This is a genomic window from Microbacterium sp. 5K110, from assembly GCF_005774735.1.
In the GTDB taxonomy this organism is placed as follows: Bacteria; Actinomycetota; Actinomycetes; order Actinomycetales; family Microbacteriaceae; genus Microbacterium.
In genome coordinates, this window is the sequence record NZ_VBUM01000007.1 from 1 (window position 1) to 57,377 (window position 57,377).

53 protein-coding genes, 1 tRNA gene and 1 pseudogene (1 of these 55 running past the window's edge) are annotated in these 57,377 nt (G+C 71.1%); 29 read left to right on the forward strand and 26 right to left on the reverse strand.

The features are described 5' to 3' along the window. Positions 1-300: pseudogene (locus FE256_RS03265) on the reverse strand (hypothetical protein); the annotation flags it as partial. A gap of 152 nt (positions 301-452) precedes the next feature. Between FE256_RS03265 and FE256_RS03270 the strand changes: the two are divergent. Then, positions 453-1,658: an aminotransferase class I/II-fold pyridoxal phosphate-dependent enzyme gene (locus FE256_RS03270; protein WP_138172805.1), complete on the forward strand. Its 1,206-nt coding sequence runs from the start codon at positions 453-455 to the stop codon at positions 1,656-1,658. A 70-nt stretch (positions 1,659-1,728) separates the two neighbouring features. Here FE256_RS03270 and FE256_RS03275 read toward each other — a convergent pair whose 3' ends face one another. Both FE256_RS03275 and FE256_RS03280 read right to left on the reverse strand, forming a co-directional pair. After that, positions 1,729-2,535, reverse strand: coding sequence for a carbon-nitrogen hydrolase family protein (locus FE256_RS03275; RefSeq protein WP_138172806.1), 807 nt, complete (start codon positions 2,533-2,535; stop codon positions 1,729-1,731). Next, positions 2,532-3,044, reverse strand: a complete 513-nt coding sequence (locus tag FE256_RS03280; RefSeq protein ID WP_138172807.1) for a DUF6328 family protein — start codon at positions 3,042-3,044, stop codon at positions 2,532-2,534. The genes FE256_RS03275 and FE256_RS03280 overlap by 4 nt, the downstream gene beginning before the upstream one ends. A gap of 106 nt (positions 3,045-3,150) precedes the next feature. Here FE256_RS03280 and FE256_RS03285 point away from each other — a divergent pair. From FE256_RS03285 to FE256_RS03300, 4 genes are all read left to right on the forward strand, one after another. Then, positions 3,151-3,224 (forward strand) — tRNA-Met (locus tag FE256_RS03285). Positions 3,225-3,292: 68 nt separating this feature from the next. After that, entirely contained in the window at positions 3,293-3,697 is a 405-nt protein-coding gene (locus tag FE256_RS03290; RefSeq protein WP_138172808.1) for a cupin domain-containing protein, read from the forward strand. Positions 3,698-3,785: 88 nt separating this feature from the next. Further along, entirely contained in the window at positions 3,786-4,694 is a 909-nt protein-coding gene (locus FE256_RS03295; RefSeq protein ID WP_138172809.1) for an SMP-30/gluconolactonase/LRE family protein, read from the forward strand. Continuing rightward, complete coding sequence (locus FE256_RS03300) at positions 4,691-5,347, forward strand: formylglycine-generating enzyme family protein (RefSeq protein ID WP_138172810.1); 657 nt, start codon at positions 4,691-4,693, stop codon at positions 5,345-5,347. The genes FE256_RS03295 and FE256_RS03300 overlap by 4 nt, the downstream gene beginning before the upstream one ends. Here FE256_RS03300 and FE256_RS03305 read toward each other — a convergent pair. Then, the gene (locus FE256_RS03305; RefSeq protein ID WP_138172811.1) at positions 5,331-5,843 is read right to left on the reverse strand and encodes a MarR family winged helix-turn-helix transcriptional regulator; all 513 of its coding nucleotides are present in this window, start codon (positions 5,841-5,843) and stop codon (positions 5,331-5,333) included. The two genes, FE256_RS03300 and FE256_RS03305, sit on opposite strands and share 17 nt — an antisense overlap. Before the next feature lie 30 nt (positions 5,844-5,873). Here FE256_RS03305 and idi point away from each other — a divergent pair, with 30 nt between their 5' ends. From idi to FE256_RS03340, 7 genes are read left to right on the forward strand one after another with little or no spacing between them, the layout of a single operon-like run. Then, complete coding sequence (idi, locus tag FE256_RS03310) at positions 5,874-6,425, forward strand: isopentenyl-diphosphate Delta-isomerase (protein ID WP_138172812.1); 552 nt, start codon at positions 5,874-5,876, stop codon at positions 6,423-6,425. Beyond that, positions 6,422-7,489: a polyprenyl synthetase family protein gene (locus FE256_RS03315; protein ID WP_138172813.1), complete on the forward strand. Its 1,068-nt coding sequence runs from the start codon at positions 6,422-6,424 to the stop codon at positions 7,487-7,489. Before idi ends, FE256_RS03315 begins: the two co-directional genes overlap by 4 nt. Beyond that, the gene (locus FE256_RS03320; protein ID WP_138172814.1) at positions 7,486-8,355 is read left to right on the forward strand and encodes a phytoene/squalene synthase family protein; all 870 of its coding nucleotides are present in this window, start codon (positions 7,486-7,488) and stop codon (positions 8,353-8,355) included. Before FE256_RS03315 ends, FE256_RS03320 begins: the two co-directional genes overlap by 4 nt. Then, on the forward strand, positions 8,352-9,908 hold the full coding sequence (gene crtI / locus FE256_RS03325) for a phytoene desaturase family protein (protein WP_138172815.1): 1,557 nt from the start codon (positions 8,352-8,354) through the stop codon (positions 9,906-9,908). Before FE256_RS03320 ends, crtI begins: the two co-directional genes overlap by 4 nt. Position 9,909: 1 nt before the next feature. Continuing rightward, complete coding sequence (locus FE256_RS03330) at positions 9,910-10,269, forward strand: lycopene cyclase domain-containing protein (protein ID WP_138172816.1); 360 nt, start codon at positions 9,910-9,912, stop codon at positions 10,267-10,269. After that, positions 10,266-10,574: a lycopene cyclase domain-containing protein gene (locus FE256_RS03335; protein ID WP_138172817.1), complete on the forward strand. Its 309-nt coding sequence runs from the start codon at positions 10,266-10,268 to the stop codon at positions 10,572-10,574. The genes FE256_RS03330 and FE256_RS03335 overlap by 4 nt, the downstream gene beginning before the upstream one ends. Continuing rightward, a complete protein-coding gene (locus tag FE256_RS03340; protein WP_138172818.1) occupies positions 10,571-11,464 on the forward strand; it encodes a prenyltransferase in 894 nt (297 codons plus the stop codon). The genes FE256_RS03335 and FE256_RS03340 overlap by 4 nt, the downstream gene beginning before the upstream one ends. Positions 11,465-11,575: 111 nt before the next feature. On the opposite strand, the gene FE256_RS03345 is transcribed toward FE256_RS03340, so the two are convergent. Both FE256_RS03345 and FE256_RS03350 read right to left on the reverse strand, forming a co-directional pair. Continuing rightward, positions 11,576-14,506 carry a UPF0182 family membrane protein gene (locus FE256_RS03345; protein WP_138172819.1) on the reverse strand — a complete coding sequence of 977 codons (2,931 nt, stop codon included), beginning with the start codon at positions 14,504-14,506 and terminating at the stop codon, positions 11,576-11,578. A gap of 43 nt (positions 14,507-14,549) precedes the next feature. After that, positions 14,550-15,689 carry a YlbL family protein gene (locus FE256_RS03350; RefSeq protein ID WP_138172820.1) on the reverse strand — a complete coding sequence of 380 codons (1,140 nt, stop codon included), beginning with the start codon at positions 15,687-15,689 and terminating at the stop codon, positions 14,550-14,552. Positions 15,690-15,814: 125 nt separating this feature from the next. Here FE256_RS03350 and FE256_RS03355 point away from each other — a divergent pair, with 125 nt between their 5' ends. Beyond that, entirely contained in the window at positions 15,815-17,251 is a 1,437-nt protein-coding gene (locus FE256_RS03355) for a zinc-dependent metalloprotease (RefSeq protein WP_252370887.1), read from the forward strand. A 739-nt stretch (positions 17,252-17,990) separates the two neighbouring features. Here the strand turns inward: FE256_RS03355 and FE256_RS03360 are convergent. Beyond that, on the reverse strand, positions 17,991-19,745 hold the full coding sequence (locus FE256_RS03360; RefSeq protein WP_138172821.1) for an ATP-dependent helicase: 1,755 nt from the start codon (positions 19,743-19,745) through the stop codon (positions 17,991-17,993). Next, positions 19,742-20,653 (reverse strand): NAD(+) diphosphatase, encoded by a 912-nt coding sequence (gene nudC / locus FE256_RS03365; RefSeq protein WP_138172822.1) that lies wholly within the window; start codon positions 20,651-20,653, stop codon positions 19,742-19,744. Before nudC ends, FE256_RS03360 begins: the two co-directional genes overlap by 4 nt. Before the next feature lie 64 nt (positions 20,654-20,717). On the opposite strand from nudC, the gene FE256_RS03370 reads away from it, so the two are divergent. Further along, positions 20,718-22,121: a phosphotransferase gene (locus FE256_RS03370; protein WP_138172823.1), complete on the forward strand. Its 1,404-nt coding sequence runs from the start codon at positions 20,718-20,720 to the stop codon at positions 22,119-22,121. A gap of 67 nt (positions 22,122-22,188) precedes the next feature. On the opposite strand, the gene FE256_RS03375 is transcribed toward FE256_RS03370, so the two are convergent. Further along, the gene (locus FE256_RS03375; protein ID WP_289508569.1) at positions 22,189-25,512 is read right to left on the reverse strand and encodes an ATP-dependent helicase; all 3,324 of its coding nucleotides are present in this window, start codon (positions 25,510-25,512) and stop codon (positions 22,189-22,191) included. Next, the gene (locus FE256_RS03380) at positions 25,473-28,685 is read right to left on the reverse strand and encodes an ATP-dependent helicase (RefSeq protein ID WP_138172824.1); all 3,213 of its coding nucleotides are present in this window, start codon (positions 28,683-28,685) and stop codon (positions 25,473-25,475) included. The genes FE256_RS03375 and FE256_RS03380 overlap by 40 nt, the downstream gene beginning before the upstream one ends. Positions 28,686-28,845: 160 nt before the next feature. On the opposite strand from FE256_RS03380, the gene FE256_RS03385 reads away from it, so the two are divergent. Both FE256_RS03385 and FE256_RS03390 read left to right on the forward strand, forming a co-directional pair. Beyond that, on the forward strand, positions 28,846-29,070 hold the full coding sequence (locus FE256_RS03385) for a DUF3107 domain-containing protein (RefSeq protein ID WP_138172825.1): 225 nt from the start codon (positions 28,846-28,848) through the stop codon (positions 29,068-29,070). A gap of 10 nt (positions 29,071-29,080) precedes the next feature. Next, a complete protein-coding gene (locus FE256_RS03390; protein WP_138172826.1) occupies positions 29,081-29,368 on the forward strand; it encodes a hypothetical protein in 288 nt (95 codons plus the stop codon). A 53-nt stretch (positions 29,369-29,421) separates the two neighbouring features. On the opposite strand, the gene FE256_RS03395 is transcribed toward FE256_RS03390, so the two are convergent. Then, positions 29,422-30,135: a ferritin-like fold-containing protein gene (locus FE256_RS03395; RefSeq protein WP_138172827.1), complete on the reverse strand. Its 714-nt coding sequence runs from the start codon at positions 30,133-30,135 to the stop codon at positions 29,422-29,424. Between the two features lie 150 nt (positions 30,136-30,285). Here FE256_RS03395 and FE256_RS03400 point away from each other — a divergent pair, with 150 nt between their 5' ends. Next, a complete protein-coding gene (locus FE256_RS03400) occupies positions 30,286-31,752 on the forward strand; it encodes a DEAD/DEAH box helicase (protein WP_138172828.1) in 1,467 nt (488 codons plus the stop codon). A gap of 70 nt (positions 31,753-31,822) precedes the next feature. On the opposite strand, the gene FE256_RS03405 is transcribed toward FE256_RS03400, so the two are convergent. Further along, positions 31,823-32,683, reverse strand: a complete 861-nt coding sequence (locus FE256_RS03405; RefSeq protein WP_171024164.1) for a PHP domain-containing protein — start codon at positions 32,681-32,683, stop codon at positions 31,823-31,825. Between the two features lie 100 nt (positions 32,684-32,783). Here FE256_RS03405 and FE256_RS03410 point away from each other — a divergent pair, with 100 nt between their 5' ends. From FE256_RS03410 to FE256_RS03435, 6 genes are read left to right on the forward strand one after another with little or no spacing between them, the layout of a single operon-like run. After that, positions 32,784-33,815 (forward strand): endonuclease/exonuclease/phosphatase family protein, encoded by a 1,032-nt coding sequence (locus tag FE256_RS03410; protein ID WP_138172830.1) that lies wholly within the window; start codon positions 32,784-32,786, stop codon positions 33,813-33,815. 38 nt (positions 33,816-33,853) lie between these two features. Further along, a complete protein-coding gene (locus FE256_RS03415; RefSeq protein ID WP_138172831.1) occupies positions 33,854-35,272 on the forward strand; it encodes an aminopeptidase P family protein in 1,419 nt (472 codons plus the stop codon). Beyond that, a complete protein-coding gene (locus FE256_RS03420) occupies positions 35,269-37,050 on the forward strand; it encodes a gamma-glutamyltransferase family protein (protein ID WP_138172866.1) in 1,782 nt (593 codons plus the stop codon). The genes FE256_RS03415 and FE256_RS03420 overlap by 4 nt, the downstream gene beginning before the upstream one ends. A gap of 57 nt (positions 37,051-37,107) precedes the next feature. Beyond that, positions 37,108-37,470: a DUF6507 family protein gene (locus FE256_RS03425; protein WP_138172832.1), complete on the forward strand. Its 363-nt coding sequence runs from the start codon at positions 37,108-37,110 to the stop codon at positions 37,468-37,470. Beyond that, positions 37,467-39,191, forward strand: coding sequence for a hypothetical protein (locus FE256_RS03430; protein ID WP_138172833.1), 1,725 nt, complete (start codon positions 37,467-37,469; stop codon positions 39,189-39,191). The genes FE256_RS03425 and FE256_RS03430 overlap by 4 nt, the downstream gene beginning before the upstream one ends. Beyond that, the gene (locus tag FE256_RS03435) at positions 39,188-39,673 is read left to right on the forward strand and encodes a hypothetical protein (RefSeq protein WP_138172834.1); all 486 of its coding nucleotides are present in this window, start codon (positions 39,188-39,190) and stop codon (positions 39,671-39,673) included. The genes FE256_RS03430 and FE256_RS03435 overlap by 4 nt, the downstream gene beginning before the upstream one ends. 21 nt (positions 39,674-39,694) lie before the next feature. Here the strand turns inward: FE256_RS03435 and FE256_RS03440 are convergent, their stop codons facing one another. Then, complete coding sequence (locus tag FE256_RS03440) at positions 39,695-40,372, reverse strand: alpha/beta hydrolase family protein (RefSeq protein WP_252370888.1); 678 nt, start codon at positions 40,370-40,372, stop codon at positions 39,695-39,697. Further along, a complete protein-coding gene (locus FE256_RS03445) occupies positions 40,369-41,091 on the reverse strand; it encodes a YflT domain-containing protein (protein WP_138172835.1) in 723 nt (240 codons plus the stop codon). Before FE256_RS03445 ends, FE256_RS03440 begins: the two co-directional genes overlap by 4 nt. 71 nt (positions 41,092-41,162) lie before the next feature. Here FE256_RS03445 and FE256_RS03450 point away from each other — a divergent pair, with 71 nt between their 5' ends. The 3 genes from FE256_RS03450 to FE256_RS03460 are packed head-to-tail and all read left to right on the forward strand — an operon-like array spanning position 41,163 to position 44,163. Continuing rightward, positions 41,163-42,482 carry a magnesium transporter MgtE N-terminal domain-containing protein gene (locus FE256_RS03450; protein WP_138172836.1) on the forward strand — a complete coding sequence of 440 codons (1,320 nt, stop codon included), beginning with the start codon at positions 41,163-41,165 and terminating at the stop codon, positions 42,480-42,482. After that, the gene (locus FE256_RS03455) at positions 42,482-43,015 is read left to right on the forward strand and encodes a DUF1003 domain-containing protein (RefSeq protein WP_138172837.1); all 534 of its coding nucleotides are present in this window, start codon (positions 42,482-42,484) and stop codon (positions 43,013-43,015) included. Before FE256_RS03450 ends, FE256_RS03455 begins: the two co-directional genes overlap by 1 nt. After that, positions 43,012-44,163, forward strand: coding sequence for an Mrp/NBP35 family ATP-binding protein (locus tag FE256_RS03460; RefSeq protein ID WP_138172838.1), 1,152 nt, complete (start codon positions 43,012-43,014; stop codon positions 44,161-44,163). Before FE256_RS03455 ends, FE256_RS03460 begins: the two co-directional genes overlap by 4 nt. Positions 44,164-44,167: 4 nt before the next feature. Here the strand turns inward: FE256_RS03460 and FE256_RS03465 are convergent, their stop codons facing one another. Next, entirely contained in the window at positions 44,168-44,539 is a 372-nt protein-coding gene (locus FE256_RS03465; protein WP_138172839.1) for a twin-arginine translocase TatA/TatE family subunit, read from the reverse strand. Between the two features lie 71 nt (positions 44,540-44,610). Between FE256_RS03465 and FE256_RS03470 the strand changes: the two genes are divergently transcribed. Beyond that, positions 44,611-45,249, forward strand: coding sequence for an O-methyltransferase (locus tag FE256_RS03470; RefSeq protein WP_138172840.1), 639 nt, complete (start codon positions 44,611-44,613; stop codon positions 45,247-45,249). Positions 45,250-45,324: 75 nt separating this feature from the next. Here FE256_RS03470 and FE256_RS03475 read toward each other — a convergent pair whose 3' ends face one another. From FE256_RS03475 to dapE, 3 genes are all read right to left on the reverse strand, one after another. Then, the gene (locus tag FE256_RS03475; RefSeq protein WP_076490128.1) at positions 45,325-45,498 is read right to left on the reverse strand and encodes a DUF3117 domain-containing protein; all 174 of its coding nucleotides are present in this window, start codon (positions 45,496-45,498) and stop codon (positions 45,325-45,327) included. Between the two features lie 95 nt (positions 45,499-45,593). Further along, the gene (locus tag FE256_RS03480; protein ID WP_354645969.1) at positions 45,594-46,835 is read right to left on the reverse strand and encodes a putative hexosyltransferase; all 1,242 of its coding nucleotides are present in this window, start codon (positions 46,833-46,835) and stop codon (positions 45,594-45,596) included. Beyond that, the gene (dapE, locus tag FE256_RS03485) at positions 46,817-47,893 is read right to left on the reverse strand and encodes a succinyl-diaminopimelate desuccinylase (protein ID WP_138172841.1); all 1,077 of its coding nucleotides are present in this window, start codon (positions 47,891-47,893) and stop codon (positions 46,817-46,819) included. The genes FE256_RS03480 and dapE overlap by 19 nt, the downstream gene beginning before the upstream one ends. A 49-nt stretch (positions 47,894-47,942) precedes the next feature. Here dapE and dapD point away from each other — a divergent pair, with 49 nt between their 5' ends. Then, on the forward strand, positions 47,943-48,857 hold the full coding sequence (gene dapD, locus FE256_RS03490) for a 2,3,4,5-tetrahydropyridine-2,6-dicarboxylate N-succinyltransferase (RefSeq protein WP_138172842.1): 915 nt from the start codon (positions 47,943-47,945) through the stop codon (positions 48,855-48,857). 153 nt (positions 48,858-49,010) lie between these two features. On the opposite strand, the gene FE256_RS03495 is transcribed toward dapD, so the two are convergent. The 8 genes from FE256_RS03495 to FE256_RS03530 all read right to left on the reverse strand — a co-directional run bounded on the left by FE256_RS03495 (position 49,011) and on the right by FE256_RS03530 (position 56,909). Next, complete coding sequence (locus FE256_RS03495; RefSeq protein WP_138172843.1) at positions 49,011-50,309, reverse strand: citrate synthase; 1,299 nt, start codon at positions 50,307-50,309, stop codon at positions 49,011-49,013. Positions 50,310-50,526: 217 nt separating this feature from the next. Continuing rightward, the gene (locus FE256_RS03500; protein ID WP_138172844.1) at positions 50,527-51,333 is read right to left on the reverse strand and encodes an ABC transporter ATP-binding protein; all 807 of its coding nucleotides are present in this window, start codon (positions 51,331-51,333) and stop codon (positions 50,527-50,529) included. Continuing rightward, positions 51,330-52,166, reverse strand: a complete 837-nt coding sequence (locus tag FE256_RS03505; protein ID WP_138172845.1) for a siderophore-interacting protein — start codon at positions 52,164-52,166, stop codon at positions 51,330-51,332. Before FE256_RS03505 ends, FE256_RS03500 begins: the two co-directional genes overlap by 4 nt. Beyond that, positions 52,163-53,179: a FecCD family ABC transporter permease gene (locus FE256_RS03510; protein ID WP_138172846.1), complete on the reverse strand. Its 1,017-nt coding sequence runs from the start codon at positions 53,177-53,179 to the stop codon at positions 52,163-52,165. The genes FE256_RS03505 and FE256_RS03510 overlap by 4 nt, the downstream gene beginning before the upstream one ends. Then, positions 53,179-54,210 (reverse strand): FecCD family ABC transporter permease, encoded by a 1,032-nt coding sequence (locus FE256_RS03515; RefSeq protein WP_212743465.1) that lies wholly within the window; start codon positions 54,208-54,210, stop codon positions 53,179-53,181. The genes FE256_RS03510 and FE256_RS03515 overlap by 1 nt, the downstream gene beginning before the upstream one ends. Next, entirely contained in the window at positions 54,207-55,196 is a 990-nt protein-coding gene (locus FE256_RS03520) for an ABC transporter substrate-binding protein (protein ID WP_212743466.1), read from the reverse strand. Before FE256_RS03520 ends, FE256_RS03515 begins: the two co-directional genes overlap by 4 nt. Before the next feature lie 82 nt (positions 55,197-55,278). Then, positions 55,279-56,079 (reverse strand): helix-turn-helix transcriptional regulator, encoded by an 801-nt coding sequence (locus tag FE256_RS03525; RefSeq protein ID WP_138172847.1) that lies wholly within the window; start codon positions 56,077-56,079, stop codon positions 55,279-55,281. Beyond that, a complete protein-coding gene (locus tag FE256_RS03530; RefSeq protein ID WP_138172848.1) occupies positions 56,076-56,909 on the reverse strand; it encodes a helix-turn-helix transcriptional regulator in 834 nt (277 codons plus the stop codon). The genes FE256_RS03525 and FE256_RS03530 overlap by 4 nt, the downstream gene beginning before the upstream one ends. A gap of 165 nt (positions 56,910-57,074) precedes the next feature. Here FE256_RS03530 and FE256_RS03535 point away from each other — a divergent pair, with 165 nt between their 5' ends. Beyond that, positions 57,075-57,377, forward strand: the 5' portion of a protein-coding gene (locus FE256_RS03535) for an ABC transporter transmembrane domain-containing protein (protein WP_138172849.1). The gene runs 1,278 nt beyond the window's last position; 303 of the gene's 1,581 nt are visible here — the first part of the coding sequence; it begins with the start codon at positions 57,075-57,077; its stop codon lies beyond the right edge, outside the window.

Sequence of the window (57,377 nt, forward strand, 5' to 3'; positions counted from 1 at the left end):
GTGCTGGGGCGTGCCGAGGTGGGGGGTCGCGGGCTGCGCGGCAGCAGGCCCTGCACCGGGCGGCGGCCATGCGGCGGCGGCTGCGGCGGGCGACGTGGTCGGCACCGGCGGCATCGCCGGTGCGGCTGCGGCGGGCGCCGAGTCGGAGGCGGCGGCTGCGGGCGTCGGAGCCTCCGTCGGCGTGGTGCCACCGGTGGCGGCGGTGGTCTCGTGCGACGTGGGGGCCGCGCCGTGCGCGGCTGCGTCGCTGTTCGTGCGGTGCTCGGTACCCTCGGGACGGTCGTCCGTGGTGTCGCTCATGTGATGCTCCTTCTTCCAGGCGAGTCCCACCATGACCCCCGATGCTGTGGGCTTCCTATGACGAGGGTGAGTCGCGTCTATGGGTGTCACAGGAACGGAATGCGAGGTCATGATCGCGCCCCGGGCGAAGCCCTCCGCTACGCTTCCGCATCATGCACGACCTCCCCGGCGCGTGGCGCCGCACCGCTCTCGGCGCCGGTCTCATCGCTCCCGACGGCACCTCCGTTCCCACGATCTTCGCCGAGATGACCGCGCTGGCGGCGTCCACCGGGGCGATCAACCTCGGGCAGGGCTTTCCCGACGAAGACGGCCCCGAAGCCGTGCTCGAGGCGGCGCGGCGCGCGATCGCCGACGGCGTGAACCAGTACGCGCCCGGGCGCGGCTTCCCCGAACTCCTCGAGGCGATCGCGGAGCACCAGCGGCGCTTCTACGGAAGAGACCTCGATCCTGAGCGCGAGGTCCTCGTCACCGTGGGCGCCACCGAGGCGCTCGCTTCCACTCTCCTCGCCCTCATCGACGGCCCGGACGACGAAGTCGTGGTGTTCGAGCCGTACTACGACTCCTATGCGGCGTGCGTGTCCCTGGCCGGCGCGCGTCTGGTTCCGGTGCCCCTGCGCTGGCCCGACTTCCAACCCGACCTCGAGGTGCTGGCATCCGCGGTGTCCGACCGCACCCGAGTGATCCTCGTCAACGATCCGCACAACCCGACCGGCACGGTGTTCTCCCGCGCGGTGCTCGACGAGGTGGTGCGGTTGGCGCACCGGCACGACGCGATCATCGTCACCGACGAGGTGTACGAGCACCTCGTGTTCGACGGGCCGCACGTGCCGATCGCCACCCTCCCCGGTGCCGCCGAGCGGACCGTGTCGATCTCGTCGGCCGGCAAGACCTTCTCGCTGACCGGCTGGAAGACGGGATGGATCACCGGTCCCGCCGACCTCGTGTCGGCGATCCTCACGGTGAAACAGTTCCTGACCTACGTGGGCGGGTCGCCGTTCCAGCCCGCCATCGCGACGGGTCTGCGCCTTCCGGACGAGTTCTTCGCGTCGGTCGCGGGCGAGATGAAGGCCAAAGCCGACCTGCTGGGCACCGGCCTCCGCGCGGCGGGGTTCGAGGTGAGCAGCCCCGGAGGGTCGTACTTCACGGTGGTGGATGCCGCCCCGCTCGGCGCCGTCGACGCCGACACGTTCTGCCGCGAACTGCCCGCGCGCGCCGGGGTCGTCGGCATCCCGCTGACCGCCTTCGCGTCGCCCGACCATCGCGCCGACTACGCCACTCTCGTGCGATTCGCCGCGTGCAAGCGCGTCGAGGTGCTGACCGAGGCCGTGAGCCGGCTCGCCGCACTGTCGCCCGCGTAGGGCCGGGGCACGTCGTCATCGGGCCGCGGGCGCGGCATGGCGTGGCGTGCCGGATGCGGCCGGACCGCTCTCAGCGCGGCGTGACGCGGAAGCGGCGGAGGTCGAGGGCCGGGTTCACCCGCCGCACGCGGGCGATCGCGCCGGGGTCGATGTGCGCGACGGCGACGTCGGTGGCCGTGCCGATCGTCGCCAAGGCGACGCCCTGCGGGTCGATCACCATCGAGTGACCGACGCCGAGCGGAGGCGGGTGGTCGGCGCCCGCGACGAAGAACGTGTTCTCGATCGCCCGCGCCTGCAGCAGGGTCTGCCAGTGGTGTTCCTTGAGCGGTCCGCGCACCCACTCCGCCGGCACGAGGGCGACGTCCACGCGCGCGTCGGCGAGCGTGCGAGCGACCTCGGGGAACCGCAGGTCGTAACAGGTCATCAGGCCGAAACGCAGCCCCCCGGCCTCGAACGTCTCGGGCGGAGCGATCTCGCCGGGCTCCACCCAGTCCGATTCCCGCTGCCCGAACGCGTCGTACAGATGCAGCTTCCGATACACGGCCCGGATGCCATCTCCCGCGACGGCCACGACCGCGTTGCGCACGCGTCGGCCGTCGTCGGCGCGCTCGACGAGTCCCGCGACCAGGATGACGTCGAGCTCGGCGGCGAGCGCGCTCAGGGCGGTCGTGAAGGGTCCGTCGAGGTCTTCGGCGTTCTCGGCGAGCGACGCGTCGAAGGGATCGACGAAGTAGCTGGAGTACTCCGGGAAGACGATCACCCGGGCTCCGCGGGCGCCGGCTCGGCGGACGAGGTCGTCGATGGCATCCAGGTTGGTCTGCTTCGACGCGGTCGGGGCGAACTGCGCCACCGCCACGCCCACGCTGTCGTACGTCATCCGCGTCCTTCCTCGTCGCGGGCCCGTCGGAGGAAGGCCGGGCCCACGACCCACAGTACGAGGATCACCAGCACGAGCACGACCACGGCGACGACGGCGGCCTCCATGCCGACCACAACGTCGAAGACGAAGGCGACGACACCGGTGAGCAGCACCGCCAGCGCGGCGATCGCGGCGATCAGGACTCGGTGGCCATAGCGCACCGCGGACGGCTTGACGCCGCGATGGAACACGGCGCGGTGCAGGGCCACCGGGGCGAGGGCGAGGATCGCGGTGAGAGCCGACAGCCCGACGAGGACGAGGTATCCGGCGCGCTGGGGTGCAGTGAGGTCGGCGAACGCCGGCTGGAATGCGAGGGCGAGCAGGAAGCCGGTGAGGATCTGGGTACCGGTCTGCAGGACGCGGAGTTCCTGAAGGACGTCGGACCAGTTGCGGTCGGCGCGCTGCGCGGCGCTCTCGGGGCGGCCGTCCTGCAGGTCATCGCGGGAGTCGCCGGTGGGGGTCAGCATCCCCGCATCATTGCCCGTCTGGGGGCCGTCGGCAACGCCTTCCGCGGCCCGTCTGCGGCGCCGATTGGACACGCCCCAAAACCCATGCTAGATTTATCTCTTGTGCCGCGGGGTGGAGCAGCTCGGTAGCTCGCTGGGCTCATAACCCAGAGGTCGCAGGTTCAAATCCTGTCCCCGCAACAAATGAAGGCCCCGGATCTACGGATTCGGGGCCTTCGCCTTTCCCGCCGGTCCTTCCGTTCCTGCGCATGTGGACCGGGCTCGACGGGACGTCGCGTCTGGAAGCTTCGGTCCTCGCCGGCTCCGGGCTGCAGAGCGTCGGAGGGGGCGCAGACCCGCAGTGGGCGCGGCCGTTCCCGGGCGAGGTCAGCGCCGTGCTGTTCGCCGCACTCCCGGTGGGGTGGGTGGGTCAGTGGCACCCGTCTCCGCATCCGCAGTGGGTGGTGCCCCTGCGCGGGCGGTGGTTCCTGGAAACTCAGGACGGCGAGCGGGTCGAGATGGGGCCGGGCGACCTGCACTTCGGTCAGGACACGGCGGACAGGAGCGAGGTGGGGCACCTGTCGGGAACCGTCGGCGATGAGCCGTGCCTGCAGCTGATCATCCAGTTCACGGTCTCCCCGGCCGCGCCCACACCGCATCCCTTCGGCGGCTGACTCCTGGGCCCGATGCCGTCAACCCGTCTCCCTCGGATCCTGGAAGCCGATTGACTGAGCACATGGACCGACAGACGGGACTGACTCGATGATCGACGGACGCGTCCTCCAGCCGCCTCGGGAACCCTCCCCCGTCGACGTCACCCCGCCGCGCGTCTACGACAACCGCCTACGGGCCGTCATCGCCCCCGAGGCCAGGCTGCTCTCGCTCTACTCGGACGCCACGTGGGCCGAAGGGCCGGTGTGGTGGGAGCGCGAGCGGATGCTCGTCTTCAGCGACGTGGTGGGCCGTCGCACCCTCGGCTGGCGGGAAGACGGCAGCGTCGTGGCCGTCGTCGACCCGTCGGCCTTCTCCAACGGCAACGCAGTGGATGCCGAGGGTCGCCTGTTGCACGCGGAGCACGGCCGCCGCGCGCTCAGCCGCACCGACGACCGCGGCACCCACGTGATGGTCGACGCGTACGACGGCAAGCCGTTGAACTCGCCGAACGACCTCGTCGTCGACTCCGCAGGCGCCGTGTGGTTCACGGACCCGTCCTACGGCATCTCCGATCCGCGCGAGGGGTATCCGGCCGAATCAGCCCTCGGCCACCAGAGCGTGTACCGCTGGCGCGAAGGACACGCCCTGCAGCGCATGATCGACCTCGACGCTCCGAACGGCCTGGGTTTCAGCCCCGACGAGACGACCCTCTACATCGCGGAATCCCACCAAGACGGACTGCCCGGCGTCGTCGCCTGCAGCTGGGACGGAGAGACCCTCGGCGCCCCACGGACGTTCGCGACGGTGGATGCCGGCATCCCGGACGGGTTCGCGATCGACCACCGCGGATGGCTGTGGATCAGCAGCGCGGCCGGTGTCGTGATCGTCGACGACGCGGGCGCACGCCTGGGTGTCATTCCCACGCCGCACCTGGTGAGCAACTGCACGTTCGATACCGGGGAACGGCGCCTGTTCCTCACCGGCGACAGTGACCTGTGGATGGTGGAGCTCGGATGAACGACGTCGAGATGGCTCGGATTCCGGCGGGACGGGTCCTGCGGGGCGATCAGCGCGGGGCGGAACGACGCGAGATCGAGGTCGACGCGTTCGAGATCGCGGTGTACCCGGTCACCGAGGAGCAGATGGCCGAGATCGTGGGGGTCACGGCGCAGAACCCGCGTCGGCCCGCTGTCCAGGTCAGCTGGCTGCGCGCGGTGCGATTCTGCAACGCCCTTTCCGAGTGGGAGGGACTCGACCCGGTCTACTCCTATGACGGTGAGGTCGTCGACTGGGACACCGACGCCGACGGGTTCCGCCTTCCGACCGAGGACGAATGGGAGTACGCCTGCCGCGCGGGATCGACCGGCTCGACCTACGGGCCGATCGCCGAGATCGCCTGGACTGCGGGCGACGGGCTCCGCGGCCCCGTCGAAGTCGGCGGACGCCTGCCCAACCTCCACGGTCTCTTCGACATCCTCGGGAACGTCTCGGAGTGGTGCTGGGATCTGTTCGACCCCGACACGGGAGACACCCGGGTCTTCCGGGGTGGGGGGTGGAGCGATGCCCGGGCTGTGGTGCGCGCCGCGGCTCGACGCGGCGCGAGTCCGCGCGCGGTGTTCGACGATGTCGGCCTGCGCGTGGCGCGAGGCGCGCTTACTCGCGCTCGCTGATGGCGATGCCGAGCTCGTCGATGAACGCCGCGATCGTGGCCAGTTCGTCGTCGGAGTACTTCTCGGCGACATCGCGCATCGCCGCGAGGTGCCCGCCGAAGTGGCGGAAGAACTCCTTCCGCGACTTGGGCGTGAGCGCGACCACGCGGGCGCGGCCGTCCGAGGGGTGGGGCCGTCGTTCGAGGTGCCCCGCGGCGGCGAGACGATCGAGGAGCTTCGTCGTGGATGCCGTGGAGATGCGCAAGTGCGAGGCGACGTCGTGCGGGCTCACCATCTCACCGCGCTGCTCGCGGATGATCAGCATGCGCAGAGTCGCCAAGTCACTGGCGTTCATGTCCATGTCGCCCTTCATTCCGCTGTTCATGCGGTCGAGAGCATCACTCAGGGCCCGGACCGATTCCAGGGCGCGAAGCACCCCGGTTCTCGTACCAGAGAACGGGTTACCGGCGGGCGCGGTGGACACCCCCGTGGCGCTCTGGATATAGTCGGCAGACATCGCTAGCTAAACTAGCAAATAGGAGGCACGATGAGCGAGACCGAGTATGTCGTCCTCCTGGACGACCGGGGCAACGAGATCGGCACCGCTCCCAAGGCGAGCGTGCACGGCACCGACACGGCGCTCCATCTGGCCTTTTCCTGCCACGTCGTGAACGCCGCCGGCCAGGTTCTGGTGACGCGTCGAGCGCTGGAGAAGAAGACCTGGCCCGGCGTCTGGACGAACTCCTTCTGCGGCCACCCCGCCCCCTCCGAGCCCGTCCTGCAGGCCGTCCACCGTCGTGCCGCCTTCGAGGTGGGTCTGACGATCCGCGACGTCGAACTCGCCCTCCCTCTCTTCCGCTACCGCGCCGTCGATGCCAGCGGCATCGTCGAGCACGAGATCTGCCCGGTGTATGTCGCCCGCACCGACGAAGAACCGCGCGAGAACCCGGCAGAAGTCGCCGAGTCCCGCTGGGTCGATCCCGCCGACCTGGGTGCGGCACTCGAGGCGACACCCTGGGCCTTCAGCCCGTGGCTCGTCCTCCAAGCCCAGCAGCTTCACCTCTTCTCGCCCCCGGCTGCCATCAGGGCGGCGTCATGATCGCACTCTCCACGACGCCGACCGCGCGCGCCGCCATCGACGACGCGATCGACACCGTGATCGCGCGACTGGCCCGGCGACTCCACGGACACGGAGACGGCGCCCGCGCCCTGGCATCCGCCATCGCCCGTTCTGCCGAGGGAGGAAAGCGCTTCCGGCCGCTGCTCGTCGTCGCCGCATTCGACACGCTGCGCGGCCGCGAGAGCGACCGAACCGCCGTCTACCAGGTCGCCGCCGCGTTCGAACTGCTGCACACGGCCTTCGTCGTCCACGACGACGTCATCGACCACGACACCGAGCGGCGCGGCGTGGCCAATGTCGGCGGCGAGTTCCGCGCGCGCGGTCGCCAACGCGGAGCGGACGACGTCGGTGCCGCACTGCTCGGGGACGCCGCCGGTATCCTCGCCGGCGACCTGCTGCTGCACGAGGCGGGGCGTCTCGTCGCCCTCGCCGATCTGCCGTCCGGGGTCCGGGGGGAGTTGCTGCGTCTCGTCGAGGACGCCGTCTTGATCTCGGCCGCGGGCGAACTCGCCGACGTCGAGAACGCCGTGTCGGCGGACGAGGTCGATGCCGACACGATCCTGCGCACGACGCACGACAAGACCGCGGTCTACTCCTTCTCGGCGCCGCTCGAGGCCGGGGCTGTGCTCGCCGGCGCCGACCGCCCGGTGCGCGCCGCTCTCGAGCGGTTCGGGCAGCGGCTCGGGCTCGCCTATCAGCTCGTCGATGACCTGATCGGCGCCTTCGGGTCGTCCGAGGTGTCCGGTAAGGACGAGGGCTGCGACCTGCGCGAGGCCAAAAAGACGCACCTGATCGTCCTGGCACGCGAAACCGAGTCCTGGCCCGAAGTGAACGAAGCGCTCTCCCAGGCTCACACGGGGCCCGTCGCCATCCGCGCGGCGCAGCGCGCGTTGAGCGCGTCCGGTGCGCGTGCGCGACTCGAAGGCCTTGTGCGTGAGACGCTCGACGAAGCCCGCGCGATCGTCACGGCCTCCACGCTCCCCGACGAGTGCCGCGACATGCTGCACGACCTCGTCGACGCCGTCCAGGGACGCGTCCCGTGAGCGCAAGCGCCACCGGCCTCGAATTGTATTCGCGCACGGCCGACGACGCCGCCGCTGCGGTCATCAACCGATACTCGACGTCATTCGCTCTGGCCTGCCGTCTGCTCGGCCCGCGCCCCCGACCCCACGTGCGGAACATCTACGCCCTGGTGCGGGTCGCCGACGAGATCGTCGACGGCCCCGCGCACGACGCCGGGCTCTCCCCCGCCCAGGAACGTGCGGCGCTCGACGCGCTCGAGGTCGAGGTGCGGGATGCCATCGCCTCGGGCTTCAGCGCGAACCTCGTCGTGCATGCCTTCGCCCGCACGGCGCGCGAGTGCGGCATCGGCGACGACCTCATCGCCCCCTTCTTCGCCTCGATGCGGACCGACCTGGACACCGCCGCGCACGACGACGCCTCGCACGACGCGTACGTGTACGGATCGGCGGAGGTCGTGGGCCTCATGTGCCTCCAGGTGTTCCTCAACGCCGGGATGTCGGCTCCGGCACGGCCCGCCGCCGACCTCGTCGACGGTGCCCGGCGTCTGGGGGCGGCGTTCCAGGACGTCAACTTCTTGCGCGACCTCGACGACGACGCTGTCCGCCTCGGCCGCGACTACCTCGACGGCGCAGCGGGTGACGAGCGACGCATCGCGGTTCTCGACCGGATCGACGCCGACCTCGCCGCCGCCGCCGCCACGGTCCCGTTCCTGCCGCCGGACTGCCGTCGCGCGGTGACCGCTGCGCACGACCTGTTCGCCGAACTCTCGCGGCGCCTGCGTCGCACTCCCGCGGGCGCGCCGCGCGTCCGTGTACCCGACGGTGTGAAGGCGACGCTCGCCGCGCGCGCCTTCCTCGGACGCCCACCGAAAGGGGCCCACGCATGACCTCGCAACGCATCGTCGTCGTCGGAGGTGGCATCGCCGGTCTCGGCACCGCCGCCCTGCTCGCCGACCAGGGACACGACGTGCACCTGTTCGAGGGGCGCGATCAGCTCGGCGGGCGTGCCGGCTCCTGGGAGAGCGAAGGCTTCCGATTCGACACGGGGCCGAGCTGGTATCTCATGCCCGAAGTGTTCGACCACTTCTTCCGCCTGCTGGGCACCAGCGCCGCCGCGCAACTCGACCTCGTACGCCTGGATCCCGCGTACCGCGTCTACGGCCCTCCCGGAAAGGGAGAGCCGATCGACGTCGTGTCCGGCCGCGACGCCGTCCGCGCCCTGTTCGAGGAGCACGAGCCCGGATCGGGCGACAAGGTCGATGCCTACCTCGACTCCGCGAAGGACGCCTACGAGCTGTCGACGTCGAAGTTCCTCTACGACACCTACTCGTCGACCCAGGGCCTGCGCGACCCCGCTCTCGTCAAGCGGCTGCCGACACTCGTCCCGCTGCTGACCCAGACGCTGTGGAAGCGCGTCACCCGCGACTTCTCGAACCCGCGGCTGCAGCAGATCCTCGCCTACCCCTCGGTGTTCCTCGGCGGTTCGCCGTTCGAGGTGCCGAGCCTGTACCACCTCATGAGCCACCTCGATCTGGGCGACGGCGTGCTGTACCCCCGCGGCGGGTTCACCGAGATCATCGCCGCGATCGAGCGCCTGGCGCGCGAGCGCGGTGTGCAGATCGAGACCGGCGTCCCCGTCGAGTCGATCATCACCGACGGCGGCATCGCGCGCGGGGTGCGGCTGGCGGACGGTCGGGTCGTGTCCGCGGATGCCGTGGTGTCGGGCGCCGACCTCCACCACACCGAGACGCAGCTCCTCGAGGAGGGCGATCGCCAGTATCCCGAGAAGTGGTGGAAGGACCGCGTGCCCAGCCCGGGTGCACTGCTGCTCCTGCTCGGGGTCACGGGCGAGCTCCCCCAGCTCACGCACCACACACTCCTCTTCACCGACGACTGGCACACGAACTTCGACGCCATCTTCGGCGAGAACAAACGCATCCCGGATCCGGCCTCGATCTACGTGTGCCGCCCCAGCGCATCCGACGACACCGTGGCTCCCGAGGGCTTCGAGAACCTCTTCGTCCTCGTACCCGTGCCCGCGGACCCGGTCAGCGGTCGCGGCGGCGTCGACCGCTCCGGCGATGCCCGCATCGAAGCCGCGGCCGACCGGGTGATCGCGCAGATCGGCGAGTGGGCCGGCATCCCGGACTTCGCCGAGCGCATCGTGGTGCGCCGGACCATCGCGCCCGAGGACTTCGCCACGGACCTGCACGCGTGGCACGGCAACTCGCTCGGTCTGGCCCACACGCTCGGTCAGAGCGCGATCTTCCGCCCGAAGAACCGCTCCCGCAAGGTGTCGAACCTGTATTACGCGGGAACGTCCGTGCTGCCGGGCATCGGTCTTCCGATGTGCCTGATCTCGGCGGAGCTCGTGGTCAAGCGGATGACGGGCGACCGTACCGCGGGGCCCCTGAACGAGCCGGCCCGCGCGGCGGTCTGAGGTGCCCGGGATCTACCTGGGCGCGATCCTGTTCTCGCTGGCCGGCATGATCGCGATCGATCTGAAATACGGCCTCGCGCTGCGCACCGCCCCGGGGCGCACCGCTCTCGCGGTGGGCCTGGGAACGGCGTTCTTCCTCGCGTGGGATGCCGTCGGCATCCTCACCGGGGTGTTCGTCAAGGGCGACAGCCCGCTGTTCGTGGGCATCGACCTGGCGCCGCACCTCCCCCTGGAGGAGCTGTTCTTCCTCCTCTTCCTCAGCTATCTCGCGCTCGTGCTGTGGACGGTGTTCGAGCGAGCGCGACGCCAGCGGGATGCCGCGCACCGGACCCGCGACGACGTCGAGGAGTCCGCCCCGTGACGTACCCCGTCATCCTCCTGCCGTTCGTGGTCGTGACCGTCGTCGTGACTCTCCTCAGCGCCCGTCGGCCGGGCTTCCGCCGCCGCATGCGCGCGTCGGCGTGGACGGCTCTGGCGCTCGTGCTGCTCACGGCCGTCTTCGACAACGTCATGATCGCGGTCGACCTGTTCTCGTATCCGGCGGAACACCTCAGCGGACTCCGGATCGGTCTGGCCCCGCTCGAGGACTTCGCCTATCCCGTCTGCGCGGCGTTTCTCATCCCCGCGATCTTCACGCTCGTCTCCGCTCGGAGGGAACCCGCATGACCACCCCCGCTGCTCTCACCCCCGGTCGCATCCTGCGCGAGCTCTTCGTGTCGTCGCGCCCGGTCAGCTGGATCAACACGGCGTTCCCCTTCGCCGCCGCCTACCTGCTCACGACGCGTCAGCTCGACGCGGTGCTCATCGTCGGCATCCTGTTCTTCCTCGTGCCCTACAACCTCGCGATGTACGGCGTGAACGACGTCTTCGACTACGAATCCGATCTGAGGAACCCCCGCAAGGGCGGGACGCACGGCGCCGTCCTCGCCAAGCGCATGCACCCGATCACGCTGTGGGCCTCGGCGCTGTCGTGCCTGCCGTTCGTGGTGTTCCTCGTGGTCGTCGGGTCGCCGGTGTCGTGGCTCGTGCTGGCACTGAGCCTGTTCTTCGTCGTCTTCTACTCCGCACCGCCGCTGCGCTTGAAGGAGCGGCCGTTCGCCGACTCGATCACCAGCAGCATCCACTTCTTCTCGCCCGCGGTGTACGGCCTCGTCCTGGCCGGTGCCGTGTGGACGTGGCAGCTCGTCGTCGTGATCATCGCCTTCGCGCTGTGGGGCATCGCCTCGCACGCCTTCGGCGCCGTGCAGGACGTCGAAGCCGATCGCGCCGCCGACATCTCCTCGATCGCCACCGCGCGCGGCGCTCGGTGGACCGTGCGGTTCGCTCTGGTCTCCTACGCTCTCGCGGGTGTCGCGATGCTCGCCACCGCGTGGCCCGGCCCCCTCGCCGCGCTGCTCGTGCTCCCCTACCTCGTGGTCTGCTGGCCGTACCGGAACGTGACGGATGCCACCTCCGACTCCGCCACCGCCGGATGGAACCGCTTCCTCTGGCTCAACCAGATCGCCGGATTCGGCACGACGATGCTGCTGATCTGGTGGTGGTTCCTGACCGCCTGACCCCGCGGCCGGTTCTCGGCGGGTGGGCCTCGGCGGGTGGCTCGCGCCCGCAAACGACGAGAGACGCCGGCGCCCCGAGGGGCGGCGGCGTCTCTGCGTCGGCAGCGGGGGTCAGCCTGCCGGAGTCGGCTCCGGCGTGGCGCCTCCGCCCTGTCCCTGGTCCTGCAGCTCGATGAGGCGCTGCACGGCCGCGGTCAGTCGCGCGTCCTGGGTGGCGAACCCGGCGAGGTCGCCGCTGGTGAGGGCTGCCTGGCGCGCCGTGAGCGCCGCCTGCGCCTCGGCCAGCGCCGCCGCGTAGTCGCCCGCGGGTGCGGTCGGAGCCGTCGTGCCTCCCCCGCCCGGGTCGGTCTGATCGGTGGGGGTCACCGCCTCGTCTCCGGTATCGGCACCGGAGTCACCGCCGAACAGGGCGTCCAGCGCTTCGCTCAGGGTGTTCTCGAACGCGATCTTGTCTCCGAAGGCCACCAGCACGCGCCGCAGCTGCGGGAGCTGCGTGCCACCGGAGGACTGCACGAACACGGGCTGCACGTAGAGCAGACCACCGCCGACGGGGAGCGTCAGCAGGTTGCCGTTGAGCACCTGCGATTGTCCCTGCTGCAGGATGTTGATCTGCGACGAGACCGCGGTGTCGGAGTCGAAGGTGTTCTGCACCTGACCCGGTCCGGGCACCGTCGTGGCCGCATCGATCACGAGCATGCGCAATCGTCCGTAGTCCTCGCGCTTCGTCCCCTGCTGGTCGCCCGCATTGGAGTCGACGGCCAGGTAGCCCGTGAGCACGTTGCGCGCCTGACCGCCCTGGGATGCCGGGATGAAACTCGTGAACATCGAGTACGTCGGGGCGTCCTGACTCGGCATCTTCATGGTCAGGTAGTACGGCGGCTGCAGGGTGTTGGGGTCCTGCGGGTCGTTCGGCGTGGTCCAGCGGTTGTCCTGCTGGAAGAACGAGCGGGCGTCGTCGACGTGGTAGACGCCGAGCATCGAACGCTGCACCTTCATCAGGTCGGTCGGGTAGCGCACGTGGCTCATCAGGTCGGCCGACATCTCGCTCCACGGCTGGAGGCTGGTCGGGTACACCTTCTGCCACGCCTGCAGGACCGGGTCCTGGTCGTCCCACGCGTACAGCGTGACCTTGCCGTCGTAGGCGTCCACGGTCGCCTTGACCGAGTTGCGGATGTAGTTGATGTTGTCGAGCGAGTACGTCGGCGAGGGGGTGTTCGAGTCGGTGATCGCCCGCGAGAGCGACACGCTCGAGGAGTAGGGGTAGTTCGCGCTCGTCGTGTACCCGTCGATGACCCACTTGATGCGGCCGTCCACGACCGTCGGGTACGGGTCGCTGTCGAGCGTCAGGTACGGAGCGACCTTCTGCACGCGATCCTTGGGATTGCGGTCGTAGAGGATCTGCGAGTCCTGGTTCACGTAGTCCGAGAACAGGATCTGCTCGGACTGGAACTTCAGGGCGTAGATGAGGCGCGTGAAGACGTTGCCGACGCTGGGCCCGCCGTCACCGCGGAAGGTCGTGCGCGTCTCCGTGCCGCCGTCGGCGCCGATCGGGTAATCCAGCTCGATGTCCTCGCCGCCCTCGGGGCCGCCGACGATCGAGTACGGCGGCGACTGCTCGCCGAAGTAGACGCGGGGCTCGTAGTTGAGGTCGGTCAGGAACCCGGTGCCCGGGATCGCCTGCTCGAGGAAGACGGGGTCGCCGTCGTCGGTGCGCTCGTTGCCCGCCGCAGCCACCATGCCGTAGCCGTGGGTGTAGACCAGGGTGCTGTTCTGCCACGTCGCGGCGTCGCCGAGCTGACCGATGTTCAGCTCGCGCAGGGCCACGACGGCATCCTGGGTCTGACCCTTGATCTGGTAGCGGTCGACGTCGAGCGGATTGGCGAACTGGTAGTACGCGCGGTACTGCTCGAGCTGACGCACCGTGGGACCGATGATGGCGGGGTCCATGATGCGCAGCTGCGCGGTCGAGGCGGCGTCGTTGCGCAACTGGCCGGCCTGGGCCGTCGTCGTCGCTTCGAAGTTCTCTTTCTCGACGCCGTCGATGCCGTAGGCGGCCTTCGTGCTGTCGATGTTGCGCTGGTAGTACTGACTCTCGAGCGCGAGCTGGTTGGGTCGCACCTGGAAGGTCGTGACGGCCCACGGGATGGCCGCACCGACGACGATCGCCGAGACCACCAGCAGCGCGGTGGCGATCAGGGGGTAGCGCCAGCGGCCGATGATCGCGGTGACGAAGAACGCGACGGCCACGATGACGGCGGCGATGGCAAGGATCGTCTGACCGGGGATGACGGCGTTGACCCCGACGTACCCGGGACCGGTGATGCGGTCCTCCTGGCTGATCAGGGTCGTGTAGCGGTCGAGCCACAAGCTCCCGCCCTGCAGCAGCAGGTACAGGCCCGCCAGCACGGCGAGCTGGATGCGTGCGGCCTTGGAGATGCGCAGCTCGCGCTGCCCGACGCGCACGGAGCCGTACAAGTACGACACGACCGCCGTCAGCAGCAGGCAGACCAGGACGACGGCCGAAGCGAAGCCGAGGGCCGTGGTGTAGAACGGCAACGCGAAGAGGTAGAAGCCGGTGTCGATGCCGAACTGCGGGTCGGTCGTCGACGTGGTGACCCCGTTGAACCACAGCCAGGTCGTCTCCCACTGCGCGGACGCGGCGAACCCGGCGAAGAATCCGAAGAACACCGGGATGCCCCACATCGCGAGGCGCCGCAGCGGCTCCACGACTTCTTGGTAGCGGTCGAGCTGCGAGCTCAACCGCGCGTACACGGGCCGCAGGCGGTAAGCGAGCTGGATCGCGCCCCACACCGGCACCGCCATCGCGAGGAAGCCCACGGCGAACATCACCGTGCGTGCGATCCACTGCGTGGTCAGCACCTCGGTGAAGCCCAGCTGCGAGAACCACATCCAGTCGGCGTAGAGGTTCGCGAAGACGAAGAAGGCCACGACCAGCACGGCGATGACCGCCAGCGAGATCGAGATGATTCGTCGAGAACGATTCGGGGGCGTGGCCTGGTTCGGCGCTGAGGTCGTGGTCACCCGTCCATCCTAGGCGTCGCCCTCTGGGGGAAAGCCGTGGATGCTACGAACCCGCGACACTCGTCGCGTCGCACGTCGGCAGGGCATCGAGGTCTCCCTCGTCGCGGATGGTCTCCAGGACCTTCAGGGAATCCTGGAGGGTCGAGACCGAGAAGACCCGGATGCCGTCGGGCACGTGCCCGACCACCTCGCCGCAGTTCGCCCGAGGCGCGAGGAACCAGGTCGCACCGGCATCCCGGGCTCCGTAGAGCTTCTGACGGATGCCGCCGATGCCGCCGACGTTCCCGGCGGCGTCGATCGTGCCGGTGCCGGCGATGTGCTGCCCCCCGGTCAGATCGCCGGGCGACATCTTGTCGATGATGCCGAGCGCGAACATCATGCCGGCGCTCGGGCCGCCGACGTTGTTGATCTGGATCTTGACGTCGACGGGGAGGTCGAAACCGAGTGACAGCCCGACCCCGAGCAGCCACTGCTGCTGACCGTTGACGTCGCTGAGCCGCGGGGTGACCGACACCGAGCTCTCGGCACCGTTGCGGTCGATAGCCAGGCTGACGGGCGCGCCGGCACCCGTCTGGACGGCGGACCGGACCTCGTCGACGGTGGTCACGGGCGTCCCGTCGACAGAGGTGATGATGTCACCGAGCTCGAGCATGCCCGCCGCGGCGCCGGCGTCGTCGACGGTCCCGACGACGATGTCCTGCGGCACGTCGTAATCCAGCGCACGCAGCGCGGCGGCGGAGGCCTCGAGTTGCGAGTCGCTCATGAGCGCTGCGTTCTCGGTGTTGCGCTGCTCGGTGGATTGACCCGACGGGAAGATGCGGTCCACCGGCACGACCGCCCGTGACGGATCGAACCAGGCCAGTGCCAGTTCGAGCCAGCTGGGGGTGCGTTCGCGGTTGCCGTTCACCTGGACGGTCAACAGGTCGAGCTGGCCCGCCGAAGGAGTGTCCTCTTCGTTCGGGACCGTGATGAGGGGAACCTCCTCGCCGTCCGCGTTGGGCGAGGTGCCGAGGGTGTTCAGAACGGGCCCCGGCTGCTGGATCACGTACGGCGACGGCAGGAAGGTGAGCGCAAACAGGATGAGGGTGGCCACGGCCAGGGACCACAGCCCGAACACCGTCGATCGGCTCCGGCGCCGCCGCGGGGCGGGCACGACGGAGACGTTCTCGTCGAACAGGGTCACGGGTCCTACCTTTGCCGGGTCGTTCGCGCGCGGCGTAAGCGGCGTGGAGCCGAGCCGAGGGAAGCGAGGAAACGTGCGACTAGCGTAGATCGCGTTCCCCCTGACCCGGCTGAAAGGCGGCTGAAGTGGCAGACGACGACCGGAGCCCCGAGGAGGAGTTCCAGGAGCTCATGCGGCGCCTGATGTCCGGCGACACCTCGGGCTTGGATCCCGAACAGCTCTCGCGCCTGTCCGGGATGCAGATCGACCCGGCGATGATGCAGGCGGTCATGAATCAGCTGCAGGGCGCCTTCTCGGGGGCGCAGGACGGCATCGACTGGAGCCTCGCCGAACGGCAGGCCCTGCACATCGCCAACCAGGACGGCCTCGGCGTCTCGGCGGGTCAGCGCACCGACCTGGATCAGGCGTTCTCGCTCTCCGCCCTGTGGCTGGGCGAGGCGACGACGATCGCCGACCTTCCCCATCCCCCGAAGGTCGTGACGCGCGGCGCGTGGGTCACCGCCACGCTCCCGGTCTGGCAGGAGCTGGCCGAACCCGTCGCCACCAGCATCGCGGACGCGCTCACCGACGCTCTCGGTCAGCAAGCCCCCGACGACATGCAGGAGATGATCGCGGGCGCCGGACGCCTGATGCGCACGGTCGGCGGCTCGCTCTTCGCTACGCAGCTCGGCCACGTCGTCGGTCGCCTCTCCACCGAGGTCGTCGGCGGTGGGGATGTCGGCATCCCCGTCATGCCCGACGGCGACGCGGCGATCCTGCCGCAGAACTTCGCCGACTTCGGCCGCGACCTCGAGATCCCCGAGGACCAGCTGGCGCTGTATCTCGCCACTCGCGAGCTGGCCCACGCGCGCCTGTTCCGGCACGCCCGGTGGCTCCGCCTGCACGTCATCTCGCAGGTGCGCGACTTCGCCCACGGCATCCGCGTCGACACCGACGCCCTCGAAGAGATGGCGGCACGGTTCGACCCCTCCCAGCCCGAAGAACTGCGCAGCGCCCTCGAGAGCGGGGCGCTGCTGCCGCAGCGGTCCGAGGAGCAGACCGCGGCGCTGACCCGGCTCGAGAACCTGCTCGCGACGATCGAGGGCTGGGTCGACGTCGTCACCGAGGACGCGACGTCACGGCTGCCCTCGGCAGCTCGCATCGCCGAGGCCGTCCGCCGCCGCCGCGCCGTGGGTGGGCCCGCCGAGCAGGCACTCGGCTCGCTCGTGGGGCTGGAGCTGCGCCCGCGTCGCATGCGCGAGGCCGCGGCGATGTGGCGCGCCGTCACCGACGCCGTCGGCGTCGCGGATCGCGACGCCCTGTGGGACTACCCCGACCTCATGCCCTCCGCCCAGGACATCGACGACCCCGCGGGCCTCGTCGCCCGGCTCACGGCCACGTCGCGCGGCGAGTCGGCCCCGTCGGATGCCATGGACGATGCCCTCGCCCAGCTCATCGCCGAAGAGACCGCCGCCGACCGGGATGCCGCGCGCGGCGACTCGCCCGATGCGGCGCCGCCGTCGAACACGTCCGGAACCGACGACGACGAGGACCCGACACCCGGGGACCAGCGACCGGTCTGAACCCTCCTCCCCAGGGGATTGCGCACGCACGCTCCCTGGGGAGAACGGTCGCGGACCTCGTCGGCGGTCCATCATCGGGGCATGCTCCGACTCGATCCCTCCGCTCCCCCGCTCTGGCGCGACGACGCCACCGTGCAGTTCGGTTCCCCGGCACGCGCGTACCTCACCGATTCCGCTCCGTGGACCGATGCCGCACTCACGGCGCTCGAGGCCGGGACGTCACGGGCCGCGCTGCGTGCGGTGGTGCGTCTGCACGGCGGCGCCGATAGCGACGCCGACGATCTGCTCGGGCGGCTCGCACCGGCGCTCTCCCGACGACGCCGGACACCTCCCCTGATCGTCCAGGTCGCCGACGACCTTCCGGGATCGGCCGTCCGCGCCGTGCTCGCGGCGCTCCCCCCGCGCACGCGCCGCCTCGACTGGGCCGGGCGGGACAGCCACCCGGTCCCGGCCGGGGCGCGCGTCCTCCTGCTGGCCGCCCACCGCGTGGATCCGCGGCGTGCCGTCGAACTCGTGCGCCACGATGTCGTGCACCTGCCGCTCGTCCTCGATGGCACCTCCGCCGTCGTCGGCCCCCTCATCGCCCCCGGCCGCACCGCGTGCCTGGCGTGCCTGGATGCCGACCGCCGGCGTCAGGACTCGTCCTGGCCGCTGATCGCCGCGCAACTGCTGGCACGACCGCGACCCGCGATCGACCCGGCCCTCGCGGCCGAGGCCGGGCGGGCCGCTCGGCATCTGCTCAGCGGCCCGATCGACCCGGTGACCCGGTCGTTGCTCCTCCGCGTCGACTCGCTCCAGCGGGTCTGGCGAACGCATCAGCCGAGCGAAGACTGCCGCTGCCGATCTCTCGGAGGAAGCGCGACGGCGTCCGCTCGGACCGGCCGCGACCGCGTGACCAGCTCACCGACAGGGTTCGCGCGGCCCGCGTGACACCGACGTACGCGAGTCGTCGCTCCTCGTCCACGGCTTCGAACGTGGTCGCGTACGAGATCGGAAGCAGACCCTCGCTCACCCCGATGAGGTACACGTGGTCCCACTCCAGCCCCTTCGCCGCGTGCAGCGTGGCGAGGGTCACGGTGCGCGTCGCCGGCTCGTGCTGATCTTTCGCGCGCGCTTGGAGGTCATCCGTGAACGCCCGCAGATCGGTGCCCTCCGGGGCTTCCTCCGCGAGCCGCAGGAGCGCCGCCCGGGCCTCCCACGCGTCGCGCAGGGCCCCTCCCGCCGCGGGCGGGTCGTCGCTGAGCCCGATGCTGCGCAGAACGTCGCGCACCGTGGCGAGGAAACCCGTCTCCATCGGTGCCACGGACGCGGCGCGCAAAGCCATCAGGGCTTGACGGACCTCGGGCAGGTCGAAGAACTTCCTGCCGCCGAGCACCGTGGCCGCGATCGAGTGCTTCGCCAGTGCGCTGAGGAGCACGGCCGATTGCGCGTGGGAGCGGTAGAGCACGGCGATGCTGCGCGGATCGGCGCCACCACGCACGCTCGCCGCGATCGCTGCCGCCACTCCCTCGGCCTCGGCCTCTTCGTCCTCGAAAGCGCGGACGGTGGGAACCGGGGATTCGTCGGTCGCCGCCGCCACGAGCTCGAGGGCCCCCGCCCGCCCGCGCATGAGGTCGTTGGCGACCGCCAGCACGGCGGGGGTCGAGCGATAGTTGCGTTCGAGACGGACGACACGTGCGTCCTCGTACGCGCGCGCGAAGTCGAGCAGATAGCGCGAATCGGCCCCCGTGAACGAGTAGATGGTCTGGCTCGCGTCGCCGACCACGCACAGGTCGCGCCGGTCGCCGAGCCAGAGCTCCAGCAGCCGGTTCTGGAGCGGCGAGACGTCCTGGTACTCGTCGACCGTGAAATGCCGGTACTGCTCGTGGACGGCCGCAGCGACGCGGGGCTCGGCCTCGATCATTCCGGCGCACGTCAGCAGAACGTCTTCGAAGTCCATCTGCCGTCGCTCGTCCTTGAGCTTCTCGTACGCGCGCTGCAGCGCCACGACCTGATCGACGTTCAGTCTCCCGACGCCGCCGGGCCGGTCGGTCGCGTACTTCTCGATGGAACGCATCGTGACCTTGCGCCACTCGATCTCGCCCGCGACGTCCCGGAGGGTCGCGGTGTCCGGAGACAGCCCGACGCCGTCGGCGGCGTGGGCGAGCATCCGGACCTTGTTGTCGATGATCGTCGGTGCCTGATCGCCGGCCAGGCTCGGCCAGAAGAAGTTCACCTGGGCGAGCGCCGCCGCGTGGAACGTCCGCGCCGAGACCCCCGTCACACCGAGCGCCCGGAGGCGACCACGCATCTCTCCCGCGGCCTTCGCCGTGAACGTCACGGCCATCACGCGCTGCGGCGAGTACGCGCCGGTGTCCACTCCGTGCGCGATCCGGCGCGTGATGACGCGGGTCTTGCCGGTACCGGCGCCCGCGAGGACGCACACCGGCCCCCGCAACGCGCGAACGGCCTCGAGCTGGTGCTCGTCGAGACCGCTCAAGGGCTCCACGGTCACGAGCGCTCCCGGTACCAGTCGTCGATGAGCCGGTGGGCGATGGATGCCGCTCCGGGCAGCTGCACGGCGGTCTCGCCGCGCAGAGCCGCACCGATCTCGTCGCGGTCGAACCAGCGCACTTCGACGATCTCGTCGCCGTCGGCACGTGCCTCGTCGTCATCGATCGCCCGCGCACGGAACCCGAGCATCAGCGATCGTGGATACGGCCACACCTGCGATCCGCGGTACTCGATGGCCTCAAGGCGGACGCCGGACTCCTCGCACACCTCGCGCGCGACGGTGTCCTCCAGCGACTCCCCCGCCTCGGCGAACCCGGCGAAGCAGGAGTACCGGTTCCCGCCCCACGCCGCATTGGCACCGAGGAGCACACGATCGGGGTCGTCCGCGGACGAGACGAGGACGATGACCGCCGGATCGGTGCGGGGAAAGTGCTCCCGTCCGCAGTTCGGGCAGTGCCGCGACCAGCCGGCCTGGCGCAGCACGGTCGCCGTCCCGCACGCCGGGCAGAACGCTGCGTCGCGCAGCCAGCCCGCGAGCGCGACCGCCGTTCCCAGGATCTCGGCCTCCTCGGCGGCCAGATCGCCACCGACCGCGCGCAGCGGCGCCCAGAGGGCGTCGGGTGGGAGGACGATTCCGGTCTCGTCCTCGACGACGGCCAACAGCAGAGCGGCACCGTCGGACGCGCGCCCCAGGAACGCCCACTCACGAACCTGGCCGAGGGACGGGACGGAAACCGTGGCCAGTCGCGAATCCCGTACCGGCGCCGCGTCGGCGTGGACGACGAGGACGCGTGTGTCGGAGGCGGCCCGCGCACGATCGAGCAGTCCGTCGACGTCGCGCTCGGCACCGGAGCGGTCCAACGCGCCTCCCGGCCATCGATCGGGCAGCGGCGGAGCGGGCAGCGGCATCGAACACCTCTCTCAAGGGCGTGGCGCGGGGGGATCGGGCGAGCGACCGACCTACCCTGGGGGCATGGCACGCTCGCCCTTCACTCTAGCCGCGTCCGCGACGACGGCCCTGCCCCGCATCGGTGTGACGAGTGCCGCGCCTCTGACCGAGAACGCCGGCGGTCGATTCGATTCCGCGCTCATCTCGCTCGAGGACGGGCGCACCGTCGTGGTCCGGATGCCGGCCACCGAGGACACCGCCGCCGAACTCGCCGCCGAGTCCCGGGCGCTGCACGCTCTGACGGCCGGCGTTCGCGCGCTTCTGCCGTTCGCCGCGCCCGAGGTGATCGGCGAAGCCGGCTCGGGCGAGAACCGCATCCTGGTCGTCGACGTCATCGACGGCTACCGGATCGATCCCGTCGAGCTGCCGAAGGGCCCCGGCTACGCGCCCGCCATCGGCGGCGCCCTCGCCGCCGTCCACTCCCTTCCCGTCTCCGTCGTCCGCACGGACGGGCTGCCCGTGCGGTCCGCAGAGCAGGTGCGCGACGACGTCGCCCGCCTCCTCGACCGCGCGGACGCGACCGGGCGCGTGCCCGACGGGCTCATGATGCGGTGGCGGCGTGCCCTGCAGGAGCCCGACCTGTGGCGCTTCGAATCCGCGGTGGTGCTGGGTGGCGCGACGAGCTCCTCCGTGCTCCTCGTCGACGATGCCGACGGTGTGCCCCACGTGAGCGGAATGCTCGACTGGTCGGGGCTGAGCGTCGGTGACCCGGCCGTCGACCTGCGCTGGCTCGCCTCGGCGCCCACCGCGACCGACGACGTGTACGACGGCTACGCCGCGGCCGGCGAACGCTCCCCCGACCCGCTGCTGCGTGAACGAGCGCGGCTGTACGCCGAGCTGGAGTTCGCGAAGTGGCTGGTGCACGGTCACGACGAGGGCGAGGCCGAGGTCGTCGCCGACGCCGTGGCCCTGCTCGAGGCGCTCGCCGACGGCGTCCGCGGCGACCACATCGTGCCCTCGACCCGCTCCGACATCGACGACGCGCTCGCGCTCGTCGAACGTGTTCCGCCCACCGCGGCCTCGGCGGTCGACACCTCGATGCAGACCGACGCCTACGACCCCGAAGCGCTGTCGCTGTACCTCTCCGCGGAACGCGACCGCGAGGCGGCCGCCGCCGCGCTCGCCGAGGCCCTGGCTCAGGACCCCGTGACCGCGGAGGGGGCGTTCGGTGTCACCGACGCCGACGCCGACGAACCCGGGCCGACCGCTCCGATCGACCTCGAGGGATGGACGCCCGCGGCACCGGCTCCGGACTCCGCGGACCGTGCGGACGGATCGACGACCGACCAGCCGGCGACGACGCGCGACGCCGCTCCGGCGGCGGGCGCGGAGGGCGCCGCGCACGACGCGATCGACGACGAAGAGGATGCCGCACGCGCGAGCCGCGCGGCCCTCCGCCGCTGGGGCGTCGCCCGCGACGGGGCCTGAGCACGCGAGACACCCTGCGGGGCGCGACCCACGGACGCATCGCGTCGTCGCGCCACGGCGCACCCGCTCAGCCGCGCAGAATCACTTCGTCGCCGACGTAGAACAGTGTGACGTCGATGAGGTCGAACGGCACGCCGTGCTTGACGTGGTACGCCGCTCGATACAGCTCGAGCTGGACCATGCGCGAGCGCCGTTCCGCCTCGGTGGTCGGCGGTCGGCCGGTCTTCCAGTCCACGATCTCGTACCGGTCGCCTCGGCGATACACGGCGTCGAGCTTGCAGATGACGACGTGCGGACGTCCGTCGAGCCGGGTGGTGACGAAGTCGATCTCGGTCTCGACCTCGATGGGCTGCAAGCCCGCCCACTCGGAGCGCTCGAACTTCTCGCGCAACACTCGCAGCTCTTCGGCATCGGCGACGGACGCGCCGTCGTCATCGTCCTCCCACAGACCCGCATCATCGAGCCCGGTCCCGGAGCCCACGATCCCGGATCGCTTCTCGACCCAGGCGTGGAAGAGCGTGCCCAACCGGGTCTGCCGGTAGGGCCTCTCGGGCATCGGGCGCCGCAGTCCTTCCACCGCGCCCGAATAGTCGGCCACGAAGTCCTTGAACCGCGATGCGGGGATCCGGGTCGGCGCGGGCGTGTGCGTCGGCCGCAGTCGATCGGCTCTCTCGGCGAGCAGCAGTTCGAGATCGGCATCCGGCTGCTCCGCGGGCCGCGATCGCGCGGCGGAGACCTCCTCGACCGCGGCTCCGACCGCGGTACGGCGTGCACCGAGCGGATCGAGCGGCCAGTGCATCAGCCGTCGCTCCCCGTCGTACGGATCGTCACCGGCGTCGTCGACGGCGAGGTCGATACCGAGCGCCTCCGTCGCCTCGTCCAGGAACACGCTCGGCCGGCGCGGACGTTTCGTCCCCGACCAGCTCGATCCCGAGAGCACGAGGTGATCGCGTGCCCGGGTGAATGCGACGTATGCCAGCCGGCGGTCTTCGTCGAGCTGCCGCGCGCGGTTCGCGTCGATGAAGGCGTCGATCGCCGCCTTGAGGTCCTGCTGGGTCTCGGCGCCACGCCAGCCGAGGACCGGGAGCCAGGCGGAGTCGCCGCGGAACTCGGACGGGAGGATGCCGAACCCCAACCACCCCTTTGTGTCGCGGGGCAGCGACGGCAGCTCGTCGGTGACCAGGCGCACCACGGCGACGGCATCCCATTCGAGACCCTTGGAGCCGTGGATCGTCAACAGCTGGACGACGTCGTCCTCGGGGGGCTCGGTCCGCGGCGCGAACTCGTCCGCCTGCTCGGCGTGGTCGAGCCACGCGAGGAGGCTCGTCACCGACCCGGACTCGTCTGCGGCGAGGAAGCCGCGGATCTCGTCGACGAAGGCGCGCAGCTGCGCAGAGGCGATGCGCGCGGGGCCACGGGACTCGTTGGCCGCCAGCTCGACGTCCAGCCGCAGCTCGGTCTCGATGAGGCGGATCAGCTCGGGGATGGGGGCGCCGATGTTCCGACGGAGCCCGGCGAACACAGCGCCCGCTTCGCGCAGACGTTCGCGTCCGTCCGCCGTGATGTCGGAGAGCCAGCCGTGCCCATCGGTCTGGCGCGCGACGAAGTCGAGCGCGTCCACGAGCGAGGCCCGATCGGCGCCGGGGGTCGAGCGCAAGCGATCGACGACCTCGGGAGCCAGGGGATGCAACCCCACGTCGTGCGTGGCCAGGCGCCGGGCGAGTTGGGCCAGGGCGCGCAGGTCGGCCAGCCCGATCGACCAGCGCGGGCCCGACAACAGCCGGATCAGCGCCGAACCGGCCTCGGGATCGCTGATGACCCGGAGCGCCGACACGACATCGACGACCTCGGGGGTGGTGAGGAGTCCCCCGAGCCCGAGGATGCGGTGCGGGATGCCGCGCCGCCCCAAGGCGTCGCCGAACCGCACCATGTGCTTCTTGCTGCGGAAGAGCACGGCTCCCGTCGTCTGCCGGCCCTCGGCGGCGCGCGCCGCGCGCACCCCGGCGAACCAGGCCGCCACGCGATCGGCCTCGGCATCGAGGTCGCGCTCGAAGAAGGCCTCGACGATGCCCTCTGGCGCTCCCGGTCGTGATCGCAGCTCCTCGACGGCGACCGCGGAGCGGGTGGCGAGGGGCGCCAGGACGGCGTTCGCGGCGGTCAGGACTCGGGCGCTGTTGCGCCAGCTCGTCAACAGCGAGAAGGTCTGGCATGCCCCCTCGGGCGCGAAGGCGGCGGAGAACCCGCCCAGGTTGCCCGCGCTCGCGCCGCGCCAGGCGTAGATGGCCTGGTGCGGATCGCCCACGGCCATGACCCCCGTCGAGGCGAACAGGGTCGACAGCAGGTCGGTCTGGACGACCGAGGTGTCCTGATACTCGTCGAGCAGCACCACCCGATACCGGGCGCGGAGTTCGTCGACGACCGCGGCATGCTCCTGGACGATGCGGAGCGCCCCCGCGACCTGATCGGCGAAGTCCATGACCCCCAGGCGCGCTTTCTCGCGATCGTAGGCGGCGGCCAGAGCCGCCAGCAGGCCGAGCGCCGATACCCGTGACGCCGCGTCGGCCACGTCTTTGTAGACGGTCACGCGCGCCGAGGTCGAGGGGCGTTCGACGATCCGGGCGAAGTCATCGGGGAACGCGGCCAGACGATCGAGGTCGACGAGGTTGTCGACGCCGTCACGGGCGATCCGCAGCGCCGCGTCCACGAGCGTGCGCGGAGACTCCTGGCGCTCCTCCAACCGCGGATCGTCGGAGGTGAACACCACGCGTCGCATGAGCAGCCAGGCAGCCGACTCGGACAGGACCGCCGATTCGGAGTCCCGGCCGATGCGCAGTCCGTGCTCGCGGACGATCGCGTCGGCGAAGCTGTTGTACGTCGAGACCGTGGGACGGTGCAGCAGGTGATCGTCGATGCCCGCGGCGTCGTCGGCGACTCCGTACTCGTGCGCGAGGTCGTCGAGGACTCTCCGCCGCTCGGCATCGGCGCGGGCGCCGTCGAGTGTCGCGAGGTCGGCGAACACGGACAATCTCCCCGCCGCGTGAAGCGCGGGCAGCACGGGGAGCAACCCTCGAGCCTCGAACTCCGACAGTCGGTGCAGCCGCCGATGGATCCGCTCGGCGAGTTCTCCCGCCGCCTTCCGCGTGAATGTGAGCCCGAGGACTTCATCGCGCCGCACGAGCCCGTTCGCCACGAGCCATACCACGCGCCCGGCCATCGTCTCGGTCTTTCCGCTTCCGGCACCGGCGACCACCAACGCCGGCGAGAGCGGCGCCTCGATGACCGCCGTTTGCTCCGCCGTGGGCGGAAACTGGCCGAGGGCGGCCGCGATCGTCGCGGCGGACAGCAACGCCGTCACGACGCGCTCACCGCCGAGACGGTGTGGATGCGGCACAGTCCGAACGAGAACTCGTCGCGACAGTGCACCTCGTACGGCGCCGCGAACCGGTGCCCGCGCATGACGCCGACCGCGTGCTGGACGCGACCCACGAACTGCTCGCGCGCCTCGTCGTCGAACGGCGCCTGGCGCGGTTCGGCGTAGTCCTTGGTCGTGGCGGTGGGACGCAGCACGAGGAGTTTCGCGCCACCGGACGGCATCCCGCTCACGTGCTCGATCGCTCCCGACGAGAAGGCGAGCTGGTAGGCCGCGAGCTGCGGGTTGTCGGCGACCTTCGCGTCGGTCTGCGGTTCGTTCTTCCCCGTCTTGAGATCGACGATGACGACCTCGCCCGCGGGGGTGATCTCGACCCGGTCGATGTCGCCGCTAAGCACGGCGCCGTGCTCCCCCGCGTCGTCAACGGGAATCGCGACCTCGAAGTGCCGCTCGGCCCCGACGAGACGCCCGCCGGCGTCGTCGAAGCGTCGCAGATAGGCGGCGAGTCGTCGCACGAGTTCACGAGCACGGACCCTCTCGGCACGCTCGCGCCAGGCGGCGTCGAAGAGGAGCTCGCCCCAGCGTTCTTCGACCACGGCCCACAGGGCGTCCTCGGTTCCCGATGCCGCGGTCTCGAGCGCCGCGTGGATGATCGTGCCGATGCCCGCCGTGGTCCCGCTGCGATCTCCGCCGAGGTCGCCGATCACCCAGTCGAGTTCGCATTGCTCGAGCGCGTGCAGACGCGAGGGCGACACCCGCACGTCTTCGCGGGCGAGGTCGCGCAACGGTGCCGTCGAGGTGGGCGCAGCCACGCCGTACCACTGCTCGGGGGCGGCTCCCGCGACCGCAGCGGCGGCGAGCAGCGCGAGCTGTCCCGCGGCGTGACGGCGTTCCCGACCGGACGAGCGCGACGCGGTGAGCGTCCGGCGGTGTCGAGCCACGAGACCCCTCAGCGACAGCGGGTGCTCGGGTACCGACGACGCCGGCTCGGGCGTCGGGAGCATCTCGAACAGCACGCTCGGGCCCGTGTCGTCGTCGTCAACGGCGGTGACGATGAGGCTCGAGTGCGCGCGGGAAAGCGCGCGCACGAACAGTCGGAGCTCGTCGTGCATGGCCGACCGACGACGATCGAGCATGCCCGCCGGGGGAAGGTCGGGGAACTGCACGGCATCGGCGAGGCGCCACGTCTCGAGGAGCCCTCCGCGCAACCGCGTGTTGGGCCACACTCCCTCTTGCACCCCGGCGACGACGACGGTGTCGAAGGCCGTGCCGGCCGCCGCAGCCGGGGTCAGCACACGGACAGCGTCGATGACGGCCGGCTGCTCGATCCGGTCTTCGGCGACATCGCTGTCGATCACCGACCGGAGGAACACCGCCGCCTCTCCGTCGGGCTCGCGCTCGGTGAAGCGTTTGGCGGCCTGGAACAGCGCCACGATGGCGTCCAGGTCGCGATCGGCCTGTTCGGCGAGAGCGCCGTGTCCACGCGCGGCCTCGCGCCACTGCCGCGAAAGACCGCTGCGTTCCCACGCGGTCCACAGCAGCTCGTGCGGGGTCGCCCGCGCATCGGCCTGCGCCCGCAGGGCCGCGAGGGTCTCGCCGAGCCGCGTCGCGCGACGCGCTTCGCGCGTGTCGATCGTGGCGAACTCGAGGGGGTGACGCAGACCCGAGGCCAACAGCTCGGCGGCGGACCGGGTGCCCCCCGCGGCGAGCTCCTCTTGGCGCAGCGCCGCGCGCAACCGTCGCAGCTCGATCGGATCGAGACCGCCATACGTTCCCAGGAGCGCATCGACGACGGCCTCGGGCGCCCAGGCGGCGGGATCGCGCATGCCGAGTTCGACCAGGGCGACGAGGTCGCGCACGGTGCGCTGCACCCCGAGAGCGAGGCCCGGACCGCTCGCGCGCGCCGGGACTTCGCGAGCGGCGAGTTCGGCCTCCAACGACGCGACCTGTCGCGAATCGTGCGCGATCACCGCGCACGACCCCCACGGGATGCCGTCGAGGACGTGGCGCTCCCGCAGCAGACGGGCGATGGCGTCCGCCTCTTCGGCCGGAGAGCGGAGGAGGAACGTGCGCACCGACCCCTCGGCCGCCGCGCCCGCCGGCGGACGGCGATGAGCCACGACACCGGCGGCCCCGATCCGCGCGGCGACACTGCGCACGAGATCGATCTGCTCGGCCGTCCCGCGGTGCGGCTCGCCCAGCGCCGCCAGCGTGCCGAGCTCGGCCGCGAGCCGCGCGAAGTTCTCGGGGGTCGCCCCGCGGAACGCGCCCGATCCGACGTCGGGGTCGCCGAACGCGACCACTCCCATGCCGAGATCCCGGCACGCGCGCAACAGATCGATGCCGCCGGACGTGAGCTCTTGCGCGTCGTCGACGAGGATGCAGCGCACCGGGGCGAAGCGTCCGAGCAGGGCGCGATCCGCGGCGGCCTCGTGCAGGACGGCGACGGCCTCGCGGGCGAGGTCGGCGGCGTCCCGGTGGGTGCCGCGCATCTCGGCGCGGACGGCACGGTATTCGGCGGCGAACGAACCGAGGGCGGCCCACACCGGGACGTCGTTCTGGCGCGCGAGATCGGCGAGGTCGTCGGGCGCGATCGCGAGATCGGTGCACTCGGCGAGGAAGGCGCGCAGGTCGCCGCGGAACCCCCGTGTCGCGCGAATGGACGGGCCGAGCCACTCCGGCCACCGCGACCGTCCCTCGGCCTCGTCGATCGCGTCGCCCTCGAGGAGCTCGCGGATGATCTGGTCTTCGTCGCCACCGGTGAGCAGTTGCGGGGGCTCGGCGCCGCGGCGCACCTCGGCTCCGCGAACGATCTGGAAGGCGAAGGATGCCACCGAGCGCGCGAGGGCACCCGAGGTCGCACGGCCGACGGCCAGGGCGAGCGGGTCGCGCAGGGCGGTTGCCGCCGGACGCGTGGGCGTCAGCACGAGGACGTGATCGGGGTCGACGCCCGCGGCGACGAGGGCCCGGACGCGGGCGAGCAGGGTCGAGGTCTTGCCCGACCCGGGAGCCCCGACCACCGCGCCGCTGGCCGACGGCGCCCAGTCGACGACCACACGCTGCTCGGCATCCAACTCGTCGGTGCCGAGGGCGCGCACGGCACCCGCCGGGACGACGCCCGCGGCGTCGTCGACGGCCGCGACGGGTGCGCCCGCCCCCTCGCGGGAGAGGGTCGCGGCATCCGGCTTCTGCATGTCGTCCACGCTAGCCGCGGCCTCCGACACGCGCCGGACGACCCGCGCCGTTCGCCGTCCGCGAAGCCGCTCCCCGCACGCGGCTCCGACTGTCCGCGCTGTCGTAGAGTCGGAGCATCGCGCCGGGACGATCGAGAGCCCCGGGCGGAAAGGACGCAACGTGGAGATCCGCATCGGCATCACCAACACCGGCCGCGAGCTGAACTTCGAGACCAGCGAGGGCTCGGACGCGGTGAAGGCGTCGATCGCCGCGGCCTTCGACCAGGCCGCGAGCCACGTGTCGTTCGTCGACGTGAAGGGCAACTCCTACATCGTCCCCACCGCGAACATCGCGTTCATCGAGCTGGGCACCGAAGAGGCCCGCCGAGTCGGCTTCGTCGCCTGAGGCCACGGCCGTGCAGATCCTGCTCGGGCTGATCATCGGCGCGGTGGTCGGCCTCGCCGTCCACTTCGCCCTCCCGCACCGCGACCTGCGCGGCACGGCCCTGGCGCCGTTCGTCGGCGCGGCGGCCGCGGGCGTCTCGTGGACGGTGCTCACCTGGGCGGGCGTGGGCGCGGACTCCTTCGTTCCGTGGCTGGTCGCGGTCATCGCGCCAACGGTCACGACCTTCGCGCTCGTGCCTCTTCTCACGCGCGCCCGACTGCACAGCGACGCGACCGAACGCGCGCGACACGGCATCTGAACGAGGGCGAACCCCGCATCGGTGGCGCCGCGCACGCACGGCGATCGGTGGGATCAGGCCGCGAGCCCCATGGCATCCATGCGACGGGCGTGAGCCCCCATGAGCTCGGTGAACACCGGCTCGACCGTGGCCTCTTCGGTGCGGTCCAGGCGCGGGTGGGCGAGCGCGGCGCGGGCGACGAGCAGGGTGTCCCCCACCAGACGGCGACCCCAGAGGGCGAGCAGCCACCGCCACTCCTCGTCGCTCGAGATCGCGGCACCCAGGATCTCGACGATGGCCTGTCGGTCATCGTCGGCCTGCAGGATGCGGGCCACGCGCCGACCCGTGTCGCCGTAGCTCGACGACAGCGCGAGGTAGAAGTCGTCCAGCATCCCGGCCGTGATGTGCACCGAGAGCATGGTCTCTTGCGGGCGCACGCCGTGCGTGTTGCGCCGGAACGCGTCGAGGGACTCGCGGAAGGGCAGCATGAGCTGCGTCGGATCCGTTCCCCGCTCGCGGATCAGGGCGACGATCTCCTGGTGCTTGATGAGCGCGGCTCCGGCGGCGCGCGAGAGCGATTCCTTCTCTGCGAGCTCGGGCGTGGATGCGATGAGTTCGCTCAGCGTCTCGAAGAACCCCAGCTGCAGGTAGGCCGCCTGACCGAGGAAGGTCTCGATGTCGGGCGCGAGTTCGGCGAAGTCGACGCGCATGGCGTCGCCGAGGTCGCCACGGGAGCGCAATTGCAGCGTGCGACCGACCGGTCGACGACGACGGAACCACTCGAACACGCTCTACAGCCTAGGCGTCGGACCCTCGAAACACCCGCCGGGTAGAGTGGACTCGCCCCGGCGATGGATCGGGGCCCCGCGCCTGTGGACGAGTGGAGGGCGTGGATCCGACTCCCCAGGCGGTCTCTCACCGCCGGAACAGGCACGCTCATGACGACTTTCGCCGAGCTCGGCGTCGACCAGGACATCGTCGACGCCCTGGCATCCAAGGGCATCGTGGATGCCTTCCCGATCCAGGAACAGACCATCCCCCTCGGCCTTCCGGGCCAGGACATCATCGGCCAGGCCAAGACCGGAACCGGAAAGACCTTCGGCTTCGGCATCCCGGTCGTCCAGCGCCTCGGCCTGAACCCCGAGCCCGGAGTGAAGGCGCTCATCGTCGTGCCCACGCGCGAGCTCGCCGTCCAGGTCTACGAGGACATGGACATGCTGACCCAGAACCGCGCGACCAGCGTCGTGGCGATCTACGGCGGCAAGGCCTACGAGGGTCAGATCGATCAGCTCAAGGCCGGCGCGCAGATCGTCGTGGGAACGCCCGGACGCCTCATCGACCTCAGCAACCAGCGTCTGCTCGACCTGTCGGGCGCCGTCGAGGTCGTCCTCGACGAGGCCGACAAGATGCTCGACCTCGGCTTCCTCGCCGACATCGAGAAGATCTTCCAGAAGGTCCCCGCCGTCCGCCACACGCAGCTGTTCTCGGCGACCATGCCGGGACCCATCGTGGCCCTCGCTCGCCGGTTCATGTCGAACCCGATCCACATGCGGGCGAACGACCCCGACGAGGGTCTGACGCAGGCCAACATCAAGCACCTCGTGTACCGCGCGCACTCGCTCGACAAGGACGAAGTCATCGCTCGCATCCTGCAGGCCGAGGGCCGCGGCAAGAGCGTCATCTTCACGCGCACCAAGCGTGCCGCCCAGAAGCTCGTCGACGAGCTGGGCGACCGCGGCTTCAACGCCGCCGCGGTGCACGGCGACATGAGCCAGGAGGCGCGCGAGCGCTCGATGGCCGCGTTCAAGGCGGGCAAGCGCGACGTGCTCATCGCGACCGACGTCGCCGCCCGCGGTATCGACGTCAATGATGTCACGCACGTCATCAACCACACGATCCCCGACGACGAGAAGACCTACCTGCACCGCGCGGGCCGAACGGGTCGCGCGGGCAAGACCGGCATCGCGGTGACGTTCGTCGACTGGGACGACCTGCACAAGTGGGCGCTCATCAACCGGGCACTCGAGTTCGGTCAGCCCGAGCCGATCGAGACCTACTCGTCGAGCCCGCACCTCTACACCGATCTCGACATCCCCGAAGGCACGAAGGGGCGTCTGGTCACGGCTCCCAAGGCCGCCGCGGCTCCGAAGGTCGAGAAGGCCGAGAAGACCGGAACCGCGGATGCCGCGGGCGAAGACGGCCCGCGCCGTCGCCGTCGCCGCCGTGGGGGGTCGTCCGACTCCCCCGCCGCGAGCGAGGGCGCCGCGCCCTCTACGCCGCGCGCCGAGGGCGCCGGCACGCACGACGGTGGAGGCAGCGAGCACCACGACGGCAACTCCGCTCCGCGTCGCCGTCGCCGCCGCCGCAGCGGCGGGTCGGGCGCGAACGCCGCTCCCGTGGCCTGAGCCCAGAGAATCGTCCGGCGCCGACCCCTTCGAGGGGCGGCGCCGTTCTCGTTCCTCGTGCGGACGTCCGTCAGGGGAAGACGGGCGACGCCCCGCTGCCGGCCGCGATCAGACGCGCGACCATCTCGTCGTCGGTGGTGTTCTCGCCCGGCACGTTGGGCTTGCCGAGGCCGTGGTAGTCGCTGGACCCGGTGACCAGGAGGTCGCGCTCGGTGGCGAGCCGCGCCAGGGTGGCCGTGGCATCCGGGAGGTTCTCTCGGTGCCGGAGCTCGAAGCCGGCGAGGCCCGCCGCGAGCATGGCCTCCAGCACCGGGTGCGGCAGGAGCGCGCGCCCGGCCGGATGGGCCACGATCGGCACTCCCCCCGCGTCGACGACCAGCTCGACCGCCGTCACGGGGTCGGGGGCGTACAGCGCGACGTAGTACTCGTTCGCGGGGTGCAGGATGCCGGCGAAGGCCTCGGTGCGGTCGGCGACGATGCCGCGGGCCACGAGCGCGTCCGCGATGTGCGGGCGGCCGACGGTAGCGCCGTCGGTCGTCTGGGCGACGATGTCGCTCCACGCGATGTCGAAGTCGCGCGAGATCCTCTCGGCCATGATCTGTGCGCGGTCCAGCCGCGAAGAACGGATGCGATCGGTCATGGCCCGCAGCGCCCCGTCGTCGGGGTCGACGAGGTAAGCGAGCAGATGGACGCTGCGCCACTCGTGCCGCGCCGAGAGCTCCATGCCGGGGAGGAACGTCATCCCGAGCGACGACGCGGCCTCGGCGGCTTCGGCCCAGCCCGACGTGGTGTCGTGGTCGGTCAGGGCGACGGTGCGCAGCCCGTGGCGGTGGGCGGCCGCCATGACGAGGGCGGGTGACTCGGTGCCGTCGGAGTGGGTCGAGTGGAGATGAAGGTCACTGGGTCCTTCGAATCGACGATCGCGCGGCACCCGTCGAGCGTACCGCCCGCCTGCGTGGCGCCGCGGTCGTGGAGCCGTCGGCCAGGCGGCATCCGTGGATCTCCCAGGCGCCTCGCCTAGGGTCGGATCCGTGCGTCGGCTGTTCGGGATCGTGTTCGCGCTCGCGTGCGCTGCGGCGGCCGTGGCGCTCACCTGGCCGAGCGCGTTCAGCATCGAGCGGACCTTCCCGCTCGCTCAGGTCATCTCGTTCCGTCTCCCTCTCGCGGCCGGCTTCGCTGCCGCCGCGCTGGTGGCGCTCCTGTTCGCCCTGATCCGTCCGGTACGCGCGCTCGCCCTGACGTGCGCAGTGATCCTCGTCGCCGCCGCGGGCGTGAACGGGGCCCTCGTCTTCCAGCGCGGCTCGGGGACCGACGCGCTCCCCGAGAAGACCGACACGAGCCTGCGGGTCATGACGTGGAACACCGCGGGCGAGGCGACGTCGGCCGAGTCCATCGCGCAGTTCGCCGTGGGCATGAAGGCCGACGTGGTGACGCTCCCCGAGACGACGATCGACACCGGCGCCCGCGTCGCCGAGATCATGCGCGATCTGGGCCAGCCGATGTGGGCGCACCACGCCGAGTACGGCGAGTACGGCATCACGGGCTGGGATGCCACGTCGACCACCGTCCTGATCCGACCCGAGCTGGGCGACTACAGCGTCATCCAGTCCTCGCTCGACGGTTCGAGCAACACCTCCACCGTGCCGAGCGCCGTGGCGATGCCCGTCTCCGGGAACGGCCCCATCATCGTCGCCGCCCATGCCGTCGCCCCGCGGCAGGAGTACATGGCGGAGTGGAAGTCGGACCTGCAGTGGCTCGCCGACCAGTGCGCGACCGACAACGTCATCCTCGCCGGCGACTTCAACGCGACCCTCGACCACATGACCGGTCTCGGCGTCGACGGCGGCACACTGGGGCGCTGTCACGACGCCGCGTCCGAGAGCGGCAACGGCGGCGTCGGGACATGGCCGACCGACGTGCCGGCGCTCCTCGGCGCACCGATCGACCACGTCATGGCCACGCCCGACTGGACCGTCACCGGATCGGTCGTCATGCGCTCGCTCGACGGGTCGGGCACCGACCACCGCCCCATCGTGGTGCAACTGGAGCGCACCGCCGGCTGAGCTGTGCGCCCGGCGGCCGGTGGTGGGACACTGGAGAGATGGACTCCCCCGCCGAACGCGACACGATCGCCCCCGCAGAGCAGAAGCCCGTCGAGACCACGACGAACCGCAAGGCCCCGTTCCCGCGCGGCTTCCTCGACACGATTTCGACCGGCTGGGCCGAACGCCCCGAGACGCTCCCGTCGCCTCGCGAGCAGTCCGCGTGGACGGCCCGTCGCCGCGATCGCGTGTCGCAGGCGTTCCCCGGTGAGCGCCTCGTCGTGCCCGCGGGTTCGCTCAAGGAGCGCAGCAACGACACCGATTATCCGTTCCGCGCCCACTCCGCGTTCGCGCACCTCACCGGATGGGAAGCGGATGCCGAGCCCGATTCGGTGCTCGTCTTCGAGCCGCGCGAGAACGGCCACGACGCGGTGCTGTACTTCCGCGAGCGCGCCGACCGCACGACCACGGAGTTCTACGCGGATGCCACGATCGGCGAGTTCTGGATCGGCCCACGGCCCGCGCTCGCGGGTGTCGCCGCCGACCTCGGCCTCGCGACCGCACACATCGACGAGTTCTCCCCCGCCGACGACGACCGCGTGGTCGGCGTGGACGACGATCTCACGCGCTTCGTCTCCGAACTGCGGCTGGTCAAGGATGACTTCGAGCTCGCCCAGCTGGCCCTCGCCGTCCAGGTCACGGCATCCGGATTCGACGACATCGTCGCCGAACTCCCCCGGATCATCGAGCACCCGCGCGGAGAGCGCGTGGTGGAGGGGGTCTTCCACCGCCGCGCGCGCGCGGACGGCAACGCCGTCGGGTACGACACGATCGCCGCCTCGGGTCCGCACGCCTGTTACCTGCACTGGACGCGCAACGACGGCGCCGTCGTCCCGGGCGACCTGATCCTCATCGACGCCGGTGTCGAGGTCGACAGCCTGTACACCGCCGACATCACCCGGACCCTCCCCGTGTCGGGTCGCTTCACCGACGTCCAGCGTCGCGTGTACGAAGCGGTGCGCGAGGCCGCCGACGCCGCCTTCGCGGCCGCACGGCCCGGTGTGCCGTTCCGTCGCGTCCACGAGGCCGCGATGGAGGTCATCGCCGCACGCGTGGCCGAGTGGGGGCTGCTCCCCGTCACGGCCGCTGAGGCCCTGGATGCCGAGCGCGGCGGCCAGCACCGTCGGTACATGGTGCACGGCACCAGCCACCACCTCGGCATCGACGTGCACGACTGCGCGCAGGCCCGTCGCGAGATGTACTACGACGGTCAGCTCGAGCCGGGCATGGTGTTCACGATCGAACCCGGGCTGTACTTCCAGATCGACGACCTCACGGTCCCCGAGGAGTACCGCGGCATCGGCGTGCGCATCGAGGACGACATCGTGATGACCGCGGACGGACCGGTGAACCTGTCCGCGGGGATCCCGCGGACGGCCGACGAGGTCGAGGAGTGGATCGCGCGGCTCGCCCGGTGACGTTCACTCCGCCCGCGTCGTTCACGACGCGCCCGACCCTGCGCGGCTCGTTCGGCATGTCGGCATCCACCCACTGGACCGCGACGGCGACCGCGCAATCGGTCCTGGAACGCGGGGGCAACGCGTTCGACGCCGCCGTGGCGGCCGCCTTCGTGCTGCACGTCGCCGAGCCGCACCTCAACGGTCCGGGCGGCGATCTGGTCGCCCTGGTGCGTCCGGCCGGAGCTTCCGAGCCGACGGTGCTGATGGGGCAGGGCCCTGCTCCCGCGGGCGCATCGATCGACGCGTTCCGGCAGCGCGGACTCGATCTCGTCCCGGGTGCCGGCGGCCTCGCCGCCGCGGTGCCCGGAGCCGTCGACGCGTGGCTCCTGCTGCTGCGCGACCACGGCACCTGGGACGTCGCGGACGTCCTGGACTACGCCATCGGCTACGCCCGCGACGGGCATCCGCTCGTCCCGGGCGCCGCCGCGACGATCGGACGCGTGGCGGAGCTCTTCCGCGAGCATTGGCCCACTTCGGCCGATCTGTGGATGCCGGACGGCTCGGCGCCCGCACCGCACACGGTGGTCCGCAATCCCGCGTATGGGGCGGTGCTGGAAGAACTGGTCGGCGCCGGCTCCGGCGCGGATGACCGCGTCGAGCGAATCGAGGCGGCGCGGAAGGAATGGGCGTCCGAGGTGTTGCCGCGGGCGGCGGAGTTCCTCCGCACCCCCCACCGGCACTCGGACGGCGGCGACCACCCCGGTGTCCTCGACACGCACGACCTCGCGTCGTGGCGCGCGGGCTTCGAACCCGCGGTGTCGGTACCGTTCCGCGGCTGGCAGGTCTTCAAGGCCGGAGTGTGGACGCAGGGACCCGCCCTGCTGCAGGCGCTGCGCCTCCTCGACCCGTTCGACGACGCGCGACTCGACCCCTCGTCGTCGCTCGGCGCGCACACGCTCCTCGAGGTGCAGAAGCTCGCCTACGCCGACCGCGACGCGTGGTTCGGCGACACCCCGGACGCCGTCGACGTCGAGGCGCTGCTCGCGGACGACTACGTCGCCGCTCGACGATCTCTCCTCGACGACGGCGCCAGTGCGGCGCTCCGCCCGGGAGCACCCGAGGGGCGGGCTCCGTTCCTCCCCGACGTCCGCCCCGTGACGGGCGACGGCACCGGCGCGACTGGTGAGCCCACGGTCGATCGCCGCGGTCAGACGCGCGGAGACACGTGCCACCTGGACGTCATCGACCGGTGGGGCAACACGGTCTCGGCCACGCCCTCGGGCGGCTGGCTGCAGTCCTCGCCCACGATCCCCGACCTGGGGTTCTGCCTCGGCACGCGTCTGCAGATGACGTGGCTCGTCGCCGGGCATCCGGCATCCCTCGTTCCGGGGCGACGTCCGCGCACCACCCTCACGCCGACGATTCTCACCCGAGGAGACGAGATCACGGCGCTCGGTTCCCCCGGCGGCGATCAGCAGGACCAGTGGCAATTGCCGATGCTGCTGCGCATGCTCGTGGGCGGATACGAACCGCAGCAAGCCATCGATGCGCCGACCCTGCACACGACGGCGGTGACCGACTCGTTCTGGCCGCGCTCGTGGACTCCCGCGGGGGCGGTGGTCGAGGATCGGCTCAGCGAGACTCTCATCGCCGATCTCGAACGGCGGGGGCATCGGGTGCGCAGGGCCGGCGATTGGGCTCTGGGCCGGGTGAGCGCCGTGGGGCGCGATGCCGCGGGCGTGCTCTGGGCGGCGGCCAATCCGCGCGGGATGCAGGGCTACGCCGCCGGGCGCTGAGGCCGACTGTCCACAGGGTGAAAAAGCGCCCGGCGCGGTTTCTCTACGATCCCGCGCATGTCGTACTCGATGGATCCCCCACACCTGCTCGGCATCGCCGAGCGCATGCGCCGGTCGTTCGACGAGGTGCACGAGGGCACGATCGCCCTGCAGCGGGCGGTGGATGCCGTTGCGCGAACCCTCGCGCGGGTGGTGCCGGCGCACTCGGCGTTCGTCGAGGTGGCCCAGACGCGCGTCGACCTCGCGCACCGCATCGTCGCGCGCGGACGAGCCACGGTGTCCGCGCTGCAGACCGCCGTGCTGGCGTACCTCTCGGCCGACGACGAGATGGCCGTCACGACCGACGCGCGCGCCGCGGCCGTCGGGGGCGGCGACGGCAACCCGTTCGACCCGGTCGTCTTCGGGAAGAGGCGGCTGTGAGCGTCGGCGTGACGGTGCCCGACCCGCCCGCCGATCCGGCGCGGATACGGTCCGCCGTCGAGACGCTCCGGCAGAGGTCGACTTCGTTCGAGACCGCGGTGCAGGACGCCCTGTTCGCGTGGAGCCTCGCGCCCGGTCTGTATCGCGCCCCCGAGGCCGACCTCCTGCATCGGGCTCTCGGCACGACAGGGCCGGCCGCCCACGAGATCACCGCCGGGCTCGTGTCCGCGGGGCGCGCCCTCGAGCACTACGCGGACGATCTCGATCGACTCTCGCACGACAGGAATCTCCTCCTCACGGCGCAGGCCCTCGCCGCGCCACCGCGCTCGGTCTGGCAGACCGGCTCCGAGACGGCCGCGCACGCGATGAACGAACTGGCTCGGGCCGAGGCAGAACACGATGTCGCCCGCGACGTCGCCCGACTCGCCGAAGCGTACGAAGACGCCACCCACCGGTGCGCGGTGGCCCTGCGCGCGATCCCGGACATCTCCTGGTCGTCGCTCGCCGCGTGGAGCGGGCCCGAGCACCCCGGCGCTGTCCCCTCATCGACGGATGCCGCGGGACTCGTCCTGCTCGACCGGCTCGCCGTCGCACGAGACCCCGGCCGGCTGATGTCCGTGCATCCCGAGTGGAGCCACCTCCTCCACGGGACGGCTCCCGAAGAGATCGCGCGGTGGTGGTCGAGTCTCGATCCGACGGTGGCGGCGCATCTCGTCACCGCCGTCCCCGCCCTCGTCGGCACCCTCGACGGCGTGACGGCGAACGACCGCGTGGCCGCGAACCGCCTGCGCGCGGAGGACCATCTGCGCGCGCTGCGAGCGCAACGCCAGGCCCTGCACAAGCTACGGATCCCCCACCGACGCTCGACGGCGACCGAGGTGCTCGACCGTCGAGCGGAACGCACGCGCCTCGAGCGCGAGATCGCCTACTTCGAGCAGGTGCGGGACGGGACGAAGCTGCTGTACGCGTGGGATCCCGACCGGGGTTCGCTGATCGAGATGGCCGGCGACCGGTCCACGGCGAAAGCGGCCCTGTTCGTCGTGCCGGGAACCAACACCGACGCCGACGCGTTCATGACCGAGCATCCCGTGACGGATTTCGCGGAGTGGCAGGTCCGCTCATCCGGGGCGTCGGTGGTCGCCTTCACCGTCATGACCGGGCCGATGCCTCAACTCGACTCCCTCCTCGAGAACGGTCCCCAGTGGAACCGCTTCGCGGAAGAGCGCGGCCCCGAATACGCACGGTTCCTCCGGGGCGTGGATGCCGCCCACCCGGGGCTGTGGACCATGAGCTACGAGCACTCGTATGGCGGCGGTGTCGGCAGCGAGGCAGAGAAGCACGGTGGCACGGTCGACACCCGGTTCCTCGCGGCGAGCGTCGGTGCCATCGGCCCGTACGAGCCGCACGCCGGAACCGAGTACTACGCCACCCAGGCCGTCGACGACATCAACCGTTACTACGCCGGTCTCGGCGCCGGCGGGATGGGTTTCACCGTCGCCCCCGAGACGATCCCAGGCGTCCACCTCGTCGATCCGGGGCTCCCCGGCCCGAACATGCCCTCGCTCGTCGCCTATGGCGTGACGACCAACCCGGCCTATCTGCCTCGCCTGATCGCGGACGGCGTCAGTCACCACACGGCGCTGATGAGCGGCGACGAGAGCGTCAACGGAAAGGTCCTGAATCAGGTGAAGCAGACACTGGCCCGACGAGGAGAAGAATGAACAGAGCGATCGCAGTGACCGCACTCGCCGTATGTATGGCTGCTCTCGGGGGATGTACCGGCCAGGTCATGCCGTCGTATGAGCAGGTCCGGCAGGAGACTCTCGACGTACTGCGCGAGGTAACCGACCTTATTCCTGAACATGGGGCGGTCTCGCGCACGCCCGAATTTGAGCCCTACCCTTGCGACGACAAACTCCTGCTCAGCTCGGCGGAGGGGGCCTTCTTCACGGGTCAGTGGTACGTCCCCGTCGAGGATGACTTCGATATCGCGCTGTTCATCGATCAGTTTCCCGAGAAGTTGAATGGCGACTGGGCCGAGGAGGATCTCGGCGTGCCTGTGAAAGAGCCGTTCGTGTACCTCGTCCGTCGGTCCCCGCGCATGACAATCACGATTGAAGAGTCGACTTCCAACGGTCGCAAGGCAGTGGAGCTCCTCGCGATCTCCCGCTGCGGCATCGAAGAGCAGCAGCCCACGCCTTAGCGGCGACCTCCTGCTCGAGCCCTAGACCACCTTCAGCCCGCGCACGAACTCCGCCACGACCGGCGCGAGCCCGGCCCCGATGTCGTCCGCCGGTCGCCGCTTCCCCTTGACCTCGAAGGAGTGGTTCGCATCGGGCACCCAGTGCACGTGCGCGTCGTGACAGGTCGAGACCACCTCCTCGAACTGCACGCGCGGGTGGATGAAGGGGTCGTTCTCGCCCTCGACGAACAGTTGCGGCACCGTGATCGCCGGCAGGTGCTCGGCGCGGGGCTTGTCGGGTCGGCCCGGCGCGTGCAACGGATACCCGAGGTACACAAGTGCCAGAGGAGAGAGCGCACCCTCCGCCGTGGCGACGGATGCCATCCGGCCCCCGTACGACTTCCCGGCGGCAACGAACGGACCCGCGCCCGCACCCACCAGCCACGCCTGCACCCCCGCCCAGGTGGCGACCGCCTGGGCGGCGGGTCCCGGCATCCGTCGGCCGGCCTCGACGTACGGGAACACGAAACGCAGCACCGAGACACCGGCATCCCCGAGACCGGCGGCGAGGCCCTCGAGGAAGGGATGTGTCATGCCCGCTCCGGCGCCGTGCGCGAGAGCGACGGTCGCGCGGGCGTGCGGTGCGAGGGACCACAGGCCCGACACCTCCGTCTCGCCCGCCGGGAGGGCGACGGGGATGCGGACGGGGTCGGCGATCACCGGTCGTCGCGCTGCGCGTCCGATTTGGGGGCGCCGTCCGAGGAGGGCTCGGGATCTGCGGCGGGCGCCACCGGGGGCGCGATGCGCTCACCGTAGCGCGGGGGCTCGTCGTCCGCTAGACGCGACGGCACGGGCGGACGCGGCGGCACGGCCGGCGCGGGCGCACCCGGCGTCTGCACGCGTTCGCCGTACTGCGGCGGTGCCGCGTCGGTCGGGGTGGCCGGGCGAGCGACGACCGTACGCGCGGCAGCCGCCGGGCCGAGGACGTCACGGGCCTTGGTCAGGCTCGCCGCGGCGACGCACACGTCGTAGTGATCGGCGGTCACCTGCATGACCGACGCGAAGTCACGGCGACGGCGCACGATCGAGTACGTGCCCAGGCTCAGCAGCATGCCCAGCGCCATGCCCACCAGGAGCACGCCGATGAACGCCGAGATCTCGACGGTCGGGGTCCCCAGCACGAAGATGAACGCGAAGAGCAGGCCGAGCATCAGACCGTTCAACGCACCCGAACGCGCGGCGGTGGCGTACCCCAGTCGACCGGTGATCCGCTCGATGGAGCGGAGTCCGCTGCCGACGATCGCGATGTCACGCGCCGGAACCTCGCCGGCGATGAGCGAGGACACGGCCTTCTGAGCCTTCTCGTACGTCGGGAACGACGCGACCTTCTCGCCGACCTCGTCTCGACCCGCGCCCATCGAACCCGCGAACATGCTCATTTCACCATCTTGTCACGCGCCCCTGTGCGCCCGGTCGGGTCCGGCGCGGGTTCGCGGACTACGCTGGGACGGTGAGCACGCAGAGGGTTTTCGTCGCCCGCTTGGCGGGCTGCACGGTGTTCGATCCCGCGGGCGACCGCCTCGGGAAGGTGCGCGACGTCGTGGTGATCTACCGCTCGTCCGCAGCGCCGCGCGTCGTGGGCCTCGTCATCGAAATCCCCGGCCGACGACATGTGTTCGTGTCGATCGGACGCGTGACCTCCATTCAGGCCGGCCAGGTGATCACCACCGGGCTGATCAACGTGCGGCGCTTCCAGCAGCGCGGCGGCGAGGTGCGTGTCATGGCCGAGATGCTCGGACGGCGCGTCCACCTCGTCGACGGGTCCGGCGACGCCGTGATCGAAGACGTCGCGATCGAGCGCAACCGTCTCGGCGAATGGGACGTGGGCCAGCTCTTCCTGCGGCGTCCCCGAACGAGCGCCTCCCCGTTCGCCAAGGGAGCAACGACCTTCGCGGCGTGGAACGAGGTCCGCGAACAGCAGACCCCGGGCCAGGCGCAGTCGGCCGAGCAGTTGGTGGCGACCTACTCCGACCTCAAGCCCGCGGATCTCGCCAACACCCTCCTCGACCTCCCCGAGGAGCGTCTCATCGAGGTCGCCGAAGAACTCAGCGACGACCGCCTCGCCGACGCCCTCGAAGAGATGCCCGAGGACGAGCAGGTCCACATCCTCGAGCAGCTCGGCGACGAGCGCGCCGCCGACATCCTGGATGCCATGGAGCCCGACGACGCCGCCGACCTCCTCGGTCAGCTGCCCGAGACGCGCCTCGAACAGCTCCTCGACCTCATGGAGCCCGAAGAGGCCGACGACGTCCGCGCCCTGCTGCAGTACGGACCCGACACCGCCGGCGGTCTGATGACCCCCGAGCCCATCGTGCTGTCCGCCGACGCGACGGTGGCCGAGGCCCTCGCGCTGATCCGGCGCCATGAGCTGCATCCCGCGCTCGCGGCATCCGTCTTCATCACCCTGCCGCCGTACGAGACGCCCACGGGCCGGCTGCTGGGCACGGTCCACTTCCAGCGCATGCTCCGCTACCCGCCGCACGAGCGGCTCGGCGCGATCATCGACGACACCCTCGAGCCGGTACCCGCGGATGCCTCGGCGGCCGAGGTCGCGCGCATGCTCGCGAGCTACAACCTCGTATCGCTGCCCGTCGTCGATCAGGCCCACCGCCTCGTCGGATGCGTGAGCGTCGACGACGTGCTCGACTACCTGCTGCCCGACGACTGGCGCACGCACGACGGCGATGATCCGAGGCCCAGGACGACGATCAGACCGCTCGCGACCGCGAGCATCCCCCAGATCCCGACGCAGACCCCGAGGAGGCGCTGATGGCACGTGCACAACGACAGACCTCGCTCGACGCGCCCCGCGGTCGCACCGGGATGCTCGCCCCCCGCACCCCCCAGCCCTCGCGCGACCGGTTCGGCCGGTTCACCGAGTGGGTCGCCCGGGCGATGGGCACCCCGACGTTCCTCCTGTCGCTCACGCTGTTCTGCGTGGTGTGGATGGGGTGGAACTCCCTCATGCCCGACGAGCTGCGCTTCGACTCCGCCGCGATCGGTTTCACCGCCCTCACCCTCGTGCTCTCGCTGCAGGCCTCCTACGCGGCGCCGCTGATCCTGCTCGCGCAGAACCGACAGGACGACCGCGACCGCGTTCAGATCGAGCAGGACCGCCAGCGCGCCGAGCGCAACCTCGCCGACACCGAGTACCTGGCCCGCGAGATCGTGGCGCTGCGGATGGCCGTGCGCGATCTGACCGACGAGGTCATCACGAAAGAGAGTCTGCGCGCCGAGCTGAAGGCCGCGCTGGAACGTCTCGACGACAGCGACGCCGCCGAACCGAAACCGGCCGCGCCGTGACCGGGGCGGCCGCCGACCGCGTGCGCGCCGCCGTCGCCGCCGTCACGGATCCGGAGTTGCGTCGCCCGCTGGGCGAGCTCGACATGGTGCGCGACATCACGGTGCGCGACGGCGTCGCCGAGGTGGGGATCGCGCTCACGATCGTCGGCTGCCCCGCCGCGGACCGCATCGAGCGCGACGTCCGTGCCGCCGCGGCATCCGTCGACGGGATCTCCGCCGTCGAGGTCGCCGTCGGCGTCATGTCGCCCGACGAACGTCGAGCGCTGACCGAGCGTCTGCGCGGTGGTCGCGCGGCGCGCGAGATGCCGTTCGGCCCCGGCTCCCTCACTCGGGTCATCGCCGTGACGAGCGGAAAGGGCGGCGTGGGCAAGTCGACCCTGACCGCGAACCTCGCCGTCGCCCTCGCCGCCCGCGGGCTTCGCGTGGGACTCGTGGATGCCGACGTCCACGGCTTCTCGATCCCCGGACTGCTCGGCCTGGTCGACGCCGACGGTCTGCCCCCCGCGCCGACGCGTCTGGACGACCTCATCCTTCCTCCGGTCGCGTATGGCGTGAAGGTCATCTCGATCGGCATGTTCCTGCGCCGTCCCGGCGAGGATGCCGCCGGCGCGGTCGCGTGGCGGGGTCCGATGCTCCACCGCACGGTGCAGCAGTTCCTCACCGACGTGTACTTCGGCGATCTCGACATCCTGCTGCTGGACATGCCCCCGGGAACCGGCGACGTCGCCATCTCGGTGGGGCAGCTGCTCCCCCACGCCGATGTGCTCGTGGTCACCACCCCGCAGGCTGCGGCCGCCGATGTCGCCGTCCGCTCGGGCCTCGTCGCCCGCCAGACCGGTCAGACCCCGGTCGGCGTCATCGAGAACATGGCCGCGATGGCGCTTCCCGATGGGACGCTGCTCGACCTGTTCGGCTCCGGCGGCGGCGAAGCCGTCGCCCGCGCGCTGTCGAGCCCCGGCGACGACGTGCCCCTGTTGGCATCCGTCCCCCTCAGCCCCGCGCTGCGCACCGGCGGCGACGACGGCCGCCCCGTGGTCATCGCCCGGCCCGACGACCCGGCGTCCGTCGCGATCGAAGCCGCCGCAGCCGCCCTCGCGGCACGCCCGCGCGGACTGTCGGGACGCGCGCTGCCGATCCGACCGCGCTGAGTTCTCAGGTGGCTTCGTCGTCGAACGGCGGCGTCTCACCGGCGACGAACGCGGGCTTCTCGGCCGAAGCCTGGGTCGCCAGTGCGGCCGCGCCGGCCGCGCGCATCGTCGCCGTGGGCGTGTCCTCGAGAAGCGCCTCGCGGATGATGCGCCGGGGGTCATACTGACGCGGGTCGAGCTTGCGCCAATCGACGTCGTCGAAATCGGGGCCCATCTCGTCGCGCATGCGGGTCTTCGCACCCTGCATGGTCTCTTTCGCGCGCTTGGTCAGACGGGCGAGACTCTCGGCGTACTTGGGCAAGCGCTCGGGGCCGATGACGAGCGCAGCGATCACACCGATCAGCAGGAGCTTCTCGATCGTGAGGCCGAAGAACATGAGTTCAGATTACCCGCCGCGCCTCGGACGCCCGGACCACCCTGCCGTCTAGCCTGAGCGGGGAGGTCCACGTGAGCGGTTACGAAGCGAACGAGCGGTTCGTGCAGGAGTCGACGGTCGAACCCGAGCACATCGCGCGCGCCCGCGCGCACGCGCTCGAGCTCGGAGCCGCACCGATCAGCGCCGCCGTGGGCGCGCAGATCGCCGTGCTCGCCGCGTCCTCCCGCGCGCTCAATGTCGTCGAGGTCGGAACGGGCGGCGGTGTCTCGGGTCTGTGGCTCCTGCACGGCTCACCGCGGGCGACGCTGACGACGATCGACAGCGAGCCCGAACACCTCGGCGCCGCACGGGCGGCGTTCGCCGAGGCGCGGATTCCCGCGGCTCGCGCGCGTTTCATCACCGGCCGCGCGGCCGATGTTCTCCCCCGGATGAACGAAGCCTCGTACGACATCGTCCTCATCGACGCCGACGCCGAAGGCGTCATCGAATACGTCGAGCACGGTCTGCGACTCGTGCGCGCGGGCGGCACGGTTCTCGTTCCCCGCGTCCTCGCCGGCGGCGCCGTCGCCGACCCGGTGCGGCGCGACTCGGTGACGACCGCGTACCGCTCGCTGATACAAGAGGTGCAGACCTCCCCCGCCGTCTTCGGCGCGATCTCGACCACGGGCGAAGGTCTCCTGCAGCTGACGACGGTCACCCCTCTCACCTGATCGGGCGGGCGCCATCACCCTTGGCGAACGGCGAAGGCCGGTCCCCCGTGGGAACCGGCCTTCGGACACGATGCGTCAGGCTGCGCCGACGACACCGCCGAGCACGTCGTAGAGTTCCTTGGCTTCGGCGTCGTTCACCGACACCACCAGGCGTCCGCCGCCTTCGAGCGGAACACGCACGATGATGAGCCGGCCCTCCTTCACGGCCTCCATAGGTCCGTCACCGGTACGCGGCTTCATGGCTGCCATCGCGGCCCCCTTTTCGTCGTTGGTCTATGGAGTAGTTTAGTCGGTCCGCCGGGCGACCTGACGGGACGCGCGCCCGCGACGTCCGTCACGCACGGTCACGGAATCTGCCAGTACGTGTTCCCGAGCCCGTACATGTTGTAGATCCACCACCATTGACCGAGCAACGCCGCCCCCAGAACGGTCACGCGCCACGCGCGCGAACGCGGGACGGCCACCGCTCCCCAGAGGGGCGAGATCGGCAGCAGCAGCCGGAAGATGCTCGACTGCGGGAAGAACACGAGCAGCAGGTAGAGCAGATAGCTCGCCGACCAGAGGCGGATCTCCACGCCGAGACGTTTCACCTGGGGGGCGAACAGCAGAACGGCAGCGACGCCGAGGACGAGCAGCACGAGAGCGGCGTATCCCACGGCGGCGCCGAGGCCCCACTGCGTGAACCAGAACCCCGCGGCCTGGACCCACCCCTCGACCGGGACGAAGTGTCCGCTCGTGTCGCCGATCCAGTTGCGGCGCCAGGCCAGTTCCGTCGCGAGGTAGGCACCGGGATCCCCCGTGACCACGGCGGCGATCGCTTGCCACACGAACCCGACCACGACCGCCAGCGCCGCCACGCCGACGAGGTGCGCCATGTCTCGCAGAGGCAGCGGATCCACCCGTCGGCGAAGGAACCGATGGATGCCGTACAGGCCGACGAAGAGCGCGAAGGCCAGGATGCCGGGACGTGTGAAGCCCATCGCCGGCACCAGGAGATACAGCCATCCCCACTGTCGCAGCTGCACGCAGCGCAGGGCGAGGAAGAGCAGGAAGAGGAAGAGCGCTTCGGCGTAGCCGACCTGGAACAACGCCGCCAGCGGCCCGCAGGCGAAGAACGCGACCGCCCACGTCGCAGCGGCGTCGCCGATGCGGTCGCGGAGGAGGCCGTGCAGCATCACGCTCGCCCCGAAGCCCGAGACGAGCGAGATCACGACGGCGCCGGCTCCCCACGACCCCAGCAGCGCACCGAGCCCCGCCGACAGGTAGGCGTAGACGGGCATGAACGCCCACGCGTTCTCGGCCACGCCGCCCTGCGGGGTGAGCGGTAGATCGGCCGGGTAGCCGGATACCGCCGCCAACCAGTACCACTGCGCGTCCCACCCGAGAGCGAGTTCGCCGAGCGACGGGGCGACGCCGTACCGAGAAGCCGGTCCCGACAGCGCGGCGGCGATGAGGAAGAACCCCGTCGTGACCAGTCGCGCCGCCACGTAGATGACGGCGATACGGGCCACCACCGGTCCGCGCGGCCACACGGTGCGCGCCGGCACCGAGGTGGCCGCCGGCGAACTCACGACCCGGTCAGCCACGACCGGAGGCCGCGCTCGACCGCGTCGATCTGCGCCAGGGGCACGCGCTCCTCGTCGTGGTGCGCGAGGTGGGGGTCTCCCGGCCCGTAGTTGACGGCGGGGATGCCGAGAGCCGAGAAGCGGGCGACGTCGGTCCAGCCGTACTTGGGTTTCGGCGTCGCGCCGACGGCATCCACGAACTCGCGCGCCAGGGCGGCGTCCAGACCCGGACGCGCCCCCCCGGCGACGTCGACGATCTCGACGTCGAAACCGGTGAACACGTCGCGGACGACCCGCTCTGCGGCCGCCGCGTCGCGGCTCGGCGCGAAGCGGTAGTTGACCTCGACCTCGCACGCGTCGGGGATGACGTTGCCGGCCACACCCCCGGTGATGCGGACGGCGTTCAGACCCTCGCGGTAGACGAGACCCTCGACCTCGATCTCGCGGGCCCGGTACTCCGCCAGCCGGGCCAGGACAGGAGCTGCCTTGTGGATGGCGTTCTCACCGATCCACGAGCGGGCGCTGTGGGCTCGCACCCCCGTCGTGCGGACGAGCGCACGCAGGGTGCCGTTGCAGCCGCCCTCGACCTCACCGTTGCTCGGTTCGCCGAGGATCGCGAAGTCGCCCGCGAACAGATCAGGGCGATTCCGCGAAAGTCGGCCGAGGCCGTTCAGCGCCGAGTCGACCTCTTCGTGGTCGTACCACATCCAGGTGATGTCGACCGGAGGAGCCGTGAGCTCGACCGCGAGCTTGAGCTGCACGGCGACGCCCGCCTTCATGTCGACGGTGCCCCGTCCCCACAGGAACGGTTCGCCGTCGATCTCGATGTCGCGCGTGGGCAGGTTGTCGTTGATCGGCACGGTGTCGATGTGCCCGGCGATCACGACGCGCCGCGACCTCCCGAGCGACGTGCGGGCGACGACCGTGTCGCCATCGCGGATCACCTCGAGGTGGGCGTGACCGGAGACGGCAGCCTCGATGGCATCCGCCAGCGGGGTCTCGTCGCCGGAGACGCTGGCGATGTCGCAGATCGCCCGAGTGATCTCGACGGAGGACGCGGTCAAGTCGAGCGTGGGCATGCCTCCGATCCTACCCAGCGCGCCTCCGGCGCCCCGATAGCCTGTCAGAGTGACGAACGAACGACAGATCACCGGTACCGGCCTCTCGACCATCGCCTCCGACGGGACGGTCCTGGACGCGTGGTTCCCCGCTCCCGCCCTCGGCACCACGGATTCCGGTGCCGATCACGGCCTCGACGCCCTCGCCGGGAGCGACGAGCGCCGCGCCGTGCGGATCGAGGTCGTGACGCTCACGATCGACGTGGATGCCGCACCGGCCTCTACCGTCGACGCCTACCTGCGCCTGCAGGCGCTGTCGCACCGACTCGTCCGGCCCAACGAGATCTCTCTCGACGGCATCTTCGGCCACCTGCCCAACGTCGCGTGGACCAACGCCGGCCCGATGCACCCCGACGATGCCACGCGGCTGCGCCCGGCGCTGCTGCGCCACGGCATCCAGATCCAGGGTCTGGACAAGTTCCCGCGTCTCCTCGACTACGTCACCCCCGCCGGTGTCCGCATCGCCGACGCGTCGCGCGTGCGTCTGGGCGCGTACCTCTCCCCCGGCACGACGGTGATGCACGAGGGCTTCGTGAACTTCAACGCCGGCACGCTAGGGGCCTCGATGATCGAGGGGCGCGTGTCGCAGGGCGTCGTGATCGGGGACGGGAGCGACATCGGCGGCGGCGCCTCGATCATGGGCACCCTCTCGGGCGGCGGCACCCACCGCGTCTCGATCGGCGCCCGGACCCTCCTCGGCGCCAACGCCGGCATCGGAATTTCCCTGGGCGACGACTGCGTCGTCGAGGCGGGCCTCTACGTCACCGCCGGCACGAAGGTGCAGGTCGGCGACGGGACGGTGAAGGCCGGCGAGCTGTCGGGCCGCAACGGCATCCTGTTCCGTCGCAATTCGCTCACCGGCGCCGTCGAGGCCTCGGCGCGTGCGGGCGTCGGCGTCACGCTGAACGAAGCGCTGCACGCCTGACGCTTCCCTCCGGGCTGAGAAACGCTCTCTGCACTGAGAAACGCGCGCAGCGAGCGTTTCTCCCTGCGGCGAGCGTTTCTCGCGCTCCGCCGGGCCACCGCACACGCGAAACGCCCCGCCCCTCGCAAGAGGGACGGGGCGTGTACGCGGGGGTCAGCGCGCGCCGGGGTAGTCGCGCTGGGCGGCCCCTGTGTACAGCTGCTGCGGGCGGCCGATCTTCGTCTGCGGGTCGGTGATGGCCTCGCGCCACTGTGCGAGCCAGCCCGGCAGACGGCCGATCGCGAAGAGCACGGTGAACATGCGCGTCGGGAAGCCCATCGCCTTGTAGATGACGCCGGTGTAGAAGTCGACGTTGGGGTACAGACGACGCTCCTTGAAGTAGTCGTCCTGCAGGGCGATCTGCTCGAGCTCCTTGGCGAGGTCGAGCAGCGGGTCGCTGACGCCGAGGGCCTCGAGGACCTCGTCGGCCGCCTCTTTCACGAGCTTCGCGCGGGGGTCGTAGTTCTTGTAGACCCGGTGCCCGAAGCCCATGAGCTTGACGCCCTGCTCCTTGTTCTTCACCCGCTCGACGAAGCGCTCGACGCTCTCGCCCGAGTCGCGGATGCGGCCGAGCATCTGCAGCACGGCCTCGTTGGCGCCGCCGTGGAGCGGGCCCGAGAGCGCCTGGATGCCGGCGGAGATCGACGCGAACTGGTTGGCGCCGGTGGAGCCGACGAGGCGAACGGTCGAGGTGGAGGCGTTCTGCTCGTGGTCTTCGTGCAGCATGAGCAGCAGGTCGAGCGCCTTCGTCATGACCGGGTTGATCTGGTAGATCTCGCTGAGCACACCGAAGTTGAGCTTGAGGAAGTTGTCGACGAACCCGAGCGAGTTGTCGGGGTACAGGAACGCCTGCCCGATGCTCTTCTTGTGCGCGTACGCGGCGATGACGGGGAGCTTCGCGAGCATCCGCACCGTGTTCAGCTCGACGTGCTCGGGGTTGTGCGGGTCGGACTCCGACTCGTAGTAGGTCGAGAGCGCGGCCGTCGCGGCCGACAGCACCGACATGGGGTGCGCGGTCGGCGGGAGCGAGGAGAAGAAGCGCTTGAGGTCTTCGTGCAGCAGGGTGTGGCGGCGGATGCGCTCGTCGAACGCCGCCAGCTCGGATGCCGAGGGGAGCTCGCCGTAGATGAGCAGCCACGCCACCTCGAGGTAGGTGCTGTTCTTCGCGAGCTGCTCGATCGGGTAGCCGCGGTAGCGGAGGATGCCCTGGTCACCGTCGATGAAGGTGATGTCGGACTTCGTCGACGCCGTGTTGACGAAACCGTAGTCGAGCGTGGTGTGACCGGTCTGCTTCGTCAGCGACACGATGTCGATGCTCGGCGTACCGTCGGTGCCCCGCAGGACCGGGAATTCGGCGGTGGTGCCCCCCACCGTGAGAGTGGCCTTGTCGTGCTCCGTACCCGCGTCGCTCACCGCGCCTCCTTGCGATTTCTGGTCGCCCGTGTGGTCGGACCGTAGGAGCACCCGGCCCCCACGGCCTTCTCGGTCGAACTCCGCCTGCGCGATTCCCGACACGGCACGCGGCGGAGGGTGGCCCGCACACAGTGCCCTTACAGCCTAGTAGGGCCGGCGACGTACAGATGACATCGCCAAAGGATGCCCCCTCCGGATGGAGGGATCCTCCTGAGCCTCAGGCGCGCCGCCGCGGCACCACGAGCGGCGTCGCCGTCTCGGGGTCCGGGATGATGCGACACGGGAGGTCGAACACCTCCTCCACCGCGGTCTCGGTCAGCACCTCGCCCGGCGCACCGTCGAGCACGACGCGGCCGTCCTTCAACGCGATCAGACGGTCCGCGTATCGCGCCGCCTGGTTCAGATCGTGGAGCACGGCGATGATCGTGCGTCCCCGATCGCGGTGGATCCGGGCGAAGAGGTCGAGGGCGTCGATCTGATGGGCGATGTCGAGGTAGGTCGTCGGCTCGTCCAGCAACAGCGTGTGCGTGTCCTGAGCGAGCGCCATCGCAAGCCACACCCGCTGTCGCTGGCCACCCGACAGCGCATCGACGTCGCGATCGGCGAGAGCGCTCACGCCCGTGGCATCCATCGCCTCGCGCACGGCGGTCTCATCCGCGGAGGTCCACGCGGCGAAGGGCCGCCGATGGGGATAACGGCCGCGCGCGACCAGGTCCGCCACGCGCATCCCCTCGGGAGCCGTGCTCGACTGGGGCAGCATGCCGAGCGAGCGGGCGAGCTCCCGCGGCGACCGGTCCCGTACGTCTCTCCCGTCGAAGACCACCGAGCCCTCGGCGACCGGCAGCAGACGCCCGATCGCGCGCAGCAGCGTCGACTTGCCGCAGCCGTTGGGGCCGACGATCGCGACGAACGAACCTCGCCGGATGCCGAGCGAGAGCTCGTGCACGACGGTTCGGCCGTGGGGGTAGGTGATCGAGACGCCGTCGAGCGCGATGACCTCGTCGACGGCGGTGTCCGGCCTCACAGCAGTCCTCTTCCGGCCAGCAGCTCCTCCAGGCGGTCGGCCTGGGTCTCGTCGTCGACGGAGGTTTCGAGCACCTCGTCGATGGCCCGCTGCAGCTCGGGGCCGGCCGCGGCGAAGCGGGCCGCCCACCGCTCGCTGTCGCGGCGCCAATAGCCCATGGTCGTCCACCGTGAGGCCGGGATGCCGAGCTCGCGGCGCAGTCGCGCACGAACGGCTCGCATGTCGGCGGCCTCGCCGGAGAACCAGACGTAGGCGAGCGGGTCGCCTCCGCAGAGTCGCCGCGTCTCGTCGACGAGCGCGGACGTCGCGCACCACCGCAGGTCGTCCCCCGGCCGCAGGGCGAGCGCCTGCCGGTCCGCGGGGTCGTCGAGCGCGATGACGATCGACGCCGGCGGCGACGTCTCGAGCGCGGCACGCTCCTCGAGGATGCGTCCGATCGCGGGGAGCGCGCTGACGTCGCCGCAGAGGACGAGGGACGTCGTGTCCGACGGGGGCGCATAGTGTCCGCGCGGCGCATCGAACGCGACGACGTCGCCGACCGCGGCGGCCCCGGCCCACTCGGTCGCGGGGCCCGTTCGGTGCAGAACCAGGTCGACGTCGATCTCGCCGCGGCCTTCCCGCCGCCGGCGCACGGTGTAGTACCTCTTGACGGAGTCGCCACCGGGAACCGGGACCCACAGACCGAAGAACTCGTCCGCCGGCCCGGGTTCCGGCATCCCGGCTCCGCCGAGACCGCGGACTCCGGCCAGCGTCACGCGGACCATATGGGGCGTGAGGCGCGACACCGCCGTCACCCGCGCCTCGTATTCCGGTCGGTCCTCTCGCAGAGTCATCGACGGGTCCTCTCTCTTCGGGTGAGCAGCCAGGCCAAGTAGAGGCCACCGAGGCAGACCGTCACCAGACCGGTCGGCAGCATGACGGGGGCGACCACGCGCGACGCGATCAGGTCGCTGGCGGACAGCAGGCTCGCGCCCACGAGCGCCGACGCCCCGAAGGGAATGGTGCCGGTGCGCCACACCCGCCGGGCGATCTGGGGCGCCGCGAGAGCGACGAAGCCGATGGGGCCGCACACGGCGGTGGCCACGGCGATGAGCGCGACGCCGATGAGCATCGCCCACCACCGGGTGGCCGACGGACGCGCGCCGAGGGCGGCGGCCCGCTCGTCGCCGAACTCCAGGGCGTGCAGGGCGGGTGCGAGCGCCGCGATGGCGACAGCTCCCGCGGCCAAGGCGAGCGCGGCGGGGAGGATCCACTCCGCGGCCGCACCGTTGAGCGAACCGGTGGCCCAGACGGCAGCGGCGCGGGCGCGGGCGTCGTCGAGGCGCACCACGAGAAGGACATTGACCGCGGCCGCCATGGCGCTGACCCCGACACCGGTGACGACGACCGTGAATCCCCCGAAGCCCGTGCGGGCGCACAGGGCGAACACGATCGTCGCCGTCACGAGTCCGCCCCCGACGGCGCCGCCCGCCAGCGCGAGGATCGACGACGCTCCCGCCAGGGTGACGGTCAGCACCCCGGTGAAGGCGCCGACCGAGAAGCCGAGGATGTCGGGGCTGCCGAGGGGGTTGCGCGTCACCGTCTGGAAGAGCGCGCCCGAGAGAGCCAGGAGCGCGCCGACAACGATGCCGAGCATTGCGCGCGGCAAGCGCCACTGCTGGACGACGAGCACAGTGCCGGCATCTCCCGCGCCGACGAGGGCCCCGAGGGCGTCGGCGGGGGTCACGCCCAGATCGCCGAGCGTGAGCGTACCCAGGGCCGACGCCACCAGGATGGCACCGACCACCACGGAGGCGATCCGGCGGCGTCGGAGCAGGGCGGGGTGCGCCCGGGTGATCGCGGCCATCACGACCGCCGACGACGGTGGACGAGGGCGATGAGCACGGGCGCTCCGAGGAAAGCGGTGACCACACCGAGGGGAAGCTCTCGCGGCGCCACGACCGTCCGGGCGATCAGGTCGGCGGCCAGGAGCAGTACGGGCCCGGCGACGATGCTGGCCACCAGCGTGCGGACCTGGTCGGCGCCGGTGAACGCGCGGACGGCGTGGGGAACGAGGAGCCCGACGAACGCGACCGGCCCGATCGCGGCGGTGGCCGTGCCGCACAGCAGGACGACGGCGACGAGTCCGGCCGTACGCACGCGTGTCACACGCGCGCCGAGCGCGTGCGCGGCATCCTCCCCCATCACGAGCAGATTCAGACCGGGCCCGATCGCCAGAGCCAGCACGAGTCCCACCGCGACGATGCCCGTCACCCACAGCGCCGTGGGCGCGTCGCGAGCCGCCAGCGATCCCGCCTCCCACATCCGGATGCGGGCGTACTGCGCCGGGTCGATGAGGCTGAGCGCCTGCGTGAGGCCCGCGAGGACCGCGGTGAGGGCGACGCCGGCCAGGACGAGCCGGGACAGGGATGCCGAGCGCCCGACGCCGCCGAGGAGGGCGACGAGGACGCCGGCCACGGCGGCTCCGACGGCAGCGACGAGGAGGGTCGACCCGAAGCCCTGCAGTCCGAGGACGACGAAGGCGAATGTGACGGCCAGAGCGGCGCCCGAGTTCACGCCGAGGATGCCCGGCTCCGCGAGAGGGTTGCGGGTCAGGGCTTGCATCACCACGCCGGCGACGGCGAGGGCCGCGCCCACCGCGACGGCGAGGAGCACGCGCGGAAGGCGAAGGGTCTGCACGATGAGAGCCTCGTGAGAGCCGTCGGGGTGCGTGAGGAGTCCGAGAGCGCGCGACGGCGCGAGCATCGGCTCCCCCACGCACAGTTCGGCGACGGCGAGCGCACCGCCGAGGAGCACGACCACGCCGAGGGCGACACCGAGGGTCGTCGCCGGGGAGCGGCGCGCGCGGCGGCGCTCCCCGACAGCCGACGAGGTCACTTCTGCATCGGCTCGAGCACCGTGTCGACGAGCTCGCGCACCCAGTCCTGCGCGGTGACGTAGTCGGTCACGAGGGTGCGCAGCGCGTAGACGCGCCCGTTCTGGGCCACGGGCAGCGTCTGGAACACGGGCGCGTTCACGACCTCGCTGACGGCGGGGAGAGCCGCGCCGTCCGCGGAGGAGAAGGTCAGCGCGACGGTGACGTCCTCGAACACGGTCGGCAGCTGCTCGAACGGCAGGGAGACGTAGCCCGCGCCGTCGGCGTCGGGCAGCGAGGCGGCGCCGGGACCGTACGCGAGGCCCATCTCGTTGACCACGAGGTCACCCGTGGAGCCGGTGGGAAGCTGGACCGAGAATTGTCCGGCGGCGTCGCCGAAGGAGAAGTTGATCCACCGGTTGCCCTCGATCTGGGCACGGTAGGTCTCTTTGGTCTCGTCGCGCAGCGTTTCGAAAGCGGCCTTCTCGCTCTCCCATTTCGCGGTTGCGCCGGTGGCGGCCGCCGTCTGCTCGGTGATCCTCTGCCAATCACCGCGTGCGGTCCCGCCGGCGATCACGGTGGGGGCGATGGCGCTGAGACGTCGGTAGGTGGCCTCGTCGACCTCGTCCACTGTGCCGACGATGACGTCGGGTCGGGCGGCGGTGAGGGCCTCGAAGTTAATCTCGCCGTAGGTACCGATCTTCGCGGCATCCGCGATGTACGCCATTTGCGTGGGGCTGAAGCTGTCGGCCCAGCGCGAGTAGTCGATCGTGGCGATGGGTTTCACATCGAGCGACATCAGCTGCCACGGGGTGTCGTACGACACGGCGGCGACGCGCTGCGGCTGCTGCGGCACGGTGACCTCGCCGTAGGCCGACTCGACGGTCGTCGAGGCGGCGGAGGTCGGGACAGCAGCCGGAGCGGAGGCCACCGAGGCGCACCCCGACAGCAGGGTGAGGGTCACGGCGGCGGCAGCCACGGTCATCGCGGCACGGCGTCTTCTGGGCACGGGAAAGCTCCTCGGCGTTAGGTAAGGAATACCTAATTATGTCGAGGGATCATCGACCCCCATGAGCACAGACGTGAGCCGTTCAGTCGACTTCTTTGGCGAATCGGTCATCTCTGCGTCCGACGGCGAACGCGCGCGGGCTCACCCCGGCGACCTCCCGGAAGGCCGTGGAGAACGCCGCCGCGGAGTCGTATCCCACGCGCCGCGCGACCGCGGCGACGGGCGCACCCGCGGCGAGCGCTGCCATGGCCGCCTGCATCCGCAACCGTGAACGCCACTGGGAGAAGGACTCGCCCGTCTCGTCGCGGAAGCGTCGCGTGAAGGTGCGCGTGCTGACTGCACAGGACCGCGCCCACTCCTCGACCGTCCGGTCATCGCCCGGCGACGCAGCGAGCGCGGTGGTGACCACGCGCAGCCAGGGGCTCCGCGGCTGCGGGAGCCCGGCATCCGGGCGCGCGCCGAGCGAGAGGAGGTCGAGCGCGAAGGCCTCGGCGCGCGCACGGCGTTCCGGGGCCCGCTCGAGGTCGGCGTGCTCGTCGTCGAGGTGCGTGAGGACGTCGTCGAGGAGGGGCGAGCAGGTCAGCACCGTCGGCAGGGCGAGGGCATCGGGCACGGCGCCGCGGAGGAACCACGTGCACCGCATCGCGTTGCCGGGACTCGCGCGCACGTCGTGCGCGGTGAGCGCGGGAATCCAGATGGCGGCGCCGCGGGGCACGACGAACACGGCGTGCGCGGTCGTCACCGTCACCACGCCCGTGATCGAGGACAGCAGCTCGTGATCGAGGTGGTCGTGGGTCGCCCAGCAGTCTTCCCGGAGCGCCGGGGTGACGATCTCGACGGACTGCAGCCGAGGCCCCGGGATCCGGCCCGCCGCGTCCGTCATTCGACGCTCGCGAGCGACCGGGCGTACGCGGCGGGCGTGATGCCGAAACGCGCACGGAAGGCGGAGATGAAGCTGCTCACCGAGTCATAGCCCACCGCTGGGGCGACCGCGTGCACGGATTCCCCGCCGAGCAGCAGGCCGACAGCGACGTGAAGGCGTGCGCGCACCCTCCATTCGCGGAACGTCCGTCCGGTGTCGGCGACGAAGGCCCGGGCGATCGTCTTGGCGCTGACGCCCTGCTGCGCCGCCCATGCCTCGAGGTCGCGATCGTCGTCGGGGGCGGCCAGGAGCGCGTGGGCGATGGCGCGCGCCCGGGGGTCCTGCGGAAGAGCGACGACCTCGTGCGCGACGGGCGCCTCGGCCAGCAGGTCGGCGAGCACGGCGAAGCACCTCTGCCGTCGCGCCTCGGTCCGGCCGCCGCGGGCGAGGTGGCTCAGCAGCCCGCCGCCGAGCGGGTCGAGCCCGAGCACGCGCGGGCGGTCCCATCCCGTCCGGCTCGGCCGTCGGTGCGGATCGATGTACACGCTGATGAGCTCCCCCGGCTCGGTGAAGCGCATCTCGTGCAGCACCCCGGTCGGGATCCACGCCGCGTGATCGCGACGCAGATGCCAGCGGTCGGTTCCGACCGAGACCTCCGTCGATCCGGATGCCATCCACGAGAGCTGATCCTCCTCGTGACGGTGACGGTCGAACTCGCTGCCGGCGCGCACGGGCGTCGAGGTCACCGCGAATTCGGCGAATGTCCAGTGGCGAACAGCCGCCCGCCCGGCGGCGTCATCCGCGAGATCGGGATGTTCCCCACGGGACATCAGGGTGTCCTCGATCAGCACGAAATGTCTCCTCACGGCGGTGGCAGCCAAAGATAAGGCAAGGCTAACCTAGCATCCTCCCCGACCCGTCGATCCGAGAGCCGCCATGCCCGCCACACCCCCGCGTTCCCTCTCCGGCATGGCCTCGATGTCGCCGCTCGGACGCGAGCGGGCGCACGCACGCCCATGACCCGGATGCTGCTGCAGGCGCCGAGCTCCCCGATCGAGACGCGGCCGTTGACGGTCTCGCCCGCGACCACCCCGCGCCGCCTCGTACTTCGGGTGATGGGGGCCGTGCCCCGCTACGCGGTGCCCGCCGCCGCCCTGTCGGTCACGCATCAGGTGGGAGAGGCGCTCGTCCCCGTGGTCATGGGGATCGCGATCGAACGAGCTGTGGCCACGGGCGAACTCGCCCCGCTGCTGTGGTGGCTCGGCGTGCTGGCCGGGGTGTTCCTGACGCTGTCATTCTCGTGGCGCTTCGGCTCCCGC

What these genes read in the sequence shown, in the direction of transcription:
- dapE (WP_138172841.1), bottom strand. Translation starts at nt 47,893, where the DNA reads ATGCCCACGCTCGACTTGACCGCGTCCTCCGTCGAGATCACTCGGGCG.
- FE256_RS03305 (WP_138172811.1), bottom strand. Translation starts at nt 5,843, where the DNA reads ATGTCTGCCGACTATATCCAGAGCGCCACGGGGGTGTCCACCGCGCCC.
- nudC (WP_138172822.1), bottom strand. Translation starts at nt 20,653, where the DNA reads ATGCCGCTGCCCGCTCCGCCGCTGCCCGATCGATGGCCGGGAGGCGCG.
- FE256_RS03270 (WP_138172805.1), top strand. Translation starts at nt 453, where the DNA reads ATGCACGACCTCCCCGGCGCGTGGCGCCGCACCGCTCTCGGCGCCGGT.
- FE256_RS03435 (WP_138172834.1), top strand. Translation starts at nt 39,188, where the DNA reads ATGAACAGAGCGATCGCAGTGACCGCACTCGCCGTATGTATGGCTGCT.
- FE256_RS03525 (WP_138172847.1), bottom strand. Translation starts at nt 56,079, where the DNA reads ATGACGGACGCGGCGGGCCGGATCCCGGGGCCTCGGCTGCAGTCCGTC.
- FE256_RS03505 (WP_138172845.1), bottom strand. Translation starts at nt 52,166, where the DNA reads ATGACTCTGCGAGAGGACCGACCGGAATACGAGGCGCGGGTGACGGCG.
- FE256_RS03415 (WP_138172831.1), top strand. Translation starts at nt 33,854, where the DNA reads ATGGACTCCCCCGCCGAACGCGACACGATCGCCCCCGCAGAGCAGAAG.
- FE256_RS03275 (WP_138172806.1), bottom strand. Translation starts at nt 2,535, where the DNA reads ATGACGTACGACAGCGTGGGCGTGGCGGTGGCGCAGTTCGCCCCGACC.
- FE256_RS03510 (WP_138172846.1), bottom strand. Translation starts at nt 53,179, where the DNA reads ATGGCCGCGATCACCCGGGCGCACCCCGCCCTGCTCCGACGCCGCCGG.
- FE256_RS03290 (WP_138172808.1), top strand. Translation starts at nt 3,293, where the DNA reads ATGTGGACCGGGCTCGACGGGACGTCGCGTCTGGAAGCTTCGGTCCTC.
- FE256_RS03295 (WP_138172809.1), top strand. Translation starts at nt 3,786, where the DNA reads ATGATCGACGGACGCGTCCTCCAGCCGCCTCGGGAACCCTCCCCCGTC.
- FE256_RS03455 (WP_138172837.1), top strand. Translation starts at nt 42,482, where the DNA reads ATGGCACGTGCACAACGACAGACCTCGCTCGACGCGCCCCGCGGTCGC.
- FE256_RS03280 (WP_138172807.1), bottom strand. Translation starts at nt 3,044, where the DNA reads ATGCTGACCCCCACCGGCGACTCCCGCGATGACCTGCAGGACGGCCGC.
- idi (WP_138172812.1), top strand. Translation starts at nt 5,874, where the DNA reads ATGAGCGAGACCGAGTATGTCGTCCTCCTGGACGACCGGGGCAACGAG.
- FE256_RS03370 (WP_138172823.1), top strand. Translation starts at nt 20,718, where the DNA reads ATGGCACGCTCGCCCTTCACTCTAGCCGCGTCCGCGACGACGGCCCTG.
- FE256_RS03400 (WP_138172828.1), top strand. Translation starts at nt 30,286, where the DNA reads ATGACGACTTTCGCCGAGCTCGGCGTCGACCAGGACATCGTCGACGCC.
- FE256_RS03315 (WP_138172813.1), top strand. Translation starts at nt 6,422, where the DNA reads ATGATCGCACTCTCCACGACGCCGACCGCGCGCGCCGCCATCGACGAC.
- FE256_RS03340 (WP_138172818.1), top strand. Translation starts at nt 10,571, where the DNA reads ATGACCACCCCCGCTGCTCTCACCCCCGGTCGCATCCTGCGCGAGCTC.
- FE256_RS03380 (WP_138172824.1), bottom strand. Translation starts at nt 28,685, where the DNA reads ATGCAGAAGCCGGATGCCGCGACCCTCTCCCGCGAGGGGGCGGGCGCA.
- FE256_RS03425 (WP_138172832.1), top strand. Translation starts at nt 37,108, where the DNA reads ATGTCGTACTCGATGGATCCCCCACACCTGCTCGGCATCGCCGAGCGC.
- FE256_RS03300 (WP_138172810.1), top strand. Translation starts at nt 4,691, where the DNA reads ATGAACGACGTCGAGATGGCTCGGATTCCGGCGGGACGGGTCCTGCGG.
- FE256_RS03475 (WP_076490128.1), bottom strand. Translation starts at nt 45,498, where the DNA reads ATGGCAGCCATGAAGCCGCGTACCGGTGACGGACCTATGGAGGCCGTG.
- FE256_RS03465 (WP_138172839.1), bottom strand. Translation starts at nt 44,539, where the DNA reads ATGTTCTTCGGCCTCACGATCGAGAAGCTCCTGCTGATCGGTGTGATC.
- FE256_RS03445 (WP_138172835.1), bottom strand. Translation starts at nt 41,091, where the DNA reads ATGAGCATGTTCGCGGGTTCGATGGGCGCGGGTCGAGACGAGGTCGGC.
- crtI (WP_138172815.1), top strand. Translation starts at nt 8,352, where the DNA reads ATGACCTCGCAACGCATCGTCGTCGTCGGAGGTGGCATCGCCGGTCTC.